General features: G+C 51.8%; 49 protein-coding genes, 1 tRNA gene and 4 pseudogenes (2 of these 54 running past the window's edge). 19 read left to right on the plus strand and 35 right to left on the minus strand.

Going from position 1 to position 57671, the window contains the following annotated elements; genetic code table 11:
- The 3 genes in view from spoT to recG are tightly spaced (at most 5 nt apart) and all read left to right on the plus strand, a layout consistent with a single transcriptional unit that may run on beyond the window.
- Positions 1-1566, plus strand: partial view of a bifunctional GTP diphosphokinase/guanosine-3',5'-bis pyrophosphate 3'-pyrophosphohydrolase gene (spoT, locus tag ACLD4F_RS17385; RefSeq protein WP_000280467.1) — the 3' portion only. The gene continues 546 nt to the left of window position 1, outside the view; only the last 1566 of its 2112 coding nucleotides appear in the window; its start codon lies beyond the left edge, outside the window; it ends in the stop codon at positions 1564-1566.
- Between the two features lie 4 nt (positions 1567-1570).
- On the plus strand, positions 1571-2260 hold the full coding sequence (trmH, locus tag ACLD4F_RS17390) for a tRNA (guanosine(18)-2'-O)-methyltransferase TrmH (RefSeq protein WP_001068436.1): 690 nt from the start codon (positions 1571-1573) through the stop codon (positions 2258-2260).
- Positions 2261-2265: 5 nt separating this feature from the next.
- Entirely contained in the window at positions 2266-4347 is a 2082-nt protein-coding gene (recG, locus tag ACLD4F_RS17395; protein WP_392479545.1) for an ATP-dependent DNA helicase RecG, read from the plus strand.
- 2 nt (positions 4348-4349) lie between these two features.
- Here recG and ACLD4F_RS17400 read toward each other — a convergent pair whose 3' ends face one another.
- Positions 4350-5201 (minus strand): hypothetical protein, encoded by an 852-nt coding sequence (locus ACLD4F_RS17400; protein ID WP_000745468.1) that lies wholly within the window; start codon positions 5199-5201, stop codon positions 4350-4352.
- A 2-nt stretch (positions 5202-5203) separates the two neighbouring features.
- Positions 5204-6409 (minus strand): sodium/glutamate symporter, encoded by a 1206-nt coding sequence (gene gltS, locus ACLD4F_RS17405; protein WP_000462251.1) that lies wholly within the window; start codon positions 6407-6409, stop codon positions 5204-5206.
- A gap of 227 nt (positions 6410-6636) precedes the next feature.
- Here gltS and xanP point away from each other — a divergent pair, with 227 nt between their 5' ends.
- Positions 6637-8028 (plus strand): xanthine/proton symporter XanP, encoded by a 1392-nt coding sequence (gene xanP / locus ACLD4F_RS17410; RefSeq protein ID WP_000115428.1) that lies wholly within the window; start codon positions 6637-6639, stop codon positions 8026-8028.
- 120 nt (positions 8029-8148) lie between these two features.
- Positions 8149-9858 carry an AsmA family protein gene (locus tag ACLD4F_RS17415; RefSeq protein ID WP_045342583.1) on the plus strand — a complete coding sequence of 570 codons (1710 nt, stop codon included), beginning with the start codon at positions 8149-8151 and terminating at the stop codon, positions 9856-9858.
- A 102-nt stretch (positions 9859-9960) separates the two neighbouring features.
- Here the strand turns inward: ACLD4F_RS17415 and yicI are convergent, their stop codons facing one another.
- A complete protein-coding gene (yicI, locus tag ACLD4F_RS17420) occupies positions 9961-12279 on the minus strand; it encodes an alpha-xylosidase (protein WP_411010955.1) in 2319 nt (772 codons plus the stop codon).
- 11 nt (positions 12280-12290) lie between these two features.
- Complete coding sequence (locus ACLD4F_RS17425; RefSeq protein ID WP_080095195.1) at positions 12291-13673, minus strand: glycoside-pentoside-hexuronide family transporter; 1383 nt, start codon at positions 13671-13673, stop codon at positions 12291-12293.
- A 287-nt stretch (positions 13674-13960) separates the two neighbouring features.
- Between ACLD4F_RS17425 and ACLD4F_RS17430 the strand changes: the two genes are divergently transcribed.
- Positions 13961-14055, plus strand: a tRNA-Sec gene (locus ACLD4F_RS17430).
- A 317-nt stretch (positions 14056-14372) separates the two neighbouring features.
- Here ACLD4F_RS17430 and ACLD4F_RS17435 read toward each other — a convergent pair.
- Positions 14373-14717 carry a hypothetical protein gene (locus ACLD4F_RS17435; protein WP_001528175.1) on the minus strand — a complete coding sequence of 115 codons (345 nt, stop codon included), beginning with the start codon at positions 14715-14717 and terminating at the stop codon, positions 14373-14375.
- 561 nt (positions 14718-15278) lie between these two features.
- Here ACLD4F_RS17435 and ACLD4F_RS17440 point away from each other — a divergent pair.
- From ACLD4F_RS17440 to ACLD4F_RS17450, 3 genes are all read left to right on the plus strand, one after another.
- The gene (locus tag ACLD4F_RS17440; protein ID WP_079981645.1) at positions 15279-15884 is read left to right on the plus strand and encodes a retron system putative HNH endonuclease; all 606 of its coding nucleotides are present in this window, start codon (positions 15279-15281) and stop codon (positions 15882-15884) included.
- 148 nt (positions 15885-16032) lie between these two features.
- Positions 16033-16866, plus strand: a complete 834-nt coding sequence (locus ACLD4F_RS17445; protein ID WP_079981644.1) for a DUF4942 domain-containing protein — start codon at positions 16033-16035, stop codon at positions 16864-16866.
- An 87-nt stretch (positions 16867-16953) separates the two neighbouring features.
- Entirely contained in the window at positions 16954-17982 is a 1029-nt protein-coding gene (locus ACLD4F_RS17450; RefSeq protein WP_000389730.1) for a virulence RhuM family protein, read from the plus strand.
- Between the two features lie 127 nt (positions 17983-18109).
- On the opposite strand, the pseudogene ACLD4F_RS17455 reads toward ACLD4F_RS17450, so the two are convergent.
- Positions 18110-18423 (minus strand): annotated as a pseudogene (locus ACLD4F_RS17455) (transposase); the annotation flags it as partial.
- 385 nt (positions 18424-18808) lie between these two features.
- Here ACLD4F_RS17455 and ACLD4F_RS17460 point away from each other — a divergent pair.
- The 3 genes and pseudogenes from ACLD4F_RS17460 to misL form a co-directional block, all read left to right on the plus strand.
- A pseudogene (locus ACLD4F_RS17460) lies at positions 18809-18919 on the plus strand (transposase); the annotation flags it as partial.
- Between the two features lie 756 nt (positions 18920-19675).
- A complete protein-coding gene (locus ACLD4F_RS17465) occupies positions 19676-20293 on the plus strand; it encodes a transcriptional regulator (protein ID WP_000984808.1) in 618 nt (205 codons plus the stop codon).
- 74 nt (positions 20294-20367) lie between these two features.
- On the plus strand, positions 20368-23220 hold the full coding sequence (gene misL, locus ACLD4F_RS17470) for an intestinal colonization autotransporter adhesin MisL (protein WP_411010956.1): 2853 nt from the start codon (positions 20368-20370) through the stop codon (positions 23218-23220).
- A gap of 94 nt (positions 23221-23314) precedes the next feature.
- On the opposite strand, the gene ACLD4F_RS17475 is transcribed toward misL, so the two are convergent.
- Positions 23315-23779, minus strand: a complete 465-nt coding sequence (locus ACLD4F_RS17475) for a hypothetical protein (protein ID WP_079981675.1) — start codon at positions 23777-23779, stop codon at positions 23315-23317.
- Between the two features lie 10 nt (positions 23780-23789).
- Entirely contained in the window at positions 23790-24647 is an 858-nt protein-coding gene (locus tag ACLD4F_RS17480) for a transcriptional regulator (protein WP_001278062.1), read from the minus strand.
- A gap of 784 nt (positions 24648-25431) precedes the next feature.
- Between ACLD4F_RS17480 and ACLD4F_RS17485 the strand changes: the two genes are divergently transcribed.
- Positions 25432-26112 carry an isochorismatase family protein gene (locus ACLD4F_RS17485; protein ID WP_000106461.1) on the plus strand — a complete coding sequence of 227 codons (681 nt, stop codon included), beginning with the start codon at positions 25432-25434 and terminating at the stop codon, positions 26110-26112.
- Between the two features lie 162 nt (positions 26113-26274).
- Here the strand turns inward: ACLD4F_RS17485 and cigR are convergent, their stop codons facing one another.
- The 5 genes from cigR to ACLD4F_RS17510 form a co-directional block, all read right to left on the minus strand.
- A complete protein-coding gene (gene cigR, locus ACLD4F_RS17490; protein ID WP_001065322.1) occupies positions 26275-26754 on the minus strand; it encodes an anti-virulence regulatory inner membrane protein CigR in 480 nt (159 codons plus the stop codon).
- A 101-nt stretch (positions 26755-26855) separates the two neighbouring features.
- A complete protein-coding gene (mgtU, locus tag ACLD4F_RS17495) occupies positions 26856-26942 on the minus strand; it encodes a magnesium transporter protection protein MgtU (protein WP_252515021.1) in 87 nt (28 codons plus the stop codon).
- A gap of 12 nt (positions 26943-26954) precedes the next feature.
- Positions 26955-27047, minus strand: coding sequence for a protein MgtR (gene mgtR, locus ACLD4F_RS17500; protein ID WP_001082118.1), 93 nt, complete (start codon positions 27045-27047; stop codon positions 26955-26957).
- A gap of 21 nt (positions 27048-27068) precedes the next feature.
- Positions 27069-29795, minus strand: coding sequence for a magnesium-translocating P-type ATPase (gene mgtA / locus ACLD4F_RS17505; protein ID WP_411010957.1), 2727 nt, complete (start codon positions 29793-29795; stop codon positions 27069-27071).
- 220 nt (positions 29796-30015) lie between these two features.
- Positions 30016-30711 carry an MgtC family protein gene (locus tag ACLD4F_RS17510; protein ID WP_000392692.1) on the minus strand — a complete coding sequence of 232 codons (696 nt, stop codon included), beginning with the start codon at positions 30709-30711 and terminating at the stop codon, positions 30016-30018.
- A gap of 506 nt (positions 30712-31217) precedes the next feature.
- Between ACLD4F_RS17510 and ACLD4F_RS17515 the strand changes: the two genes are divergently transcribed.
- On the plus strand, positions 31218-32120 hold the full coding sequence (locus ACLD4F_RS17515) for an EamA family transporter (RefSeq protein ID WP_000535970.1): 903 nt from the start codon (positions 31218-31220) through the stop codon (positions 32118-32120).
- A gap of 42 nt (positions 32121-32162) precedes the next feature.
- On the opposite strand, the gene ACLD4F_RS17520 is transcribed toward ACLD4F_RS17515, so the two are convergent.
- The 8 genes from ACLD4F_RS17520 to dagR all read right to left on the minus strand — a co-directional run bounded on the left by ACLD4F_RS17520 (position 32163) and on the right by dagR (position 40861).
- A complete protein-coding gene (locus ACLD4F_RS17520; protein WP_053445625.1) occupies positions 32163-33092 on the minus strand; it encodes an Rpn family recombination-promoting nuclease/putative transposase in 930 nt (309 codons plus the stop codon).
- A gap of 235 nt (positions 33093-33327) precedes the next feature.
- On the minus strand, positions 33328-34071 hold the full coding sequence (dagF, locus tag ACLD4F_RS17525; RefSeq protein ID WP_001186146.1) for a 2-dehydro-3-deoxy-phosphogluconate aldolase: 744 nt from the start codon (positions 34069-34071) through the stop codon (positions 33328-33330).
- The gene (dgaE, locus tag ACLD4F_RS17530; RefSeq protein WP_058107971.1) at positions 34058-35167 is read right to left on the minus strand and encodes a D-glucosaminate-6-phosphate ammonia lyase; all 1110 of its coding nucleotides are present in this window, start codon (positions 35165-35167) and stop codon (positions 34058-34060) included. Before dgaE ends, dagF begins: the two co-directional genes overlap by 14 nt.
- Before the next feature lie 3 nt (positions 35168-35170).
- Positions 35171-36031: a PTS system mannose/fructose/sorbose family transporter subunit IID gene (locus ACLD4F_RS17535; protein WP_001526325.1), complete on the minus strand. Its 861-nt coding sequence runs from the start codon at positions 36029-36031 to the stop codon at positions 35171-35173.
- A complete protein-coding gene (locus ACLD4F_RS17540) occupies positions 36028-36777 on the minus strand; it encodes a PTS mannose/fructose/sorbose/N-acetylgalactosamine transporter subunit IIC (protein ID WP_000380259.1) in 750 nt (249 codons plus the stop codon). Before ACLD4F_RS17540 ends, ACLD4F_RS17535 begins: the two co-directional genes overlap by 4 nt.
- 145 nt (positions 36778-36922) lie before the next feature.
- Positions 36923-37408: a PTS system mannose/fructose/N-acetylgalactosamine-transporter subunit IIB gene (locus tag ACLD4F_RS17545; protein WP_001284295.1), complete on the minus strand. Its 486-nt coding sequence runs from the start codon at positions 37406-37408 to the stop codon at positions 36923-36925.
- A 10-nt stretch (positions 37409-37418) separates the two neighbouring features.
- Complete coding sequence (locus ACLD4F_RS17550) at positions 37419-37844, minus strand: PTS sugar transporter subunit IIA (RefSeq protein ID WP_000214106.1); 426 nt, start codon at positions 37842-37844, stop codon at positions 37419-37421.
- A gap of 218 nt (positions 37845-38062) precedes the next feature.
- Complete coding sequence (gene dagR / locus ACLD4F_RS17555; RefSeq protein ID WP_080095200.1) at positions 38063-40861, minus strand: transcriptional regulator DagR; 2799 nt, start codon at positions 40859-40861, stop codon at positions 38063-38065.
- Positions 40862-41057: 196 nt separating this feature from the next.
- Here dagR and ACLD4F_RS17560 point away from each other — a divergent pair, with 196 nt between their 5' ends.
- Positions 41058-41351 carry a YicS family protein gene (locus tag ACLD4F_RS17560; RefSeq protein ID WP_000824212.1) on the plus strand — a complete coding sequence of 98 codons (294 nt, stop codon included), beginning with the start codon at positions 41058-41060 and terminating at the stop codon, positions 41349-41351.
- 105 nt (positions 41352-41456) lie between these two features.
- Positions 41457-42839 (plus strand): glycoside hydrolase family 1 protein, encoded by a 1383-nt coding sequence (locus ACLD4F_RS17565; protein ID WP_001270471.1) that lies wholly within the window; start codon positions 41457-41459, stop codon positions 42837-42839.
- A 58-nt stretch (positions 42840-42897) separates the two neighbouring features.
- Here ACLD4F_RS17565 and nepI read toward each other — a convergent pair whose 3' ends face one another.
- On the minus strand, positions 42898-44091 hold the full coding sequence (gene nepI, locus ACLD4F_RS17570) for a purine ribonucleoside efflux pump NepI (RefSeq protein ID WP_411010958.1): 1194 nt from the start codon (positions 44089-44091) through the stop codon (positions 42898-42900).
- Positions 44092-44306: 215 nt separating this feature from the next.
- Between nepI and ACLD4F_RS17575 the strand changes: the two are divergent.
- Positions 44307-44666, plus strand: a pseudogene (locus ACLD4F_RS17575) (type II toxin-antitoxin system RelE/ParE family toxin).
- Complete coding sequence (locus ACLD4F_RS17580; RefSeq protein ID WP_021000920.1) at positions 44650-44973, plus strand: helix-turn-helix domain-containing protein; 324 nt, start codon at positions 44650-44652, stop codon at positions 44971-44973. The pseudogene ACLD4F_RS17575 and the gene ACLD4F_RS17580 overlap by 17 nt, the downstream one beginning before the upstream one ends.
- 90 nt (positions 44974-45063) lie before the next feature.
- On the opposite strand, the gene ACLD4F_RS17585 is transcribed toward ACLD4F_RS17580, so the two are convergent.
- The 12 genes from ACLD4F_RS17585 to uhpA form a co-directional block, all read right to left on the minus strand.
- Positions 45064-45333, minus strand: a complete 270-nt coding sequence (locus ACLD4F_RS17585) for an HPr family phosphocarrier protein (RefSeq protein ID WP_000621026.1) — start codon at positions 45331-45333, stop codon at positions 45064-45066.
- 9 nt (positions 45334-45342) lie between these two features.
- Positions 45343-46203 carry a class II aldolase gene (locus ACLD4F_RS17590; RefSeq protein WP_079944082.1) on the minus strand — a complete coding sequence of 287 codons (861 nt, stop codon included), beginning with the start codon at positions 46201-46203 and terminating at the stop codon, positions 45343-45345.
- Between the two features lie 62 nt (positions 46204-46265).
- Complete coding sequence (locus ACLD4F_RS17595) at positions 46266-47750, minus strand: FGGY-family carbohydrate kinase (RefSeq protein WP_001113555.1); 1485 nt, start codon at positions 47748-47750, stop codon at positions 46266-46268.
- Positions 47743-49101, minus strand: a complete 1359-nt coding sequence (locus tag ACLD4F_RS17600; protein ID WP_000997825.1) for a PTS galactitol transporter subunit IIC — start codon at positions 49099-49101, stop codon at positions 47743-47745. Before ACLD4F_RS17600 ends, ACLD4F_RS17595 begins: the two co-directional genes overlap by 8 nt.
- A gap of 75 nt (positions 49102-49176) precedes the next feature.
- Positions 49177-49464 (minus strand): PTS sugar transporter subunit IIB, encoded by a 288-nt coding sequence (locus ACLD4F_RS17605; protein ID WP_000041396.1) that lies wholly within the window; start codon positions 49462-49464, stop codon positions 49177-49179.
- On the minus strand, positions 49461-49934 hold the full coding sequence (locus tag ACLD4F_RS17610; RefSeq protein WP_001152237.1) for a PTS sugar transporter subunit IIA: 474 nt from the start codon (positions 49932-49934) through the stop codon (positions 49461-49463). Before ACLD4F_RS17610 ends, ACLD4F_RS17605 begins: the two co-directional genes overlap by 4 nt.
- A gap of 17 nt (positions 49935-49951) precedes the next feature.
- The gene (locus ACLD4F_RS17615) at positions 49952-50695 is read right to left on the minus strand and encodes a GntR family transcriptional regulator (RefSeq protein WP_000854956.1); all 744 of its coding nucleotides are present in this window, start codon (positions 50693-50695) and stop codon (positions 49952-49954) included.
- A 352-nt stretch (positions 50696-51047) separates the two neighbouring features.
- Positions 51048-51500: a DUF1198 domain-containing protein gene (locus tag ACLD4F_RS17620; RefSeq protein ID WP_001519640.1), complete on the minus strand. Its 453-nt coding sequence runs from the start codon at positions 51498-51500 to the stop codon at positions 51048-51050.
- A 192-nt stretch (positions 51501-51692) separates the two neighbouring features.
- Entirely contained in the window at positions 51693-53084 is a 1392-nt protein-coding gene (uhpT, locus tag ACLD4F_RS17625; RefSeq protein WP_000879181.1) for a hexose-6-phosphate:phosphate antiporter, read from the minus strand.
- Between the two features lie 142 nt (positions 53085-53226).
- The gene (locus tag ACLD4F_RS17630) at positions 53227-54555 is read right to left on the minus strand and encodes an MFS transporter (protein ID WP_000948165.1); all 1329 of its coding nucleotides are present in this window, start codon (positions 54553-54555) and stop codon (positions 53227-53229) included.
- A gap of 9 nt (positions 54556-54564) precedes the next feature.
- Positions 54565-56067, minus strand: coding sequence for a signal transduction histidine-protein kinase/phosphatase UhpB (gene uhpB / locus ACLD4F_RS17635; protein WP_001091257.1), 1503 nt, complete (start codon positions 56065-56067; stop codon positions 54565-54567).
- A complete protein-coding gene (uhpA, locus tag ACLD4F_RS17640) occupies positions 56067-56657 on the minus strand; it encodes a transcriptional regulator UhpA (RefSeq protein ID WP_000633672.1) in 591 nt (196 codons plus the stop codon). Before uhpA ends, uhpB begins: the two co-directional genes overlap by 1 nt.
- A 22-nt stretch (positions 56658-56679) precedes the next feature.
- Between uhpA and ACLD4F_RS17645 the strand changes: the two are divergent.
- Positions 56680-56865, plus strand: a pseudogene (locus ACLD4F_RS17645) (hypothetical protein); the annotation flags it as partial.
- On the opposite strand, the gene ACLD4F_RS17650 reads toward ACLD4F_RS17645, so the two are convergent.
- Positions 56811-57671 carry the 3' portion of an aldose 1-epimerase family protein gene (locus ACLD4F_RS17650; RefSeq protein WP_076727545.1) on the minus strand. The gene runs 153 nt beyond the window's last position, so 861 of the gene's 1014 nt are visible here — the last part of the coding sequence; its start codon lies off the right edge, out of view; it ends in the stop codon at positions 56811-56813. The pseudogene ACLD4F_RS17645 and the gene ACLD4F_RS17650 sit on opposite strands and share 55 nt — an antisense overlap.

The raw sequence follows: 57671 nt of genomic DNA on the forward strand, positions 1-57671 counted from the left end.
GAAGAGCTGGGTTTTGAAGCGCTGTATCCCAACCGTTATCGCGTCATTAAAGAAGTGGTAAAAGCGGCGCGCGGCAACCGTAAAGAGATGATCCAAAAAATCCTCTCTGAAATCGAAGGACGTTTGCAAGAGGCGGGAATTCCGTGTCGCGTTAGCGGTCGCGAAAAACATCTTTACTCGATCTACTGCAAAATGGTGCTCAAAGAGCAGCGTTTTCACTCGATCATGGATATTTACGCTTTCCGCGTGATCGTTCATGACTCCGATACCTGCTATCGCGTACTCGGCCAGATGCACAGTCTCTATAAGCCGCGTCCGGGACGGGTAAAAGACTATATTGCCATTCCCAAAGCGAACGGCTATCAGTCTTTGCACACCTCGATGATCGGCCCGCACGGCGTTCCTGTTGAAGTCCAGATCCGTACCGAAGATATGGATCAGATGGCGGAAATGGGGGTCGCGGCGCACTGGGCGTATAAAGAACACGGCGAGACCAGTACCACAGCGCAGATTCGCGCCCAGCGCTGGATGCAGAGCCTGCTGGAGCTACAACAGAGCGCCGGTAGTTCGTTTGAATTTATCGAAAGCGTAAAATCCGATCTCTTCCCGGATGAGATTTACGTTTTCACCCCGGAAGGGCGCATTGTCGAACTGCCCGCTGGCGCTACGCCGGTGGATTTTGCCTATGCAGTGCATACTGACATCGGCCACGCCTGCGTCGGCGCGCGTGTCGACCGCCAGCCTTATCCGCTGTCGCAGCCGCTTAGCAGCGGTCAGACCGTCGAAATTATTACCGCGCCGGGCGCGCGTCCCAACGCCGCCTGGCTGAACTTTGTCGTCAGCTCTAAAGCGCGCGCTAAAATTCGTCAGTTGCTGAAAAACCTCAAACGTGATGACTCCGTAAGCCTGGGCCGTCGTCTGCTTAACCATGCCTTAGGCGGTAGTCGTAAGCTGGCGGAAATTCCGCAGGAAAATATTCAGCGCGAATTGGATCGTATGAAGCTGGCAACGCTTGACGATCTGCTGGCGGAAATCGGTCTCGGCAACGCGATGAGCGTAGTGGTCGCGAAAAATCTGCAGCAAGGCGAAGCCGTGGTGCCGACCGTTGCGCAATCGAATCACGGCCACCTGCCGATTAAAGGCGCGGATGGCGTGCTTATCACCTTTGCGAAGTGTTGTCGTCCGATCCCAGGCGACCCGATCATCGCTCACGTCAGCCCAGGTAAAGGACTGGTGATCCACCATGAATCCTGCCGTAATATCCGTGGATACCAGAAAGAGCCAGAGAAATTTATGGCGGTCGAATGGGACAAAGAGACGGAGCAGGAATTCATTACCGAAATCAAGGTGGAAATGTTTAACCATCAGGGCGCGCTGGCTAACCTGACGGCGGCGATTAATACGACCACCTCCAATATTCAAAGCCTGAATACTGAAGAGAAAGATGGTCGCGTCTATAGTACCTTTATTCGCCTTACCGCACGCGATCGCGTACATCTTGCGAATATCATGCGCAAAATCCGCGTGATGCCAGACGTTATTAAAGTCACCCGTAACCGAAACTAGCGCTATGAATCCAAAACGTTATGCGCGTATATGCGAAATGCTCGCCAGGCGTCAGCCTGATCTCACGGTCTGCATGGAGCAAGTCCACAAACCTCATAACGTTTCTGCAATCATTCGTACCGCAGATGCCGTTGGCGTCCATGAAGTCCATGCTATCTGGCCAGGTAGCCGGATGCGTACCATGGCTTCCGCGGCGGCGGGCAGCAACAGTTGGGTACAGGTGAAAACTCACCGTACCATTGGCGATGCGGTAGCCCATTTGAAAGGTCGGGGAATGCAGATTCTGGCAACCCATCTTTCTGATAAGGCCGTAGACTTTCGCGAGATTGATTACACGCGCCCGACCTGTATTCTGATGGGTCAGGAGAAAACCGGTATTACTCAGGAAGCATTAGACCTGGCGGATAGGGACATCATCATTCCGATGATCGGCATGGTACAGTCGCTGAACGTTTCCGTCGCCTCCGCGCTCATTCTTTATGAAGCCCAGCGCCAGCGTCAGAACGCGGGCATGTATCTGCGTGAAAATAGCATGTTGCCGGAAGATGAACAGCAGCGCCTGCTGTTTGAGGGTGGTTATCCGGTGCTGGCGAAAGTCGCTAAACGTAAAGGTCTGCCTTATCCTCGCGTCAATCAGCAGGGCGAAATAGACGCCGATGCTGACTGGTGGGCGACGATGCAGGCGGCAGGGTAATCACCATGTCAGGCCGCTTGTTAGACGCTGTTCCGCTCAATTCCCTGACAGGCGTCGGCGCAGCGCAAAGCAGTAAACTGGCGAAAATTGGCCTGCACACCGTGCAGGACCTCCTGCTCCACCTCCCTCTGCGTTACGAAGACCGCACCCATCTCTACCCCATTGGCGAACTGCTGCCTGGCATCTACGCCACCGTTGAAGGTGAAGTGCTGAACTGCAATATCACTTTCGGCGGTCGTCGGATGATGACCTGCCAGATTAGCGACGGTTCCGGCATTCTTACCATGCGCTTTTTCAATTTTAACGCGGCGATGAAAAACAGCCTGGCGACGGGACGACGTGTGCTGGCCTACGGGGAAGCGAAGCGCGGCAAGTATGGCGCAGAGATGATCCATCCGGAATATCGCCTGCAGGGCGATCTCAGCACGCCGGAACTTCAGGAAACGCTCACCCCCGTCTATCCGACCACCGAGGGCGTGAAGCAAGCGACACTGCGCAAGCTTACCGATCAGGCGCTGGAGTTGCTCGACACCTGCGCCATTGCCGAACTACTGCCGCCGGAACTGGCGCAGGGTATGATGAGCCTGCCGGAGGCGCTACGTACCTTGCATCGCCCGCCGCCGACGCTCCAGCTCGCCGATTTAGAAACCGGCAAACACCCGGCGCAGCGGCGGCTTATTCTTGAAGAGCTACTGGCGCATAATCTCAGTATGCTGGCGCTTCGCGCAGGCGCGCAGCGTTATCACGCTCAGCCGCTAAGTACCAACAACATATTGAAAGACAAGCTGCTGGCGTCGTTGCCGTTTAAACCCACCAGCGCGCAGGCGCGGGTGGTGGCAGAGATAGAACGTGATATGGCGCTCGATGTGCCGATGATGCGTCTGGTTCAGGGCGACGTCGGCTCAGGGAAAACGCTGGTTGCGGCGCTTGCCGCCTTGCGCGCTATTGCCCACGGTAAGCAGGTGGCGCTGATGGCGCCGACCGAATTGCTGGCTGAACAGCACGCAAATAATTTCCGCAACTGGTTCGAACCGTTGGGCGTTGAAGTGGGTTGGCTGGCGGGTAAGCAAAAAGGTAAAGCGCGTCAGGCGCAGCAAGAGGCTATTGCCAGCGGTCAGGTGCAGATGATTGTCGGCACCCACGCTATCTTTCAGGAACAGGTGCAGTTCAACGGCCTGGCGCTGGTCATTATCGATGAGCAGCACCGCTTTGGCGTCCACCAGCGGCTGGCATTGTGGGAAAAAGGCCAGCAGCAGGGCTTTCATCCGCATCAATTGATTATGACCGCAACGCCCATTCCTCGAACCCTGGCGATGACTGCCTACGCCGATCTCGATACCTCGGTGATTGACGAGCTACCGCCGGGCCGTACCCCTGTCACTACCGTTGCTATTCCGGATACCCGTCGCCATGAAATCATTGATCGTGTGCGCAACGCCTGCACAACCGAAGGCCGTCAGGCCTACTGGGTCTGTACGCTGATTGAAGAGTCCGACCTGCTGGAAGCGCAGGCGGCGGAAGCCACCTGGGAGGAGCTCAAGCTGGCGTTACCGGAGTTGAATATCGGCCTGGTACACGGCCGCATGAAGCCCGCCGAAAAACAGGCGGTGATGCAGGCCTTTAAGCAGGGTGAACTGCATCTGCTGGTCGCCACTACGGTGATTGAGGTGGGGGTCGATGTTCCTAACGCCAGCCTGATGATTATTGAAAACCCGGAGCGACTGGGCCTGGCGCAGTTACACCAGCTCAGAGGACGCGTTGGCCGTGGCGCGGTCGCGTCGCACTGCGTGCTGCTCTATAAATCGCCGTTGTCGAAAACGGCGCAGAAGCGTTTACAGGTATTGCGCGACAGCAATGACGGCTTTGTGATTGCGCAAAAAGATTTAGAGATTCGCGGCCCGGGGGAATTACTGGGCACGCGCCAGACGGGTAACGCCGAATTTAAAGTAGCTGATTTGCTGCGCGATCAAGGCATGATCCCCGAAGTTCAGCGTATTGCCCGTCATATTCACGAACGTTATCCGCAGCAGGCACAAGCGCTGATTGAGCGCTGGATGCCGGAAACCGAACGTTATTCCAACGCCTAATCCTATTCGCCGCGCGACAGAGCCAACAGAAGATCCTCAATCTGGATAGCGATAACGTCCTGGGCTGCCAGGGCATCGCGCGAGATACGCGTTGCCATCGCACTCTCCGGCTCGTCCCGCAGCATTTCCGCCGCCTTCTGCACCCCGTCGAGGATCATCTCCGACGTTAACTGCCGGGTTAAAAACGCCAGATTATTTTCCAACCACGGTTCTTCCGTCGCACCTAATGGCGGTTGCCACTGCCACGAGCCTTCTGGCCAAAGCGGGTTAACCTCTACCGGATAAATTAAATGTGCGGCGTACTGCAACGCGCATACCGCTTTACCCGGCGTATCCAGTAACCACCACTGATTCCAGAGCGAACGGATAAACGGCGCAATGCCGCCGAGAACATTGAAGGTATCCAGCCAGGTCAGCGGAGAGTTGAAACCGCGCTCGTGATTGATTCGCGCCAGCATGGTCTCCAGCAAAAAATGCCGTACCTGCTGACGCTGAGCGGCATCCATCATTTCCCGCCAGAGATAAGGCCGCCGTAACGCACGCAGGAAAGACTCCTCGAAGTGATCGCCATAGCCATGGGTTAACAGCGTTTCGCGCCAACAGGCAAGGCACAGCGGAAACAGATAACGAAACAATTCCGGCTGCATCGGTTCGTGGTAAACCAGATTCAGCACATAATAAACGCTCAGATGCCAATCGGTAATCTGCCGCCAGTCCGTCGCCGCCAGCGCCTGCAACTCAGCATCGGCATAGTCAAACTCCGCTTCCCACACGTTAAGAACCGGCGGCTCATCGCCAAAAATATGACGGCAGCGTTCACGCAGGGTTTCAGGTTGACGGCAACGTTTTTTCATCTTTATCCGGCAAACATTGGCAGCATCAGGTACAGCTTGATTACCAACGCATTGACGATATCGATAAAGAACGCGCCGACCATCGGCACCACCAGGAACGCCATATGCGAGGGGCCAAAACGGTCGGTAATCGCCTGCATATTAGCAATGGCGGTCGGCGTTGCGCCCAGGCCAAAACCGCAGTGACCCGCCGCCAACACCGCTGCATCGTAGTTTTTCCCCATCATGCGCCAGGTGACGAAGATCGCGTACAGCGCCATGAAGATGGTCTGTACCACCAGAATCGCCAGCATCGGCAGCGCCAGCGACGCCAGTTCCCACAGCTTCAGGCTCATCAGCGCCATTGCCAGGAACAGTGACAAACTCACGTTCCCCAGCACCGAAACAGCACGCTCAAATACGCGATAAAAACCCACCAGCGCCAGGCCATTGCTGAGGATCACCCCAACAAATAGCACACAAACGAAGACCGGCAGTTCAAGCACCGTTCCCGCCAGTAGCTGCGCTACGATTTTGCCCACGGTCAGACAGATAGCAATCAGGGCGATAGTTTCGATTAGCACCAGAGAGGTGATCATACGGCCCACATCCGGCTTTTCAAAGGCTGTCGGCACGGCCTGATCGTCAGGCATTCCATCCGGCGTGGTGGAGTGTTTCACCAGATAACGCGCTACCGGGCCGCCAATCAACCCGCCCAGCACCAGGCCAAAGGTTGCACATGCCATCGCAACTTCGGTGGCATTGGCAAAACCATAACGTTCGACGAACAGTTTACTCCACGCCGCGCCGGTACCGTGTCCGCCGGACAGCGTAATTGACCCGGCAATCAGCCCCATTAACGGGTCCAGCCCCAACAGACTCGCCATGCCGATACCGATGGCATTCTGCATCAGCAGTAATCCGACCACGACGACCAGGAAGACGCCAACAACGCGTCCCCCCTTGCGCAGGCTGGCAAGGTTCGCGTTAAGGCCGATCGTCGCGAAAAACGCCAGCATCAACGGATCGCGCAGGGTCATATCAAAGTTGACCTCCCAACCGACGCTTTTTTTCAGTACCAGCAGAGCAACCGCAACCAGTAACCCCCCCGCCACCGGTTCCGGAATCGTATATTTCTTCAGTAAGGAGACAGACTGGACCAGCTTGCGACCCAGTAGCAGCACCAGCGTGGCGGCGACAAGGGTCGATAAGGTATCGAGTTCAAACATTTAAAGCTCCTGTAGTGCGCTGTGACACGTGCGCACAAATCATTTCCTGAGTCAGTTTTTTAGCTCTTTGCGAGTCTTCGGCATGGATTTTAAGCAGAAAAAGGCAAAAAGTTATATAAAAAGGTGCATTTATCTTTTTTAAATATTAAGAATATTCGCTCGCAATCGTTTGCTTTTACCACCTGGTCAGATAAAATCACCGCTTTTCCACCACGAGAATGTCCCTGATGTCCGTTAACGCCATCGAGCCGGCAGATGCGCAACCGGTTGCGCAGACGCAAAACAGCGAATTAATTTACCGTCTTGAAGATCGCCCGCCGCTCCCTCAAACCCTTTTTGCCGCTTGTCAGCATCTGCTGGCCATGTTTGTCGCGGTAATCACGCCAGCGCTGTTAATCTGCCAGGCGTTGGGTTTACCGGCGCAGGATACGCAGCACATTATCAGCATGTCGCTGTTCGCCTCCGGCGTAGCCTCTATTATTCAAATCAAAGCGTGGGGGCCGGTAGGATCGGGGCTGTTATCCATCCAGGGAACCAGTTTTAACTTTGTCGCCCCGCTGATTATGGGCGGTACCGCGCTGAAAACCGGCGGCGCGGACGTCCCGACGATGATGGCGGCGCTGTTCGGCACGCTGATGCTGGCAAGCTGCACCGAGATGGTGCTTTCTCGCATTCTACATCTGGCGCGCCGGATTATCACGCCGTTAGTCTCCGGCGTCGTGGTGATGATTATTGGCCTGTCGCTGATTCAGGTGGGGCTAACTTCCATCGGCGGCGGCTATGCCGCCATGAGCGACAACACCTTTGGCGCACCGAAAAACCTGCTGCTGGCCGGCGTCGTCCTGGCCATTATTATCCTGCTGAATCGGCAGCGTAATCCCTACCTGCGCGTGGCTTCTTTGGTTATTGCCATGGCGGCTGGCTATCTTTTGGCCTGGTTTATGGGCATGTTGCCTGAGAATAACGCGCCGGTCTCACAGGACATCCTGATGGTGCCGACCCCGCTGTATTATGGTCTGGGCATTGACTGGAACCTGTTACTGCCGTTGATGCTGGTCTTTATGATTACGTCGCTGGAGACCATCGGCGACATCACCGCCACCTCTGATGTCTCCGAGCAGCCGGTATCCGGCCCCTTGTACATGAAACGGCTAAAGGGCGGAGTACTGGCTAACGGCCTGAACTCATTTGTTTCAGCGGTATTTAATACGTTCCCGAATTCCTGTTTCGGTCAGAACAACGGCGTAATTCAGTTGACCGGCGTCGCCAGTCGCTATGTGGGATTTGTCGTCGCGCTGATGCTGATTGTGCTCGGCCTGTTCCCGGCGGTAAGCGGTTTTGTGCAGCATATCCCGGAACCGGTGCTCGGCGGTGCCACGTTGGTGATGTTCGGCACCATTGCCGCCTCCGGGGTGCGTATTGTCTCGCGTGAGCCGCTGAACCGCCGCGCGATTCTGATTATCGCCCTGTCGCTGGCCGTGGGTCTTGGCGTCTCGCAACAGCCGCAGATCCTGCAGTTCGCGCCGGAATGGGTGAAAAATCTGCTCTCATCCGGAATTGCCGCTGGCGGCATCACGGCTATCGTGCTGAACCTGATTCTCCCGCCGGAAAAACCGTAAAAACCCTGCGGCGGCGACGCGATTCGCCGCTGCTGTAACGCTCTTTCACCATTCCTGTCTTGAGGATTGCACGCAAATCGTGCATAAATCCCCTATGTGCATTTCACGGGATGGAAGACCATGAAATTGATTGGGAGGTTGCTTCTCTACGTGCTGATCGCCTGTTTAGTGGTGATTTTCGGCTTTTATTTTCTGCTGCAAACGCGCTGGGGCGCAGATCATGTCAGCAACTGGGTATCAGAGAACAGCGGTTATCACCTCACATTCGACGTGATGGATCATCGTTTTTCCGCCCCATCCCATCTTTTACTGGAGAATGTGACCTTTGGTCGTGATGGTCAGCCTGCTACCCTGGTCGCGAAAACCGTAGATATCGGTCTGAGCATTCGCCAGTTAACCGCGCCGCTGCATGTCGACACGATTCTGTTACAGGACGGCACGCTGAATATTTCAGTGCAAACCGCCCCTTTCCCGTTTGAGGCCGACCGCCTGCAACTTCGCAATATGGCGCTCAATAGTCCCGGTAGCGAATGGCGGTTGAGCGCCCAGCGCGTTAACGGCGGCGTTATGCCCTGGCGCCCCGAAGCCGGTCGGGTATTGGGCAATAAAGCCCAGATCCAACTGAGCGCCGGTTCGCTGACGTTAAACGACGTTCCCGCCACGAATGTGCTTATTGAAGGCAGTATCGACCATGATCAGGTGATGTTAAACACCGTTGGCGCCGATATGGCGCGCGGAGCGTTAACCGGCGTCGCCCGGCGTAACGCTGATGGTAGTTGGGTCGTTGAAAATCTGCGGCTGAATGATATTCGGTTACAAAGCGATAAATCCCTGAGCGAGTTTTTCGCGCCGCTTACTACGGTTCCATCTTTGCAGATTGGTCGTCTTGAAGTGACGGACTCCAGCCTGCAAGGACCAGACTGGGCAGTCACCGATCTTGACCTGAGTTTGCGCAATCTGACTCTGCACAAAGAAGACTGGCAAAGTCAGGAAGGTAAATTATCGATGAACGCCAGCGAGTTTATTTACGGCTCGCTGCACTTGCTCGATCCAATCCTGAACGCCGAATTTTCACCACAGGGCGTTGCGCTACGCCAGTTCACCACCCGCTGGGAAGGCGGTATGGTCAGAACCTCCGGCGCCTGGTTACGCGAAGGCAAAGCGCTTATTCTGGACGATACCGCTATCGCCGGGCTGGAGTATACGCTGCCGGAAAACTGGAAGCAGTTATGGATGAAGCCGCTGCCCGACTGGTTGAACAGCCTGACGCTGAAAAAATTCAGCGCCAGCCGCAATCTGGTGATTGATATCGACCCGGCCTTCCCGTGGCAAATCACCGCTCTGGACGGCTACGGCGCAAACCTGGAGCTGGTACAACATCATCAATGGGGCGTCTGGAGCGGCAATGCGACCCTCAACGCCGCAGCGGCAACCTTTAACCGTGTGGACGTGCGCCGCCCGTCGCTGTCGTTGACGGCTAATGCCAGCACGGTCAACATCAGCGATCTGAGCGCGTTTACTGGAAAAGGGATACTGGAAGCCACTGCCAGCGTATCGCAACTGCCGCAGCGTCAGACGCAAATCAGCCTGAACGGACGCGGCGTACCAATGGATGTGCTACAGCAGTGGGGCTGGCCGGCATTACCGATTGCTGGCGATGGCAATATTCAGCTCACGGCCAGCGGCAATATTCAGGCCGATGCGCCGTTGAAACCGACGGTAAACGGGCAATTACACGCGGTCAACGCACAAAAGCAGCAGATAACGCAAACGATGCAAGCGGGAGTGGTGTCCGGCGGGGAAGTTACGTCAACGGAGCCAGCGCTGTAATTGAGGGCTTGCCCGGTGGCGATAGCGCTTACCGGGCTTACGGTTCTTGCTCATTTATAGGCCGGATAAGCGCAGCTCACGGCGCCATCCGGCGATTCAGATTTAAAGCGTAATCACCACTTCATTTCCCTGCGGGGTGATCACTACGCCCAGTTCACTTCCCGCATATGAGCCGCATTTGGTACCGCTAATCTGCGTAATATTACGCAGACACAGCGTCCAGTTGCGCGCCTCGCCTTCGCCGCTCACCGTAATGGTATTGCCTGTGCGTTTCGCCTGCAGCGTAAAGATTGTCGAACCATCCGTAGCAGGGACTTCGCAGACCGCTTCGCAGCCGTCATCCAGATGGAATAACTGGAAGGCCGTACCTTCATGCCAGGCGTAATCGGGCTTCTGGCTATTGTTGCCCAGCGCCAGTAGTGTATTGTCACGCACGTACACTGGCAGACTCAGGAAGTCATGCTGCTGTTTATGCCAGCGGCTGCCCTGCACTTCATCGTTGCGCCACAGGTGCGTCCAGCGGCCTTCTGGTAGGTAGAACTCCACGTCGCCCGCTTCACTAAATACCGGCGCTACCATGACCGCATCTCCCAGCATGTACTGGCGATCAAGATAATCACACGCCGGATCGTCCGGGAACTCCAGCATCATCGCCCGCATCATTGGCGTACCGGCTTCGTTGGCGCGCGCCGCTTCCCGATACAGATACGGCATCATCCGGCACTTCTGTTCGGTGAAGAAGCGCACCACGTCACAGGACTCGTCGTCATAGGCCCACGGAACCCGGTAGGATTTGCTACCGTGCAGGCGGCTGTGGCTGGAGAGCAAGCCGAATGCGCACCAACGCTTGTAGACATGCGCCGGCGCGGTATTCTCGAATCCGCCAATATCATGGCTCCAGAAGCCAAACCCTGACAGGCCGATGGACAGCCCGCCGCGCAGGCTTTCCGCCATCGATTCGTAGTTGGCGTAACAGTCGCCGCCCCAGTGCACCGGGAACTGTTGCGCGCCCACCGAGGCGGAACGGGCGAACAGCACCGCCTCTTCAACGCCGACGGTCTCTTTCAGCACGTTCCACACCAGTTCGTTGTAGATGTAAGCATAATGGTTGTGCATTTTCTGTGGATCTGAACCATCAAACCACTGCACATCCGTTGGAATGCGTTCGCCGAAGTCAGTTTTGAAGCAGTCCACTCCCATCTCCACCAGGCCCTTCAGCTTGTCGGCATACCATTCGCAGGCTTGCGGGTTGGTGAAGTCGTAAATCGCCAGTCCCGGCTGCCATTTATCCCACTGCCACAAGGAGCCGCCCGGGCGTTTAAGCAAATACCCTTTCTCTTTTAGCTCCTGGAAGACCGGGGATTTCTGGCCGATGTAGGGGTTAATCCACACGCAGACTTTCAGCCCTTTCGCTTTCAGGCGGCGAATCATCCCTTTCGGATCGGGGAAAGTCACCGGGTCCCATTCAAAATCGCACCACTGAAAAGCTTTCATCCAGAAACAGTCGAAGTGGAAGACGTGCAGCGGCAGATTGCGCTCGGCCATACCGTCGATAAAGCTGTTAACGGTCGCTTCGTCGTAGTTGGTGGTAAATGAGGTGGTCAGCCACAGGCCAAACGACCAGGCGGGCGGCAGCGCCGGACGCCCCGTAAATTGGGTATAGCGGTTCAGCACGTCTTTCGGGGTCGGGCCGTCGATGACGAAGTATTCCAGATACTCGCTCTCAACGCTGAACTGGACTTTGGAGACTTTCTCGGAGCCAATTTCAAACGACACGCACTGCGGATGGTTTACCAGCACACCGTAGCCACGGTTGGTGATATAGAACGGGATGTTCTTGTAAGACTGCTCGGTGCTGGTGCCGCCGTCGCGGTTCCAGGTCTCCACCGTCTGACCGTTACGCACCAGCGCGGTAAAGCGCTCGCCCAGCCCGTAGACGGTTTCGCCCACGCCGAGATCCAGACGCTCGAACATGTAGTTGCGCCCGCTGTTGGTGTCCTGTACATAGCCGTTATTTTTCAACTGGCTACCGGTGATACGTACACCGTTGCGCAGAAAATCCAGTGACCAGAGCTCGCCTTTGGTGACGCGCACGCTCAGGCTGCCGCTCTTGAGTTCGGCAAATTCGGCGTTGTTCTGCATCTCTACGTTGATATCTTGCAAGACATTGAGTGGATAATGTGGGCCGTTATCCAAAGCGCCCTGGAAGTGTTCCATCCGTACACCTATCACTCCTTCCTGCGGCGAGAAAAAGCGCAAGGTAAACAACGGGGTATCCAGTTGCCAGGTTCGTTCGCGGACATCGCGCGGCGCGGCATAGACCACCATCTCATTCCCCTGCTGTTCAACGTCGAACACCTGAACCGGGTGAATCAAATTAAGGCCAGGCTGGATCAGCCAGTTTCCGTCGCTAATTTTCATAGTCTGTTCCTTTAGTTCTGCAATTCTTTATGGGGAAATTCTTGTTCGTTACGGTGTGCGCCCTGCGCCAGTTGTTCCAGAATGGTTTTCAGGAACGGGCTTTTCAGGGTGTAGTAGCGTTTAGCGATCGCGGCGCTCAGCAGATAACAGATGGCCGGGACGATAGTGAACAGAGCGATGATGATGCTGATCGTGGCGCTGTTTTGCATTTTCGCCGCCGCGTCGTAACCGCCGCCTGCCAACATCCAGCCAATCAGCGCCCCGCCGAGGGCAAGACCCAGTTTCAGCACGAACAACGTGCCGGCAAAACTGATCCCCGTCAGGCGTTTGCCGTTACACCATTCGCCATAGTCGACGGTGTCAGACATCATCACCCACTGGATAGGCGTAACTAACTGGTGCAATACGCCAATCACAAAGATAAAGACGAACATAGCGATCGTGGCGTGCATCGGTACGAAGAACATCGCCACGCTGATTACTGCGAGTAAAGCATTGGTCCACCAGAAAACGCTCACTTTGCATTTCCAGTCGGTCAACGGTTTTGCCAGCGCCGAGCCAATCAGGTTGCCGACGCAATAGGTGGTGAGGAAGGCGACAAACACGCCCGGTTTGCCCAATATCCAGGTGACGTAATACATCATCGCCCCGCCGCGCACGCATACCGCCAGAATATTCAGGATGGTGAGCAGGCCGACTATGCGCCACTGGTCGTTGTGCCAGATATCACGCAGGTCTTCACGCATGGAGGTATGGGTGGCAGGCGCTTCAACGCGCTCTTTGGTGGTAAAGAAGCAGAACGCCAGCATCAGGAACGCCACCACCGAGAGCGCCGCGATACCCCCCTGGAAGCCCAGCGCCTTATTCTCGCCGCCAATCAGTTTCACCAGAGGCATCATCAGTACGGTAGAGAGCATTCCGCCCGCCGTTGCCAGCACAAAGCGCCAGGATTGCAGGGAGATACGCTGCGTTGGGTCATTGGTTATTACACCCCCCAACGCGCAGTAAGGGATGTTGACCACAGTGTACAGAAGGGTGAGCAACGTGTAGGTGATGGCGGCATAAATCATTTTGCCGTTCAGACTGAGATCCGGCGTGCTATAAGCCAGCACACAAACGATACCAAACGGCAACGCGCCAAACAGCACCCAGGGTCGGAATTTGCCCCAGCGCGAGCGGGTACGGTCGGCCAACAGGCCCATGCAAGGGTCGGAGATGGCATCAAGCGCACGCGCCAGTAAAAACATGGTGCCGACAAAACCAGCGGGAATGCTGAAAATATCGGTATAGAAGAACATCATATATAACATGACGTTATCAAAGATGATGTGGCTCGCGGCATCGCCCATACCATAGCCAATCTTCTCCTTAACGGAGAGAATTTCACTTTTCATTACGCATCCTTAACGCTTACAACGCTCACTGATACCGGTTACAGTTTTTGTAAACCTTCCCTGCGAGCGTGAATATTCCGTTATTTGGTTATCAAATTACGATTCTTGTTTTCTGTGATCAGGGTAGCGTCAAAAAGTGTGATGAAATGTAACTAATGGATTTTATGGGGATTTATATGAAACCGATCATGGCAGAAGGAAAGGGAAGTTAAAAAAGCACGGGAGGGGATGTGGAAACGCCAGGAAGTAGCTATAATGCGCGCGCCTCCATGTAGCAATCGAGGCACGGAAGATCGTCGTCTCCGGTGAGGCGGCTGGACTTCAAATCCAGTTGGGGCCGCCAGCGGTCCCGGGCAGGTTCGACTCCTGTGATCTTCCGCCAAAATCCTTCTCTCATGCCCACCATTCGTCCTCTATTTCGGGACAAAGTATGTGCTTATTATTAAGACCAGTTCTTGCATATAATACGAAAGGAAAGGTGGAGAGAGAAAGTGGAATATTATTTTATTAATCACCATTTACCGATTGCTAAAACCGAACGTCCATTTATTGTGGGATATCGTCCGCAAAGAAGGGATAAAAGTACGCCAGGACTAACGCGGGCGGGACTTAACTAATCACCAAACGAACTTGTGGGTCATACTTACAGACTCATCCTTTCTCAAAAGAGATAACGCTTACCAAACCAAAATTATGAGATCAACGTATAGAGCCATCCGGATAAAGATACATGCCTCCCTCCAGATACACGGGTTCTCCTTCTTCTACCGCTAAATTATGATATAGCGATTGCATTTCATCATCTGCAATTTCTTCCTGTTGGTTTTCAATTCGATAATAGGTATCTACATCATAGTTCTGTTTACGGAGATCGTCGTCGCTGTATACGCCAAGCCGTTTTTTTAAGCCTGTTATATTAAATATCCATTTTAACCCATCTTTAATATAATAGGCATCACCATAAGCATTTTCATCGGGGCATTCTTTATAGCCCATCCGCAATGCAACATCACAGCCATGCTTACCAACATATTTATAACTCATATCCCCCCCACAATATGTTGCTTCAATATCCCAGATAAAATTCCTAACGAAAACCTATCCTGATAACCTATGCCACATGAAGGATAGAATTTAAACTAAAGTACGCGTTATATTATCCCCTAAGTCCGTATCAAGTATGCGTATTCTGTAGTAGGTAGTAATATGTTCTAATTTATTAATGTGAGTTATATATGAAGAGATTATTTACAGCGATGATTATCGCTTTTATTACCGTCACGGCATCATCCGGTGCGCTTGCCTGCCCAAAGGGTCAACATCCACATGGGGGTACGGGCTCACATCATAAGGGTGGATGGTGTTCATACGAGCAGTAACGTCGCAGCTTACTCATCTACTTGAAGGCACTATAGCCTTACGTTTATCAACGCAGGCGCTACGTTTGTCGATGCCGTAACTTTCTGAAAGGGAAGGCACAATGAGGCATGTGATCAAAACTCGCCGGGGACAGATGCCTTACTCACTGCAAATGAAAATCCACCACAAGATTCGGATCAATCGACCCATCGCTGGCGAAACTTTAGACGAGACAAAGCAGATTTAGTGACGCTTCTGCTCAATGAGCAATATCATCTTTGCTGTTACAGCGAAATCCGTGCTGATTTGCGTGGCCTCGGCTATCACATTGAACACGTCGAAAATAAAAGCCAGCAGCCAGGGCGAACCTTCGATTATCAAAATCTCGCCGCCAGCGCATTAGATTCAGGGGAGAACGGCGGTTTATCTTCCCTGAAAGGAAAAAATGCTTTTGGCGGTCATGCCCAAGGAAAACAAGATGCTGTGGATATGGCAAAATTTATCCATTGCCATATTCGCGATTGTTCCCGTTATTTTGCTTACCTTTCTGATGGTCGGATCGTTCCTGCTGATGAGCTAAATGCACAAGAGACGGAGAACGCGCAATACACCATTGATCTACTGAACCTGAACAGCGGATTCCTTCAAACGGAACGCCGTAATCATTGGGAAGAGCTGGAACAGCTTTTTGAGGAACATATTGAGAAAGGCTGGGATCTGCAACAATTACTCCAGCTTGATCTGGTCCCTTCGCCAGATCATAAACTGCATGAATTCTTCAGCATTACACGCCAGTTTTTCCAGCAAGAAGCTGAACAGGTATTACAGAGCCACGCCCCTGCATTAATTTAACACCACTATTCCTGATTCAGGGCGACAGCATGATTTATTGCGAGTCGCCTTCCTGATTTACACCCTCAATATTTATTCACCTTTATTTCACCGCATAATGTGCCTGCCACTCCCGGCAGGCGCGTTTGCTTTTATATGGACCAAAAATATGCAAACAGAAGCTGAAGTCTTAACTGACCATAATGAGCTAATTTGCTCGACCAGTATTGAATGCATCGTCACAGGGCGCGACGCTGCGCTGAGCCTGATAGAAATCCTGATTCATAAGCTTGATGACATCTCGCGGCTTACCTCCAGCATCGGTGGTGATGTAGCGGAGCATTGGGCGATGCGACAGGGCCATTCCTTTGACTGCTGGTTGATGCAACCGGTTGATAAAGCGATGCCGGTGATCACCCGTAATATTGACCGCAGCATTTGGCGCGATCTGATGCTGAAGTCCGGGATGTTGACCTTAATGGACGCTGAAGCCCGCAGCCAGTGGGCTAAAAATCTCGAAGGAGGAGATCTTCCGGCCATCAGCGAAGCCAACATCCTGAGCACCTTTGAACAACTCCACCACAATAAACAGGATGTTTTCGAACGTGGGATTATCAATGTATTTAAAGGGCTAAGCTGGGACTATAAAACCAATAATCCCTGCTGCTTCGGTAAGCGGATCATCGTTAACGGCCTGGTAAAGCACGACCGATGGGGCTACATCCTGAATTGGGGCTGGCGGCGTGACCAGATTGCGGATCTGGAGCGCATGTTGTTCCTGCTGGATGGTAAAACCATTCCCGATAACCGACACGATGTGACTATCCGACTGATGAACTTCATTCGTGATAACCCGCATCAGCAGGTTTTTGAGGATGATTTATTCTCTATGCACTACTTTCAGAAAGGCAGTGGGCATATCACGTTTAAGCGTCTGGATCTGGTGGAGAAGATGAATGATATCGTGGTGAAACACTATCCGGGGGCGCTACCCGCAAAATAAACGCTATCTGCGTAATGAGCTTCACCAGGAATTTCTGGCATACTAAGCGGATTACAGCATCGCGAGTCAGATGTAAGTGGAGGCGACATGGAAGATAAATACTTAACCCAATCCCCGGCAGGTGAATTCATTATGTTTGCCAGCGGTGACGGGAAAGTGCGTGTTGAATGCCGCTTTGAAAGCAATACACTGTGGCTCTCTCAGGGAATGATCTGCGAACTATACGGTAAAGCTAAAGCCACCATCAGTGAGCATATAAAGAACATCTTTGCAGATGGCGAGCTTGAAGAAAATTCAGTTGTTCGGTTTTACCGAACAACTGCCAGTGATGGGAAAAATTATCAGATTCAATACTTTAGTTTGCCGTTGATACTCGCTGTCGGCTACCGCGTTCGCTCCCCGCGCGGCACGCAGTTCCGCCAGTGGGCAACCCAGACGCTCCAGGAATACCTGATCAAAGGTTTTGTGATGGACGATGAGCGCCTGAAAAATCCGCCCGTGGGTTCATCGGCTGTACCCGACTATTTCGATGAGATGCTGGAGCGTATCCGCGATATCCGCGCCAGCGAACGTCGGGTTTATTTGCGGGTACGCGAGATCTTTGCTCTGGCCGCCGATTATCAACCGTCCCTCAAAGAAACCACGCAGTTTTTTCAAACCATCCAGAACAAGTTACATTTTGCCTGTACCGGGTATACCGCCGCTGAACTCATTCATCAGCGTGCTGACGCCTGCCAGCCGCATATGGGGCTGACCAGCTATAAAGGTGAAGAGGTGCGCAAATGTGACGTGACGGTGGCAAAAAATTATCTCACTCAGGATGAAGTCAGCGAGCTTAACCGCGTAGTTAACATGTGGCTGGATTTCGCCGAAGATCAGGCCCGTCGTCGTCAACAGGTCTTTTTACGCGACTGGCAGGATAAGCTGGATCAGTTCCTGCAATTTAACGACCGTGAGGTTTTGCAAGGGGCAGGTAAAGTCAGTAAGAAAATGGCCGATGAAAAAGCGCAGGCGGAATATAGCCAGTTTGCCGAGCAACAACGGCGTTTAAAAGAAGCCGAAGGTGAGAAAGATATCGCCGCTTTGTTACAGTGGAAAACAGAGCCTAAAAAGTAGCTCAGGATGTCCCCAAACCCCACAAGCAAAATCATTTGGGGTGCTTATGGGGGTTACTCATTTATCCAATACAAAATATAAACATAAAATCAATAAGTTAACATTCAAATACGATTCCTGTGATCGCCCGAGCCTTTATCCCCACACGTTGCATCAACCACCAGACTTTGCTTACACCACATTGTTCCCGATATCCCGCAGATCGAGACAGATCTTGCGATAGCCATAAACACAGCCCGATTCCAGCCAGAACTGCCTGATATACCCCGTCAGATTCAGGTCAACATGATGCCGTCGTGAATGTGGCGGCTTTATCCAGGCGTAAAGACTATGGGTAGTAATATCAAGACGTGTTGCGACGCTGGAAACAGAATGGCCGCGCTCAATAACCTGTTTTACCGCTTTAATTTTAAACACTTTGGGATAACGTTTACCGCTCATGGGCTCCTCTCTTTAAGTCATCTTAAATGACTCTGCGGTGTCTGTTAAACCTGTGGCGATTCACTCCTCCGTTTTATCCAGACGAAATTATCCTGATAATGTGCTGTAGCGGCTGAATGACTTAATGTCACACCATCCTAAACATTGAATAGTTGCTCAGTTACCTGATTTTTCATTGTTATCTATTAGATACTGCAAACATTTCATCTTTATACCCTTGTTCTCCATACGTCCTGTTTATTCGTAACCCCTCCCATTATTATATTTCAGCAGTAAAATACCCGTATACATTCTTATACCAGGTACTCATATTACTCCACATAATCGTGCTATTCACATTTAGAGATCACGTAATCGATCTACTGACGAAGACGAAGAAATCTCTATGTGTAAAGCCCGTCTCACTGAGCATCAGAACATCGCCGTAATTAAGTTGGTCGAAGCTGGACGAGCGGTTAAAAATATCTGCCAGGAGGCGGATATTTCTGAGGTGACTGACGACATCTATGGACATTAGGTTTGACCACATTATGTTTCTCACTAATGTGCTCCGGGAAAGAGTTTTCATCAGATGAGCAATTGAAAAGAGAAGCCAGAAGCTGAAGTTGCTTCGACCGATAAGTTTGTCGGTTGCTCAGACTATCACGATCAGAATTAAGTCAGATCGACTTATTGGCAAGGTATGACTCCCAGCGTTAAGTTACAAGATTTTCTCATGGCATTAGCATTACACCTCCTTAAAGTTTACATGCGTCTCTATAAAAGAGTCTTAAATTTGTATATAAGAAGTTGATGAGAGCACAAATGTCACCATTAAGTCATTGAATAACAATGCAATGAAAGAAAAAATCTTAAATTAGGTTTTAATAATAAGAATTCATTACAGGTTTACAGGAATTACTTTTATATTTCATCACATCACCCCGATAGTGACGAAGGCAGCAGACAGATGGTATTGAGAACCATTATTTATCACTCTCATGATTTAGCAAATAGTGCTGTTTTAAGATTTTTTCTGATATTGGAGATTATGTATAAAAATCCCAATGGGTGAAATACAAATCCGAAATGATGTATTACGACTGTCGGATCTGTCATGGTTCCTTAAAGCTGTATTTTAGGTCTTTCCAGGAGTTTATGACACTGACAATAATCCGCGACTTTTGACAGTCGTAGCACTGTATATTATCTGGATTGACACATTTATTTACCAATGAAATATTAATAGAAACATCGACGGGAGTCGTTCAGGATGATGAGAAAGCCTTCACAAATTGTCCATTGCATTAGTTGCGATTTATCCTGTCAATTATTCCCTGACAGCGCAGTACGGGTGCAATACTGTCATAATGCGGCATTTTCCATCTGGCCAGATGGTAATGCTTTCCTGAAAAAAGGGTTTATTGAAAAGTTATTGCTTGATAGACACAACCATTTATCCAGCGGTTTTATCTTTGTTGATTTTTCTTTCCCGAATCTTCGACGATTTACCGATTTGCAATGGGCTGACAGTCTGGCAGACAGTGGCATGCATATTGTCCTGATTTCTGACAGAAGTTTAACTCCGCTGGCCAATTACTGGATTTTGAAAAGCAATAAAATACAAGGAATTATTTATTCCGATGACGATGATATTGTGCAACAGCAAAAGATGCACCGCTTGTTTACCGGTCGGCTCGCCAACAGTAAACGTGGACGAACGCTTAACTATACGGAATTTATATTACTGAAGCGCTTTGTATCAGGAATAAGTATTCAGCAGATTGTAAATACTGACAATATTGATATTAAGAAACTTTATGTGCATAAGCTGCGGCTTGAAAATAAGCTAGGGCATAGCATTCATAAAATAATATCAAATATTTTATAGATCCGTTTCCATTTTTATTATTTCCATATTATTGCGATGTGGAAGACGCTTTACGCCATAATGCAGGAGGCAGAATGCCAACTCCCCAAAATTACTCATTCATCGCCATAGCGGTATCAGCAGCGTTAGCCTCTATGGTATTTCCCTCCCAGGCGGCCTGGGTTGACGTTGATAGTCTGCCATCCAGTGGGCTGGTCAGCCAGTTGCCGCCGGAATTACAGGCTATTATTCCCGCTCAGGCCAGTACCGGTTTCACCAAAGTCGGTACCATGCCCAACTACGTTTATCAGTGGAACACCGGCACCATCCCGGTTTATGGCAATGGCCTCACGCTTAATGGGCCGGGCGCGGAGGCGTTTGAACACACTGTCACGGTTATTCAAAACAGCGGGACGGGAAGTCCGGGCGTGATTTTTGGCAACGACCTGACCATTCGGACGCAGTCGGCGAATGCCGCGAATAATGGTAGAGACGTCGATGGCATCCGTACTCACGGCGCAAATACTCCGGATAACCCGGTATTTATTATTACCGGTGACCGTACCAACATCTACGTGGATGGTCAGGATGGTGACGGTATTAACGCCGGATATAACTCACTGGGCCAGGGTTGGACCGGATCGGCCAATATTTATGTCGGCGACGATCTGTATATCAAAACAACCGGTAGCCAGGGACGTGGAATTACAGCCAACGCCATGAGGGATGCGTCACGTGCCAAAAATACGATTGTCGTCGGCAATCGTGCACATATTGTTACTACCGGCGACAGTTCGGAGGGGCTGCGTACCGGACAAAGTGGTTCGTTGATTCGTCTGGGTGACGATGCAACCATCGAAACCTCCGGCGCATCCTCTACGGGGATTTACGCAGCATCCTCCTCCACAACCGAGCTTGGTAACAACGCTACTATTACGGTGAACGGTGCCAGCGCACACGCGGTATATGCAACTAACGCTACCGTTAATTTGGGAGAGAATGCCGCTATTAGCGTTAACAGCGCCAGTAAGGCTGCATCCTATAGTAAAGCCCCTGCCGGTTTATACGCCCTCTCCCGAGGCGCCATTAATCTGTCAGGCGGTGCGGCTATTACTATGGCGGGCGATAACAGTAGCGAAAGTTACGCCATCAGCACGGAGACTGGCGGCATTGTTGACGGTTCTTCAGGAGGACGTTTCGTCATCGACGGTGATATTCGTGCTGCTGGCGCCACCGCTGCCAGCGGTACGCTACCGCAGCAGAACAGTACGATTAAGCTCAATATGACGGACAACTCGCGGTGGGACGGGGCATCATACATCACCAGCGCTACGGCGGGCACAGGCGTTATCTCTGTACAAATGAGCGATGCGACCTGGAATATGACCAGCAGCTCAACGCTCACTGACCTGACGCTGAATAGTGGCGCAACCATTAACTTCAGCCATGAAGATGGCGAGCCATGGCAAACGCTCACCATCAATGAAGATTATGTAGGCAACGGCGGTAAGCTGGTCTTTAATACTGTGCTCAACGATGATGATTCCGAAACGGACAGGCTGCAGGTTCTCGGCAATACTTCAGGTAACACATTTGTTGCAGTAAATAATATTGGAGGAGCCGGGGCGCAAACCATTGAAGGTATTGAAATTGTTAACGTTGCTGGCAATTCCAACGGTACTTTCGAAAAAGCAAGCCGTATTGTTGCCGGAGCCTATGACTACAACGTGGTGCAGAAAGGTAAAAACTGGTATCTGACCAGCTACATTGAGCCGGACGAACCGATTATTCCCGATCCAGTGGACCCTGTTATCCCTGACCCTGTCGTTCCCGATCCGGTGGACCCTGATCCAGTAGACCCGGTCATCCCTGACCCTGTTATTCCCGATCCGGTGGACCCTGATCCAGTAGACCCGGTCATCCCTGATCCGACAATTCCTGACATAGGGCAATCTGACACACCGCCGATAACAGAACATCAGTTCCGTCCGGAAGTGGGCAGCTACCTTGCCAACAACTATGCGGCAAATACGCTGTTCATGACGCGTCTCCATGACCGTCTGGGTGAAACCCAGTACACCGACATGCTGACGGGTGAGAAGAAGGTCACCAGCCTGTGGATGCGTAACGTCGGCGCCCATACTCGCTTCAACGATGGCAGCGGGCAGCTAAAAACCCGCATCAACAGCTATGTGTTACAAGTGGGAGGCGATCTGGCACAGTGGAGCACTGACGGTCTTGACCGTTGGCATATTGGTGCAATGGCAGGTTATGCCAACAGCCAGAACCGCACGCAGTCGTCCGTGAGTGACTATCATTCCCGTGGTCAAGTCACCGGTTACAGCGTCGGCCTTTACGGCACCTGGTATGCTAACAATATCGATCGGTCTGGGGCTTATGTGGATACCTGGATGCTGTACAACTGGTTTGATAACAAGGTCATGGGTCAGGATCAGGCCGCTGAGAAATATAAATCCAAAGGAATTACCGCCTCGGTTGAAGCCGGTTACAGCTTCAGGTTAGGTGAAAGCGCGCATCAAAGCTACTGGTTGCAGCCCAAAGCGCAGGTGGTATGGATGGGCGTGCAGGCTGACGACCATCGCGAAGCCAACGGTACTCTCGTGAAGGATGATACCGCCGGTAATCTGCTAACCCGCATGGGCGTAAAAGCCTATATTAACGGCCACAACGCTATTGATGACGATAAATCTCGAGAGTTCCAGCCGTTCGTGGAGGCGAACTGGATCCATAATACGCAGCCTGCCAGCGTGAAAATGGACGATGTCAGCAGCGATATGCGTGGTACAAAAAATATTGGTGAACTGAAAGTGGGTATTGAAGGACAAATTACCCCGCGCCTGAACGTATGGGGCAACGTGGCGCAGCAGGTAGGTGACCAGGGCTATAGTAATACCCAAGGCCTACTGGGGGTTAAATACAGTTTCTGATTCAGGTAACAACAGAGCCGCTGATCTTCAGCGGCTTTTACCCGGAAGCGCTTTCATTTGGCTGATATGTTTCATGAACGGCTCCCAAAACCGCTTAATGTGTACAGAAAAATATCGGGCGTTTCCCGATGGTGAACATAAAGCCACGATGGCCCTGAGTCAGGATGGTGTAACTGATACTTTTCCCTGGATAGACATAAAAATCGGGTAAAACCGTCTCGATAACCGCATCGGACAGTGTTTCGTCACGCGTGACTTTGTTGATATCCGTCGATATAAAATGGGTACTGTCTTTATTTTCACTCCATACATAGGAAACATCACGGCGGATCACGCCGCTCATTTTATTATCGACGTAATACGTTCCGCTGATGGAAACCACCCCGGTACGTTTTTTCAGCGAATACATAAAGTCCAGCGTCAGGTTAGCCTGAGTGTTGTTATAAAACACAATCACAGGCGCCGTACATTTCTCTGGATCCCGCTTCTTTTCCGTATACAAATGAAAAAGATGCCCAAGCCCTACTCCCAGAAACAGTAGCGTCAGGCAGGCTAACATCAGTGCCTTTTTACCCATGTGTCACCCCGCGGAAAAAAAGCGTCACGCAGCCTGTATCACCGCGCGTTTTATAAGGTTGCTGACAAATCAATGCCGTAACCGCTGGGGTGCGACTGCTGGAAGGGAAATAGACCCATGGGTATTTCTGACAATCCATACCGGTTTTTAGAATCATTGACTTATAGCTAGCAAAGCGGCTACCGCTTTCGATATCTTCATTCCGCGAGAAAAAATGACAGCCCTGAGTTGTTTCAACCAGCGTGTAGCGATCGTAAAAATCCTTATCGGGAACGGTTTGCCAGCTGATAGTGCCAAGCAAAATACCAACAGCAAATGTCCCGGTCATCCAAAGTACAGGTACATAATGTTTAAACCAACGCCCTGACATACGCGGTGGCGTCTCACCCTTTTTTTCTATTGCCTGAGCGAAGTCTTTGCGGATGGTCATGAGGCTCACACCAGGCTCAATCTGAAAGCCTCTACGCGGAACCGTGATTATCAGCGTATCTTCATTTTCGCCAACGGTACGTAATCCGCGGCGAATAATGGAGATATTCTGATAAAGCGTATTTGCCGACACCACCATGCCGTCTTCTTCCCACACTTTTTGAAAGAATGTTTGTTGTGAGACGACGGAGGGGGCGTTTTCCAGCAGAAGGCGCAAGCAGCGGCTGGCGGGCGTTGTCAGAATAATGTTGAGATCTGGCCTCGATAATGACGCCAGGCGATTCATTTCTGGATTAAATTCAATATTATCGTTAATTATCCATAACATCGCATTGTTACCATGCCAAAACATAACGTAGTTGGAGAGGGTTAATAGACACCACTGAGTATAGTCTGATGCTGTGGCTGCGTAGCAGGACATGGATTGTCCCCTGCACATACCGATCATATAGAAGAGCGAGAGGCATAAGACATTAACAGGTAAGCGTAGACACTGCTTTTCTCATTATAGCAGACTCAGGAGTGAAAGTACGTTTGGTTTTCTTGTTCGTTAAGTCTCCTGTTTTGTATTGAGGTGAGAATATCACCTTTAATCAGGTGGCCAAATTTACTGTGCCGCTACGCTTTAATATCTCATAGATAAATCATGAGAAAATATATCCTGAAAATCTATATCATATGAAAGACAGGGTTTTATTGAACGTGTTCTCTATAATGGCTTGTAATATCCAAAAAAGCAGCACTCGTTATGTAGGGATAGTTTCCAATTTATTAAGAGTTACAGTAGCCATACTTAATAACAACACGCTTCCCACTTAATATTTAAGCTGTGCTTTATGTTATTTAAATATAAATAAGCTAACTCTTAATTGAACTATTTCAAACTTATACTAAATAAGTTTAAAACTATCTATCAGAAACAATTTGTAGGGATATAGCCTGTTTTTTCAATCAATAATCCTCTCTGACATGTAAAATAGAAACATTTATTCATAATATGAATATTGTTGTGATAACAAATTCGCGTGAAAGTAAATCGACTGAAGGTGATGCCGATGAATATTCCTTCAGAAAGAACTCAATAAGGTAATCCAGGATCGGCAACGGATTACTGTCATCAGCTTAAAAACGGAAATCGCCCCGGCGATTAATGACTTTAACACTGATAGTGATTATCAGTGAAAGGCAACAACAAGGAATGAATTATGTCTACACCCGCGAATTTTAACGGTCAACGCCCTGCCATTGATGCTAACGACGCAGTAATGCTGCTGATTGACCACCAAAGTGGCCTGTTTCAGACCGTCGGCGACATGCCGATGCCGGAATTACGCGCGCGCGCCGCGGCGCTGGCTAAGATCGCTACCTTATGCAATATGCCGGTCATTACTACCGCATCCGTACCACAGGGACCAAATGGTCCGCTGATTCCGGAAATCCATGCGAATGCACCCCACGCGCAATATGTCGCGCGTAAAGGGGAAATTAATGCCTGGGATAATGCCGATTTTGTACAAGCGGTAAAAGCGACAGGCCGTAAAACGCTGATCATCGCCGGTACTATTACCAGTGTCTGCATGGCTTTTCCAGCCATCAGCGCCGTCGCGGAAGGGTACAAGGTATTTGCGGTAATTGATGCCTCCGGCACGTACAGTAAAATGGCGCAGGAAATTACGATGGCCCGCGTGGTGCAGGCGGGCGTAGTACCAATGGATACCGCGGCGGTAGCCTCTGAGCTGCAACGTACCTGGAATAGGGAAGATGCCGCAGAATGGGCGGATGTATATACCAAAATATTCCCGGCCTATCAGCTACTGATTGAAAGTTATACCAAAGCGCAGGAAGTAGTAAAAAATAATGAACTGCTGGATTCTCAACGCGCATAAATAACGCCCTGAAGAGACTAAATAGCCCCATTTAATGGGGCTATTTTACTTGCCATTTTGGACCTGGGCAGAAAATCCTCACGTACTACGTGTACGCTCCGGTTTTTGCGCGCTGTCCGTGTCCAAACTGGCTGCGCCAATAACGCCTGGTGGGATAGGCTCTTAATCAAATACGCCATTAATAATCGCCGTGACCACCGCGGTACTGAGCGCGATCAGCACCAGATTATCCCCAATGATTTTCCACTCATAGCCCGGATAATAAGGTAATTGTCCCAGCATAGACGCCGGCACCGTTTTTTTAGCGATTCCCGGCGGCAGCGGTTTTCCTCTCGCCAGATTTTTCGCAATCCCCGGAGGTAAAGACTGATAACCCGTCAGCCCTAAATTCACTGCCAGTTGCCTGGCGACAGCATAGCTAATGTCCGACTCGACGTGATCCGGTTTACCGCCATTTTTACGGTGTTCCGTTTTTTGCCCGGCATTTCCTTTATGTCCGTTACCGTTATTACCCTGATTAGCCGCGTTATTACCATGTCCGCCGCCATTGCCATTTCCCGGATTCGCCAGCACAGGCGTAGCGCTCAGGGAAAACGTAATCAACGTCGCCAGGACGGCGGTTAAACCACGACGATTATTCATGATATTGCCCTTCTGATGTGGGATACCATGAAAATAGCGCCCCGCCATAAAAAGAACAACTACATCGATTCTTATTTTAAGCGGGGCTCGCCAACAGCAGCTTATCGTATCCAGATAGTCAGTAAAATCAGGATGATTGCTATCAGGACAACCTGATAAAAAATTTTGTCCAACCCTCTTTTTTGCATGGCGTCACCTCGTTATAAAACGATTTGCCAGAGGGCTAAACACAACACCAACAGGCTAATCAGTAAAAATATCAGCGCGATGATTTTATCGGGTGAGCGATTCATCTGGGCGATCCTCAAACATCATTAAAACCACTGGCCAAAGCGTTTGATATAAAAGCGCTTCATGCCTTGCGCCACCAGACAGTAGCTCAATAATGTCGCCACCAACCACGGGAAGTAGCTCAGCGGCAGCGGCTCCAGTCCAACCATCGCACCCAAAGGTGAGAATGGAATATAAATGCCTATCGCCATAATCAAGCCGGTCGTCAATAATACCGGCAACGTCGCCCGACTTTGGATAAACGGTATTTTCTGCGTCCTTAGCATATGCACGACCAGTGTCTGCGAGAGCAGACCCTCAATAAACCAGCCGGACTGAAAGAGCGCCTGCGCCTCTACGTTATTAGCCGCAAAGACGTACCACATCAACGCAAAGGTTGTGATATCGAAAATAGAAGACGTTGGGCCAATCCATAGCATAAAACGACCAATATTTTTCGCGTCCCATTTCCGCGGCTTACGCAGGAACTCTTTATCCATTTTGTCCCACGGCAACGACAACTGCGAAATATCGTACATCAAATTCTGGATCAACAGATGAATCGCCAGCATCGGCAGAAACGGAATAAACGCGCTGGCTACCAGTACCGAAAAAACATTGCCGAAATTAGAGCTGGCGGTCATATTCAGGTATTTAATGATATTGCCAAAGGTTTCCCGCCCTTTGATGACGCCTTCCTCAAGCACCATGAGATCTTTTTCCAGCAGAATAATATCTGATGACTCTTTAGCAATATCGGCGGCGCTATCGACGGAAATCCCCACATCCGCATCACGAAGCGCGGGCGCGTCGTTGATCCCATCCCCAAGAAAACCAACGGTATGACCATTTTTCTGTAGCGCTTGCAAAATACGCGTTTTTTGTAACGGCGTCAGCCGGGCGAATACTGCGCGTTTCTCCACTTCAGACGCCAGTTCGGCATCTGACATCGCCTCAACCTGGGTTCCGGTCAGGATATCGTGCGTATCAATACCCACTTCCAGACAGATACGCGCCGTCACGACCGGATTATCGCCGGTGAGGACTTTGACCGCCACGCCGTTATCCCGCAACGCGGCAATCGCTTTTCCGGCGCTCTCTTTCGGCGGATCGAGAAAAGTGAGCATCCCTTCGATGGTAAGTTCGGTCTCATCCTCCACACTTAATGTCGGATTGTTCCCGGAACCATCCAGCTTACGTGTCGCTATCAGCAATACACGGAATCCCTGCGCATTGTAATCTTCGGTTTTCGCCAGCAGCAGCTCGCGGCGTGTTTCCGTCAGCGCCACCACACGATCGCCTTCGCGAAGATGGGTGGCTACCATCATCATCTCTTCAACAGCGCCTTTGCAGATCAGGCATCTGTCTCCATGCTGCGTATCCTCCACCAGGACCGATACCCGGCGACGTACAAAGTCGAATGGCAGTTCATCGCGTTTAACGAAGCGCGCTTTTGTCGATGGCGCGATGCGACCCTCGCCAAAACGCAGTATGGCGCGATCCATCAAATTCCGGGCGCCGCTCTGGCTGCTACTATTCAGCCAAGCCAGCATCAATACCCGGCTGCTTTTTACACCGCTCACATCCAGATGATGCTCCAGAAAAATATTGTCCTGGGTTAAGGTGCCGGTTTTATCTGTACACAACACATCCATCGCTCCGAAGTTTTGAATAGCGTTCAGGCGCTTGACGATCACTTTGCGCCGCGACATCGCAATCGCGCCTTTTGCCAGGTTGGAACTGACAATCATGGGCAACATTTCCGGCGTCAACCCCACCGCAACCGCCAGCGCGAACAGCGAAGCCTCTACCCAGTCTCCCTTACTGAACCCATTGATCAGCAGGACAACCGGCACCATGATCAGCATAAAGCGTATCAACAGCCAGCTCACGCTGTTGACTCCACGATCGAAAGCCGTCTGGGTACGCGTACCCACAATGGATTTCGCCAGCGAGCCGAACCAGGTACGGCTTCCCGTCGCAACCACGACCGCTTGCGCTCTGCCGCTGGTTACATTGGTTCCCATCAGACAGATATTGCCCAAATCTAACAGGCTTTTATCTTTGTCAGGCAATTGCTCGCTGTCTTTACCTGCCACATCAGCCATAACATCGTATTTTTCTACGGGTAATGATTCACCACTAAGAATTGACTGACTGATAAAGAGATCGCGCGACGCCAGCAGTCGGACGTCGGCGGGCACCAGATCGCCTGCGGCCAGAAAAACCACATCGCCCGGCACCAGTTCTTCAATGGGAATCTCTTCCTGCACCGCGCCTATATTGCCCAGCCCACGACGCAACACCGTGGCGGTGGTGCGAACCATCTTTTTCAGCGCCTGTGCTGCTCTGTTAGTGCGAAACTCCTGCCAGAAACGCAATAACCCGCTCAAACTGACCATCGTCAGAATAATCAGCACGCCGGTGAGATCGGTCTCTTCGCCACGGCGTAACGGGAGCCAGTAATCCGTGATGAAACTGACCCCTGCCAGTGCCATCAGAACGTAAATAAACGGGTTATTGAATGCCTGCAGAAGCTGAACCAGCACCGGAGGAACTTGCTCATGCGCCACTTCATTGCGCCCATACACTTTCAACCGTTCGCCAGCCTCTTCTATCGTGAGGCCCTGACGATGGCTGTTCAGCCGCGCCAGTGTCTCCTCCGGGCTATGAAAAGCTTCCGCTTCGATCGGAAATACTTTTTTATGCTGCTTATCATTTTCTGACGCCGGGCGATTGATTTTCCGGTTTTCAATGTTCATGTCAGTCATGATGAATCCCCAAAATTAAGGTGTAGTGTTTCCTGCATATCACGCCCAGGGAATAGCGAACTCACGATTTGAAGGTGAATGCCCCGGGAGAATTATCTATGCATAAAAAAGAGTTATTGCTTACTCACTATTTTGAGTGGGTTTTATTTTATCGACTCGGGAATATCCATCATTCCCTCCTTATACGCCTGGCGTAATGTTGCAATTGAATAAAAAACTATTATTGACTATCAATGCTCCAGTGAATTGCGGTGATATTATCGTTATCACCTATTCTGGATATAATCAGCTCTCGCGTTTTACGATAATCAGCATGACCCACGAGCTCGGCACGAATTTCTTTATAGCCCTGTTCCTGAGCGGGGACCGAACCTAACCCTTGTAAACAGATCGCGGCCTCTTTTACGATATTCAGTAACCACTGACGAACCGCGCTCTCATCTTCTTTATTACAGGTTACTTTCAGGATATAACGTTTTTCTTCCTCAGCGGATATCGGGAGTTGATTTATACGCTGCGCCGCTTCACGCAATAAAATATTGGCGCAAAGAATAATGATCGTCGCCGCCAGCGCATTTTTGAACTGCCCTAAACCGCATAACACGCCGATGCCCGCCGAACACCATAGCGTTGCCGCAGTGTTCAGTCCGCGCACATTCATCCCTTCGCGCATGATGACACCCGCCCCCAGAAAGCCAATACCAGAGACAATCTGCGCCGCAATTCTCCCGGGGCTGTCTGGCGATGTCGTCATGGAGCTCAGAATAAAAACGGCGGCGCCTGTCGCCACCAGCGCATTAGTGCGTAATCCCGCCATACGTTGACGCCATTGTCTTTCCGCGCCAATCAGCGCGCCCAACAGCATAGCGGCCAGTAAATTCAAAATATAAGGAAACATTAACATACGTTCCTCCATTTTTTCTGGAAGAATAAGTACGTGCTATATTTAGCACACGACAAATTTCTGCCCTGAGGCAATTAGCGTCGTGTTAACGGCGGAGGAAATAAAGCGTGTTTAAACATGAACATGACGATTACCTCGCGACAATGCGCGTGTTGTAACATTATTGGGATGACAATCGTCACAAGGGGAGATTGCTGCCCACCGGTTCGGCAAGCAGCGCAGGAATAGCGTGCGTTAACTTGCCAGATGATTTACGTAAAAGTGACTGTCCAACATATTACTCCTGCATGAATTTGCGCTTATTATAGTCAGTCAATATGTTCTGTAAAGTGCAAAGGCGGGGATAGTGACGATTTGTTTAAGTTTGTTTGATATTTTCCTATGACAAAAAAATGACAATATTATGTCAATAACAGGCTCGTCTGAAATCATTAAACAATAAATTCCTGCTTAATGCTGGCGATAGCTCTGTTATGATGCCTGCACGTAAAAAAATAAAACAACATGACGAGGAAAAAATGGGTTCCACCAGAAAAGGGATGCTAAACGTCCTGATTGCCGCCGTATTGTGGGGGAGTTCAGGTGTTTGCGCGCAGTACATCATGGAGCAAAGCCGTATGTCGTCACAGTTCCTGACGATGATACGTTTATTATTCGCCGGGCTGATACTGGTGACCTTCTCCTTTATGCACGGCGATAAGATATTTTCGATTCTTAAAAACCGCAAAGATGCCCTGAGTCTGCTGATTTTCTCCGTGGTGGGCGCGCTCACCGTTCAGCTAACCTTCCTGCTTACGATTGAAAAATCCAATGCCGCCACCGCGACAGTGCTGCAATTTTTATCGCCGACCATTATTGTGGCGTGGTTTGCATTAGCGCGAAGAACACGACCAGGCATTCTGGTCTTAACCGCCATTCTTACATCGCTTATCGGCACCTTTTTACTGGTGACTCACGGCAATCCAACATCGCTGTCGATCTCTTCAGGCGCGCTGTTCTGGGGTATCGCCTCCGCATTTGCCGCCGCCTTTTATACGACCTGGCCTTCCAGGCTAATCGCCCAATACGGCACGCTGCCAGTAGTCGGCTGGAGTATGTCCTTTGGCGGCCTTATTCTGCTGCCCTTCTACGCTAAAGAAGGAACGCACTTTGCGGTGAGCGGCAGCCTGATTCTGGCCTTTTTCTACCTTGTGGTGATCGGTACGTCGCTGACGTTCAGCCTGTATTTGAAAGGCGCGCAACTGATTGGTGGCCCCAAAGCCAGCATTTTAAGCTGCGCGGAACCGTTAAGCAGCGCCCTGCTGTCGCTACTGCTGTTGGGGATTAGTTTTACCTTGCCGGACTGGCTGGGCACGCTGCTCATTCTCTCGTCAGTGATTCTGATCTCCCTCGATTCCCGTCGACGCGCGCGGGCCGCTTAACGCCGTTGATAATCACGATGACCGGGCGGAAGAGGGAAAAGTTTAATGGCGCTTTGCCTTAATCTCTTCGTCAGAAAGCCCGGTAATCATCAGCACCATCTGCCGATCTATCCCCTGTTCCAGCATCGTATGCGCAATACGCAAGGCTTCCTCCTGCTTACCTTGATGTATACCTTGTTGCACGCCTTCACGCTTACCTTTTCTGCGCCCCGATTCACGTATTCTGTCTACGATCGTCATTAATCTCTCCTTGTGTTGGGGAACACGACGCGCCACCTCGCGGATAAACTTGCCAAAACGAGGCGTGCTGCCATGCTGTATTAGCAAATAATTAAACAGCGCTTTTAGCTGACTGTCATTAGCGTTTCCCGTAATCAGAAGTACCGCTAAGCGCTCGACCAATCCCATCAGGTCGCGCTGACGTATATGCTTTTGTACCAGCTCCAGCATCGCGATACGTCGATGCTGCATGATCTCGTTATCCGGCACCACCGTAATGTCTACCAGTGGAAATGCCGTCGCATAAAGCTGACGCGCCAGTGCAGGATCGTCAAACTCATCCAGCCAGCACAGCGAAAAGGGATACGGGCTTTTCGCGCCATGGTAAAACAGCATGGGAATCACCAGCGGTAACGTTTTATGGCCAGCATCCAGATGGCGCTGCATCGCGGCAGTCGCGTAACGCATTAACCGGAACGCCATATGCGCGTCCGGCGTACTCTGATGCTCTATAACGACATAGATATAACCGTCGCCTTCACACGTTTTTAGCGACCAAAGGACATCGGAATAAAACGCGCGTAAATTTTTCTCGATAAAACTGTCTGGCGCCAGTTTCAACGTCGTCAGATCGCAACGTATTCTTAGCGAATGGGGAAGATGAATATTGAGAAAATCCCGCGCGGTATCCGGATGGCGTAAAAACGTTTTGAATACCGCATCATGAGGCGTGGACGTGGGACTTTTTTTCATGGCGATCCGTCACCTGAGGCATAAGATGACGCCACTGTACTCGCCAAAAATACAGACAGCATTCAGGAAAATTTAACCCTGCGAGGAGGCTCGAAAGGGAATCACTGACGGCTGCAATACGTACATTTTTGCCCAGCCTGCTACGCATTATCGCCCGGTAGCGCAACGCTAACCGGGCCTACAAATACACGTCATCTGTAGGCCAGGTAAACGCAGCGCTCTTCGGCGATAAATCTCACACCAGCGCTTTGACTATCTCCATCAACCGAATGATGTCTTCGGGGCGCGTATTGCCGGTTTGCGGATCGATAATCGAGCTGTAAACATGCGGCATGACGCGCGGCACGCCTGCTTCCAGGCAGGTTTGCAGGATAATACCGAAATTATCCAGTGAGATACCGCCGGTCGGCTCGATGAGCGTCATGCCGTGGCGGGCGGCGGTTGTCGCCAGCGCATAGAGTTCCGGTAACGACTTTTCGCCGCCCATCGGGAAAAACTTCGCCGCATGTGCGCCCATATCCTGCATCATGCGTACCGCCGCTTCACAGGAAACGCGGGCTGGCGTTCCCTGGCTGCTGCTGACGCCGGTAGAAATCACCACCTCGCCAGGCGTTCCCGTCGGGCTGACCAGGGCGTTAATATGTGTTTGCTCGCCGCCTGTCGCCGCCAGTGCGCCCGCTGCGAAGCCGCTGCCGGTAAAGGTCTGGTTGACATGGGCCGGGTGAGTATGGGCGGCAATCATCGCCGCTTTGTAGTACTGCGCCGGGTCGCCTGCGCCCAGACCCACTGAGATAGACGGCACCTCCGCCATCCAGCGTTTCACCTCCGGCACGCCCTCTTCTACCGTAGCGAACTGCGCGGAAAGTACGCCAATGACCGCATGGCCTTCGGCGGCTTCATAGATAGCCTTCGCGTTGGCGATATCCTTTGCCAGCACGTTAATCGCTACCCGCTGACGATAAAAATTAATCTGCTGCATGTTCTGCAATCTCCCTGAGTCGCGCCACAATCAATGCCATTTCCCCTTCGGCTACCGTGCGTGGATCGAGGCTAAAAACCCCCTGATGAAGCTGATATTTGCGGGCGTAAATCGCTATCTCGCCGCCGCGCAACTGCGCTTCGACGTCCTGCGCATTCAGCCCCAATTCAGATGCGTTCACCCGCACACGAATACGCCAGATTGCACGCCCGGCCTCATCCTGTTCGATATCGGCATAAAGTCCATGGATGGCGGAAATCGCTTCCGCGACCGGCTGTAACTGTGCTGCGGTCACGGTCGTCTGGCCCTGGTGGTAATTCTCCAGCGCATACACCAGCCCAACCATGTTTTCCTTGCCGATTTTCATCGCCCTGGCAATCCCCTGGTGCTGCGCTTTACACGCGGCAATCCACTGTTTCTTCCCGGTGATAAAGCCGGAGGTTGGCGCATTAAAGGCTTTCGCGCCGCTGTAGATAACCATATCCGCGCCGCTCGCCACCCAGCCGCGCAAATCCTCTTCGGCGGCGGCATCGACAATCAACGGCAGGTGGTTGGCCTGCGCCACCTGTACAAAATCGTCAATGCTCAACATGCCTTTCTGTACGCAATGGTGTGATTTCACATAGAGTAGCGCGGCGGTCTTTTCATTAATGGCGCTTTCCAGTTGCCAGCGGGCCGCCAGATTGCTCGACCCCACTTCCACTATGCGCCCGCCGCCAAGACGAATGGCGCTGGTGACTGGCGCGCCGTAGTCCACATTATGCCCGCGCAGCATCACTACCTCATTGGCCATACCGGTACTGTCCGGCATCAGGGCGACGCGCGCCCGATCGCCGTGGGTGATAGCGGCAGCGACGGCAATGGCAATACCCGCCGAGGCGCACGAGGTGATATAGCTATCTTCAGCACCCGTATAGCGCGATACCAGTTCGCCGGTTTTTTCCACCAGCGCATCAATCTCGACGAAAGCGGAAGCCGCGCGCGCGGTGGCCTGCATGACCTCCGGCGCGACGCTTGAGACGCCCAGAATGGTCATTTTGCCGCAGGCGTTAATGACCTTTTTCAACCCCAGTTGTTGATAGATATTCGGCGTCATGATTTACAGCACTCCCAACAACGAACAGACTATGCTCAGTGCGACAATCGACAGCAAAATGGTGGTGTAGCGCGGCCCTTTTTTTACCAGATAGAAGTAGATGGCGAATACCGCCGCCAGTGGCAGTAAGCCCGGCGCGATAGAGTCGAGGATCTGCTGAACCACCACTTCAGATCCTTTCAAAGCGCTAATTTTTAACGGCGTGGTGATTTTGACGTAGCTGGCGGAAAGCGCGCCCATCATGATCAAACCCAGCACGTTGGCCCCGTAGATCAGTTCTTTGATTCGCCCCCCTTGCAGCAGGCCGATAATCGAATCACGCCCCAGCGTATATCCCTTGTGGACCATGCCGTAGCTGATCGCCAGGGTGATCGCCGGGTAGAGAATCAGCGGAATAATACCGCCCATCGCGCTGCCATTTGCCGCGAACGGAATAAAGATCGCTATCAACAGCGGCATCACCGCCGCCCAGATAATCGAGTCACCCATCCCGGCAAGCGGCCCCATCAGGCCCGTTTTAATGCCGGTAATAGACGAGTCGTTAATCGGCTCGCCGCGCGTTTTTTGTTCTTCCATGGCAATAGAGATGCCCTGAATCACCGCGCCGAAGGTCTGTTCGGAGTTAAAGAAGTTAAGGTGGCGTTTTAGCGCTTCTACCTGCTCCTCTTTTTGTGGGTAAAGTTTTTTGATGATCGGCGTCATCGAGGCGCAGAAAATCAGGCTTTGTAAGCGCTCATAGGAGCTGGAAACCTCGGCGCCCAGCCAGTAGATAAACCAGGCTTTGGTGATATCTGCTTTGGTCAGCGCCCCGCTTTCCCGCGCGCGCTCAACCAGTTCATGTTGCATTACGTCACTGCTCATCATGCTGCTCCTTCATTTTTCGCCAGGCCTTTAATCAGGAAGGCGACACAGGTGCCGAAGATGGCCATCGCCATGATGTCGACCTTGAGATACAACACCGCGAAGAACCCGCCGATAAACCACGGCAACAGGCTCTTTTTACCGATCACCATAATGGTGATGGCAAAGCCCAGCGCCGGCAGAATGCCGCCCATGATTTCAAAGGAGTGGGTTAACCAGTGCGGCATCAGTTTAAGGAAACTTTCCACCACATCCTGGCCAAAGTAGTTAGCGGCAAAGACCACCGGGAAGCGCAGCACCAGCCCCAGCAATGCCGGGTAAAGAAAGGCGCAACGCATGATGCCCGCCATGTTTGCCGTTTCCGCGTGTTTATCCGCCATATGCACCCAGGCGGCGTTCAGCGTGCGCCTAAGCTGATCGAGAAACACGCCAATCACGCCAAACGGGATTGCCAGCGCGATCGCCAGGTTTGGGTCCATACCGGCCTTCACCGCGATAGGAATGGAGATACAGGCCGCCAGCGCCGGATCCGACGGCACGTTGCCGCCCGGCGTTGAGGTCACGCCCAAATAAACGAGCTGCATCCCTGCGCCGATGATCATCGCGGTCTGCATATTGCCAAGCAAAAGCCCGACAAATACCGCGATCACCACCGGTTGTAACAGCATCGCGGAGAAGGTGTAGCCGAGGCGTAAACGGGCAAACCAGTAATACAACCCCATCAGGCTTGCAAAGAGTAAGGTATCCATAGTGTTATCCTATACACTTCATCCTTCAGGCTGCCTCTTTGTTGGCTGCCTTCGCTCACCCCAGTCACTTACTTTAGTAAGCTCCAGGGGATTCACTCAGTTGCCGCCTCGATGCATCCAGAATGATTTTGTGTCTATTAAAGGGTTAGAATTTTTTCAGGATATCGTCGAGCGGCTGCGGCTTATCTTCCGGAATGGTCTGGAAAAATACCTGAACGCCACGGTTTTTCAGGTCGTTAAGAATGCCGACGTCTTTTTCATCCAGCGTAATATTCTGAAAAACCGCTTTGCGGTTTGGCCCGCCGCCGAGACCGCCAACCTGAATGCGGGTGACGTCAAAGCCCAGTTGTATGGCGTCCTGCACCGCCGCCAGTGAGGGAAAAAGCACCAGCACGTTACCGTCGCCAAGCTGATTTTCTTTCCATGCGGCGGCAAAACTCTGGTTGCCGAAGCAATCCACTTTGATATTTGGCGGCGCGGCCATCAGGTAGATATTTTTCATAAACGGATCGGCATCCAGTTCATCACTCACAACGGCTATCCGGTTCGCCTGAGATTGTCCGACCCACTTCGTGACAACCTGCCCATGAATGAGACGGCTGTCGATGCGGCATAAAACGATATTGGCCATGATGTTTTCCTTAGAGTGATTGTTGTAGCTGACGTACATGGGCGACCACATCCAGGCAGCTACTGCGCCCGGCCTCAACTAACTCATCCACGCAGGCGGTTAGCATCCCTTGTTCGCGCCTGTCCAGCGCCTCCAGCAGTAGCGACGCATTCAGTCCGGCAATCACCGCCACCGGATAATCGGCGCTTAGTCGCGCCGCGACGTTGGATGTCGTGCCGCCGACAAAATCCGTCAGGATCAGCGAGCCTTCCGGCAGCGTTTTCACCACGGCCTCGACGCGTTGATAAAACTCGCCCAGCGTATCGACAGGCATTAGCGCGATTTCCGTCACGCCTTTAATTTCGCCCGTGACCATACGCAGGCTGTTGCAAAGCGGTTGTCCCCAGCCGCCATGCGTCAGCAGCAGGATGTGGGGCAACGGTTGTGTGGTAGTCAAAATGGCCTCCTGGCGCAATTACATGAGAACACCGGCATATATTGCCCGGTGGCACTGCGCTTACCGGGCCTACAGAACACTCCTGGTAGGCCGGATAAGGCGTTTACGCCGCTATCCGGCATAACGCATCATCAGAAGAGCAAAGGTTGTGCCAGAATTTGTGTCACGCGAGGAAGAAGAAAGGTCTGGCGAGGCGCGAAGCCCCGCCAGTAAAAGGATTAGCTATAGAGCAGTTCGTAGATATAAAAATATTCCGCATCCGATAAACGGATGGCGTAGGCGTCTTCGATGGGCAGAAAAGCGGATTTGATGACACTAAACGCGCGCGCGTCCAGATTCGGCTGACTTTCCAGCGCCATCTGTAACGGTTTACGGTTAATCACAATACGCTCTACCATACAGCAGCAGTGGATCAGGAAGCGCAGTGTCACCTGGCGGCTTGGTTTCAGGGAAAGCGAAGACGTCAGATGGTTAAAAACGCCCTCCATCTCTTTCAGAATACGCTGCGGGTTAAGCACAGAAATATGGTTGATGATGCTCTCCATCGTTAGCGCGCTGATAAAGCGCATGGCGCTGCGCTCCATCTCCAGACGGCGTTCAGCGTTGGACAGATCGGGCGTTAACAGGCTCAACACCAGTTCCGGCCCTTGTTCGGAGAAAAGCTCTTCCAGCGAAATAAACGGAATATCCGGCAGCCCCGGCTGGAAAGTGCCGACAATCCCCGCCAGCCGCTCGCTGGCATTCAATGCCTGCTGAACGCGCTCCAGACTTCGTACCTCGTTATAATCAAGGATCACCATCCTGGTGTCCTGCGACATCAGTTCGCCAAAGCTCTCCTCCAGCACCTTTTTGATTTTTTCCGCCGTTCCCATGCCGGTAATACAGGAGATGACCAGCACTTTGCCGCCGTTCTCCTGCTGCGGCGTACAAAGCTGGCAGGGGATATTTTTACTCTGCAGGAGCGCCGTCAACTGTGGTAAGTCACTGGTTTCATAGCTTAAATCCAGCCCGACTTCCAGCAGACTGGTCAGCGTGATGTTCGGCATGAGCAAAACATCTATCTGGAATAACTTACTGATCGTACTGCCGAAATGGATCAATGAACCGATGTCCACCAACAGGATAAGCCGCCGATATTGGCGGGTTTGAATCATTTGGGTCAGCGTTTCCAGCGTGTCATGCACCGACTGTTCAAACGGCATGTCGATGGCGCTGAACAGCTCGCGCTCCAGCACGCGGTTGACATATTGCGCCTGGCTGGTGGCGGTGGTCGCGCCGTGGGCGATCAAAATGACCCCGCAGTCGGGGCTGGCATCGATACGCTGACGATAATGGCGGCACTCTTTCAGGAACAGGCATAGCCAGACCACTTCCGTCGCCGGACACTGAATATGCAGCAGTTCGTTGATTTTCCGACACAGCAGCGTGGCGTTGTCATATTCGTCTTTGCAGCGATCCAGGATCAAACTGGAAGAGTAAAGCTGCGGGATCAGGCCGCGCTGCACGTAGCCTATCAGCGCCAGGAAGTGTTTACGCAGTGGGTTAACCAGATTTTCCGGCAGCGAAAAACCCAACACCTGCTCTACGCAGCCAATCAGCAGCGTCACGCGCTCTTCAATCTGGTCGCCATAGCGCGGCGGATGCGCCACGCTGTCGCGGCTGTAGAGACCGTATTCAAAAATCGAGCTGAGTTTATTTTTCAGGATCGCCAGCGTCTCCGCCGGGGGGACGTTACTGTTGCGCAAATTAACATATTCGCGCGTCAGGAAGCTGTAAAAGAGGTCGCTCTCTTCAATTTCTGCCCCGGTCGCCAGCGACGTCTTCAATGCGGGCAGCGTGCGCGCGTCTATATTTAGCCGCGCTTTACCGTCAAACAGAGTATCCACCAATAGACGCTGTTCCGGCGTCGGGTTAACCGACATCTCCGCCAGCCGTTTATCCAGCTGTAGCGTGTCGTTATGCTCGGTCATTCCCGATGCCCACGCCTGAGCGCAAAGAAACTGAATATCGCTTTTTAGCTGGCCGATATTGCCTTCCAGGGGTTTATTCAGCAACCAGAGCAACAACGGTTTATCAATGCTGACCGTACGTTCTATTTTGCGGCTTTCCCGCTGTAAGAACCCCACGATCAGTTCGATCTGTTCTTCAACGGAGCGCTGGCGAATGCCCGGCAAATCAATGCATACCTGAATACGCCGCTGGAAAGTACGTAACAGCGCCGACCCGACCGGCTCGGTAGTGGCGCAAATCAGGCGTACCGCAATTGATCGCGGCTGGCTGCTCACGCCGAGCGGACGGTACTCGCCTTTATCCAGAATAGAGAACAGCTTTTCCTGCCCTTCATAAGACAGACGGTGCACCTCGTCCAGCAGCAGATAACCACCGTCCGCCTGCTCCACAAGGCCTGTTTTATGTTCATTCGCACCGGTAAACGCCCCCTGCCGATGACCAAACAGATGCGAGGAGAGCAGTTCCGGGTTATGGGCGTATTCCGCGCAGTTAAAGTAGACCAGCGGCGGGATAGCGCCGCTCGCCTGTTCACAGGCGAAACGGTGCATCAGTTCCGCAAAAAAGGTTTTACCGACGCCGGACGGTCCGGTAAGCAGAACGTGTAAACCGTGCGGATAGAGCACCGCCGCACGGCCTTTTTCTACCGCATCGCGCAGGCTGCGATCGTAACCAATCAGGCTGGTAAACGGATCGTCGGGCGCATAATGCTCTTCATGCGGCAGCACATCCGCCACCGACCGCACCTCGCGTTCAGACTCTTCCAGCTGTCGTCCCAGCAACGTTTCCAGCGCCTGGCGATGCAAAAAATAGACCGGGCGGCCACGGCTTTTGATTGCCAGGCCGTCATTCCATAACTGATTGAGATCTTTGCTGACGGAGTTACGCGCCAGCCCAAGATTGAAACCTATCGCCTCCGCCGTAAACGCCGTCTCCTGCGCCAAATCGGCAAGGCATAGCCCGCGCGTCAGCCGTTCCAGCTCTCCCAGTACGATCTCAATACGTCTCATTACACTACCGCTTACGAAATAAAAGAGTGTTCAGAACATACACTATTCTGCCACGCAAGAAAGTGAAGGCGCAGCGAGAAACCGCCTTCCCACTTTTGCCTGACTTCAACGCCAACGGATAGCACGCCCCGATGAGTGAACGTCGCACGGTCTACACTTACTCTTGAAAAAGTGCAAACCGATAAGGATACCGTTTATGAAACGAAAAACGCTTCTGCTTATTGCCGCGCTTGTCGCGCTACCTGGCGTCACGTATGCCGACTCTCCGTTTAGCTCGCTCCAGTCGGCGCATGAAAAAAATACGATTTTAAAGGATTTGCGCAAAATGTGTACGCCCAAAGGCGCGCTAACCGATGAAGCCTGGGAGAAAAAAATCATGGCGAGCGAGGGGAACCAGCAGCATATCCGGGAGGCGATGATCGCGATAGAGCGCAACAATCAGCATAACTACTGGCAGGCTCTCGGCAAGGTGGAATGCCCGGAGATGTAGCACACCTTTTCCGTTTTTTGGTCGCGAAAATGCGGACTGTAACCGGTTTCTGTTCGCCAAAACCGCGTATTCTGGAGCGAATTTACGCGATCAAGGAGTACGACAATGCGATACCGTTTTCCCGATAACTTCTGGTGGGGCAGCGCCTGCTCAGCGTTGCAAACCGAAGGGGATAGTCTGAATGGCGGTAAAAGCCAGACCACGTGGGATGTGTGGTTCGAGCGCCAGCCTGATCGTTTTCACCAGGGCGTCGGTCCAGCGGAAACCTCAACGTTCTATCGCCACTGGAAGCAAGACATCGCGCTACTGAAACAGTTAAAACATAACAGTTTTCGCACCTCGCTAAGCTGGGCGCGGCTCATTCCAGACGGCGTAGGCGAGGTGAATCCACAAGCGGTGAGCTTCTACAATCACGTCATCGACGAGCTACTGGCGCAGGGCATCACGCCGTTTATTACGCTGTTCCATTTTGATATGCCGATGGTCATGCAGGAGAAAGGCGGCTGGGAAAATCGCGACGTCGTAGAGGCGTTTGGTCGGTACGCGCAAACGTGTTTTACCTTGTTTGGCGACCGCGTGAAGCACTGGTTTACCTTTAATGAGCCGATTGTGCCGGTGGAAGGCGGCTATTTGTACGACTTCCACTATCCCAATGTGGTGGATTTTAAACGTGCGGCCACCGTGGCGTACCATACCGTGCTGGCGCACTCGACCGCCGTGCGCGCCTGGCGCGCCGGGCGCTACGACGGTGAAATCGGCGTGGTGCTGAATCTGACGCCGTCCTACCCACGCTCGCAGCATCCCGCCGATGTGCAAGCCGCGCATCATGCGGATCTGTTATTCAACCGCAGTTTTCTTGACCCGGTATTAAAGGGAGAATACCCGGCGGACTTGGTGGCGCTGCTGAAAACCTATGACCAGCTGCCTGCCTGTCAGCCAGGCGACCGTCAGCTTATTGCCGACGGCAAAATCGATTTACTGGGGATTAACTATTATCAGCCGCGCCGCGTGAAATGCCGTGATACGGCGGTGAATCCGCAAGCGCCGTTTATGCCGGAATGGTTATTTGACTATTACGACATGCCGGGGCGCAAGATGAACCCTTACCGCGGCTGGGAAATTTACGCGCCAGGAATTTACGACATCATCACCAACCTACGGGATAATTACGGCAATCCGCGCTGTTTTATCTCCGAAAACGGGATGGGCGTTGAGAACGAGCAGCGTTTTGTGCAAGCGGGACAGATTCACGATGATTACCGAATTGACTTTATCTCTGAGCATCTTAAATGGCTGCATAAAGGCATTAGCGAGGGCTGTCACTGTCTTGGCTACCACATGTGGACCTTTATCGATAACTGGTCATGGCTGAACGGCTATAAAAATCGCTATGGTTTTGTACAACTGGATTTAGCCACCCAAACGCGCACGGTGAAAAAAAGCGGAGAATGGTTTGCCGCCACCGCAGAGCATAACGGTTTTGATTAAGCGTTTATTATTGCCGGATAACGACTAACGTCGTATCCGGCCTACAAATGGCGCAATATCAACTCATTGGCGTAATACGGACTTTCGCCGCCACGACTAACGCCGTCAACAGCATCAGTCCGCCGGAAAGCGCCAGCGGCGAAAGCAGCCCGAAATTGTCGAGCGCATAACCGCCCACCGCCGCGCCACAGGTATTTGCCAGTTGAATCACCGCGACCTGGATGGAACCGGCTTTTTCCGCCTGATCGGCAAGGGAACGAGTGATCCACGTTGACCATCCCACCGGCACCAGCGCAAACGCCAGTCCCCAGATAATCGCTATTGCCGCCGCCACGGTTTTGTCGCTCCCCCACACAATGAGCGTCAGCGCGCTCAGCGCCAGTAGCAGCGGCGCACCGGCCAGCGCCAGTTTTACCGAACGTTTCAGGACATAAGATGAGAAAGAAGTGCCAACGAAGCTGGCAATACCAAAACTGAGCAACACCAGCGTCAGACCATCAACGTCAAAGCCCGCCAGATTCATATAGACCGGGCGAATATAGGTAAAGAAAGCGAACTGCCCGGCAAAAGACATAAAGATGGCGATCATCCCGGCCATCACGCCAGGGCGTTGCAACAGGCTAAACATATTCTGTTTCTGGTGAGAAGGTTCGCCCGGCAGCGACGGCAGTGATTTCACCACCCAGATGACGCACAGTACGCCCATCACCGCAGCGGCGTTAAAGACATTACGCCAGCCAATAATACCGCCCAAAAAACTGCCCAGCGGCGCGGCGATCACTAACGCGATGGAGACCGCGCCAAAAATCACCGACAGCGCTTTCGGCACGGTACGCGCGGGAACCAGTCGCATGGTCAGCGACGCCGACATTGCCCAGAATCCGCCCAGCGCCAACCCAAGACAGGCGCGGCCCAGCAATAGCAGCGTAAAGCTGTTGGCAAAGGAGACCATCAGACAAGAAGCCGCCAGCAAAACGGCGAACAGAATAACGATATAACGCCTGTCGGTCGCCTGAATAATCTGGGTAATGAACAGGCTGGAAAACATCGCGACAAACGCCGTAACGGTGACCGACTGACCGGCGACGCCCTCGGAGATCCCCAGATCCTGCGCCATCGGCGTCAACAGACTAACGGGCAAAAACTCAACGGTAATCAGGCAGGCGACACAAAACGCCACGGCAAAAACGGCTGACCAGTTAGGCCTGGCAACCCCATCAGCGCGGAATTTTTCTGCGATATTTTCATTCATTGTGGTTACCTGCGTCGTTTTAGTGCGGAAAATCCACGCAGTGTAACATTACAAAATGTGATCTGATTAACGTTTTAGCAACTGACATTGTTGCGCTGCATTTTGCGAGGCTGGTCGAGCGTTGAGAATTATCTTCTCTCGCTGCGTGCAAAACCAAAAGGTAAGACATAGTGTATCACCTGGTGCTATACTTTAGATTACAGGATGTCAACCTGATGCGAATCTTCAAAACCAGGTGGTTTAACAGAGAAGCGAAGTCCCACACGATAAAAGATGACGAGTTAAGCGAGGCCATCAACGCCGTACTGCAAGGAAAAGCAGATAATCTTGGCGGCGGAGTTTATAAAAAACGTCTCAATCAAAATCGCGATCGCGCAATCGTGTAGGCAAAGGGAGGCGAGCATTGGTTTTACACCTTCCTGTATGCCAAACAGGATATGGCCAACATTAGCTATCGCGAACTCGCGGGTTTCCGTGAGTTAGCAAAACACTATGCTTGCCTGACCGAAGATCAGATAACGGCACTCATTAATAACAAAGAACTGGTAGAGGTGCGCCATGTCAGCAAAAACTAAATTCAAAAGCCCTGCCTTTGAAGCGATTCATAGCGCGGCATCTGGATTATTTAGCGTGGATGCCATTCCCCAGGAGACAATGCGTAGTTTTGACACGGCCTGCTTAAGCAGCATCAAAGACCTGCAGCCACTTGAAATAAAAGCGTTACGAGAAGAACTCAACGTTAGCCAGCCGGTTTTCGCTCGGTACCTGAATACCAGCGTATCAACGGTTCAAAAGTGGGAAAGCGGCGCCAAGCGCCCCAGCGGGATCTCACTGAAACTACTTAATGTTGTCCAAAAACACGGGCTAAAGGTGCTGGTATGAGGGTTTTACCGATGGTCTGTTAAGGCTATTCATACGATCATGAGTGCAGGAAGCCTCTACAACTTCCTGCGCCGTTTGATGGGAATTGCACTATACTGACTCACCAAAGCCATCAGCAAATGCAGATTTTAATTCATCCATAAAAGCCAGTTCATCCTGTCCATCACAGATTAAATCAATCATTGTGTTTCCCTTTACGCCAGCCCCCAAAATACTCATCATTCCTTTAATGGGAATTTCTTTGTCATTATTAACTAGCGTTAATGAAGACTGGTATTTTTTGACAATTTTCGCAAGTGTAGCGGCTGGCCGCGCATGAAGCCCCGTACTGTTCATAACGCGTACTTTTTGTCTAATCATATATTTTCCTTAAGAGACTTTGCGGAATGCTGAGTGATTTTTATTCATCATCTTAATTTTAGAATAAACATCATCCTCAACTGCCTGTTTTGCGTTCGCCATGACACGCGCCAGATTAGCTTCGTTGTTATTATTTACCCAAGCCTTACCAACAGTAGTAATAAAGGCTTTGCGCAAATCACTCGCAATATTCACTTTGGCTACTTTGTAATTAACAAAGCTGCGAAGAATATCCACGTCAATACCAGAACCTCCATGAATAACCAAAGGTACCGGACTGACAGACGCGATGCGTTGTAATAGCGGGATATCAATGCGTGGGATATCTTCAAGACCATGTACATTACCAATTGACACTGCCAGCATGTCGCACCCTGTCTCCTCAACAAAGCGCTGAACCTTCTCAGGTTCAGTTTTGCAGTCAGCCTCGCTGACATGATCATCTTCCTTACCCAGAATAGCGCCTAATTCCGCTTCGACGGGAACACCAAATGATTTACAGAAATCGACAGCTTCTCGGGTAAATGCAATATTTTCTTCGAACGGTAGCGCCGCGCCATCAATCATTACTGAGGTAAATCCGGCCCGGACAGCCTGCTTAACATCTTCCAGAGTTTTCCCATGATCCAGATGCAGGCTGACAGGAATATCCATTTTGTCGGCATGTCGCTTAACTATTTCATAAATGTAATCGTAACCTGAAAGCTGTGCATTAGTAGGAGCAATTTGAATAAAATTGGGCAATCCGGAACGTTCTATTGCATTAAGAATGGAAATTGTTGTCTCCAGGTTCGTTGTATTAAATGCCCCCGCAAGGACATGTTTTTCCTGAATACAATTGAGCAGGATCCTACCATTGACTAAAGGCATATTAACTCCAGATATTTATGTGAGCAGTGTAAGTAAATTATCGAACTATTGAGTTATCACAGTTATTCACCAATAAGCGCCCCTTCTTGCCGCAGTTTAAATTGGTAAAATGACAGCCATTGCTGCTGATATATTTTCAACTTTGCAGAACGAACCGCGTCAGGAAAATATCGCTCAGCCACAGGAACAGTCGGGGGGACAACATTCGGACAGGCTATCAACAATGCTCCAAGGGAGACGGTTTCATCAAAAGCAATGGCCTCAATTGGACACTGGAGGATGTCAGCCTTCAACTGGAGCCAGTATGGGTTTTTCACCGCAGGGCCAATGACTTTTACTGTCCTGCCCGCCGGGATATTAAAACACCCGTGACAGTGTGCAAACTCCATCGCCAGGCCAATAAAGACACTCTCAAGCAGAGACTCCGGAGGAAGTGAATCCGTCAGACCAAAAAGCAGGCCACGAGTGTGCCGATTTTTATTTGGCGAACCCGAGCCCCGCAAATGAGGAATAAATACCGGCACATGCTCGACAGACCAGGAAGGTTTGAGGTATTGCTCCATGACTTTTTCCAGGCCTGTGCTTATTTCCTTATCAGTTAAACGAAAGGTTTTTTTCACCCATTCAAGCGCATAACCGCCGACAGGCAGAGAAGCGAAAAGCGTGAAAAATTCACCATCGGAGTAACAACCATTTGCCAGCTTATTCCTGCGAGCCTGCACATCAAGCGTTGGCTGTGTATTCAGCAGTAAAATACCCTCTGTCGTGCCGGTAGAATTCAGCACATCGCCCGGTTGCATCTGTAATGCGCGGGCACCGACCATATGATCGTGTCCAGCGAGTGTGACTTTTACCTCATGAGAGAAGCCCAATTCCTCTCTAAGCGTTGCCGTCATCCATCCGGCCACTTCACCTGGCTTTATCAACGGAGCCAGTACACCGAACGGTATGCCGAGAATCCCGGCAGCATTACGAGACCAGGTACGGCGAGCAATGTCCAGACACAACGTTCTACTGGCCAGGGATATTTCCGTCTTTTTCGCACCTGTCATTCGCCACAACAACACTTCTGGTGCATGTAACCAGCAGATATCTTTTCTTTCATGCAAGGAGTAATTATCAAGCAACCATCTCATTTTAAATGCTGAGTAATTACTGTGAGGTGGCAATCCCGTTATAGAATACAGTTCTTCAGCCTCTGCCTTGCTTAATGACGAGAGATAAGATTCACCACGTCGATCATACCAGGCCAGCATCGGGGTAAGAATGACGCCCTCCTTATCCACAAAGACGCCAGACTCACCGAAACTCGCAATACTGATATTTTTTACCGGAAACGGTACTGAAGCCACCAGTTCAGCCATTACCAGTCGCAGTGCCTGCCACAGCGCTTCGATATCGAAATCTACCTCGCATTTGTCCGACAATATTGTTGGCGTCGGAAACTTGCGGACTTCCAGAACTGACACGTCATGACAGGAATAACAGCTGACTTTGCAGTTAGTTGTGCCAATGTCAATGACAAGCGCTGCGTGGTAATCAGGCATAAACCGTTCCTTTTGTCAGGCGAAAAACACCATAAATAACCAGCGCAAGCACAGGAATCAGCCCGATAGCAATAATATTTCCGTTGAATATTTCAAGCAGCCAGAAACGGAAGGGGTTACCGCCATCAAGGAAGCTTGATACCTGACCACTTGACCCCTCAGCCATTTTGAAATTGACATCCTTAGCCATACCGGTAATAAATGGCGCAATTTTGGTCGCAATCCACAAGTCGGCGACAATAACAGGAATTGCGGTTATCACAGCCCGGAAAATATTGCCACGACATGCCAGTACAATCATGGAAGCCATGACTGCCAGGTTCGCAAGGTCTCCGAGTGGCAGGACTTTATTGCCAGGAAGAAGGAATGCAATAAAGACAGAGATGGGTGTCAGAATCAGTGCTGTAGATATAATGGCTGGGTTACCTACTGCTACCGCGATATCCAGTCCGATAAAGAGATCATCACGGCCAGGATATTTGGCATTCAAATATTTCTTAATGGCTTCAGACAGAGGTAATAAACCTTCCATCAAAATTCGTACCATACGCGGAAGAATGAACATGACACCGCCAATGCTGATCCCCAGCAACAGGATATGTTTAAAGTCATACCCGGCAATGATGCCCAACAAGACCCCCAGAATAGTACCCACCATCATAGGCTCGCCGAAGATTCCCATTTTTTTCTGAACGTTTTCCGGATCAATATGAATACGGTTAACACCAGGGATCTTGTCGATAATTTTGTCGAACAGCAATCCAATTGGAAAGAAGACGACAGATGACAGGGTCGGAAGTGAAATACCTTCCAGACCGAAGTACTTTGCCACTAATGGCGCTGACCAGTCCGCCAGTTTGAGAACCACGATCGCGGCAATAGCGGCTGCGGACAGACCCAAAACAAAACTCCCTGTGCTGTAGTAAACCAGCGTTCCAGCCAGGGCAAAGTGCCAGTAGTTCCACATGTCGACATCAACAGTACGTGTCTTATTCAGGGCCAGCATGGCGACATTAATCAGCATCGTCAGTGGAATGACAAAGGGTGCGATTGGTGAGCCCCAGGTAATTGCGGCCAATGGTGGCCAGCCTAAATCGACAACAGGAAGGCTAATACCAGTTCGCTCAACCATTGCCTGTGCAGCCGGGCCTACGTTGCTGGTAAGTATGTCAAAGATGGCATAAATTCCGACAAACCCTATTCCGACAATTAACGATGAGCGAAGTGCTTTAGCGGGTTTTACTTTGAAGAACAATGCCAGGAAAAAAAGGACCAGCGGCAATAAAACCGTTGGGCCAAACCCCAGGACATATTGCACAACGGTATAGAGAGTATGTGCTATATCATTCATATCCGACCTCTTATTCAGATGTGACCAGACCTCGCGTTAGCGCCTGGGTAATTTATCTGTTTTTTATTTATGAAATCAGGCTTGGCCTTTAAGGATTGAAACTATTTTTTCAAGAACTTTATCTTCACCTACTCCGGTAATGATTGGCAGGCCACTAACAACCGGAATATCCAGTTCATAAGGAACTTTCGTTGTTGATACAACCAAAGCTGCACCATCGGTATTGTTTGGCAATGAGGCTACATTAGTTTGTGAATAATTAACATCAAGCCCATTGTCTTTACAATATTCCATTACTTTTTCTGCCACAGCCGTGGAAGTAGCAACACCCGTTGCGCAAACAAATAGTATCATTTTACTCATACTTCACCTCTTTCAGATATGCGTGTGTAAATTGACTGATAAATTTCATCATCATTCATGACCAGTAACTGCTGCATAAAATCCTCATCCTGGATCACATCCATAATCCAACCCAGTACGTTGAGCTGCTTATTGCTTTCACCTAAAGCAAGCATAAACACCACCCTGACAGGTACGGGATCTGGTTCCCCGCCCATATCTTCGAAATTGACGGGTTCTGCCAGTATTCCAACGCTAATGGCGTTTTGGCGAACATACCTGTGATCAGTATGTGGAATAGCGACACCTACAGGCTCAACCGGTAGACCCGTTGGAAAATTCTGTTCTCGCGTAATGACGTGATCGGCAAAATCAGATACAACCATACCATCGTTAATTAACGGACTGGCAAGAGCCTTGATTATGTCATTCTGACTCACCTCTTTAGGGAGGTGGCGAACATAATGACGGCGAAAATGAATATCCTGCATAGATTCCTCTTTGCTAGTTAGGCATCCAGGCGCTGTAAAATAGTGCCAAGATAATATTTATTACCTTTTAACCAGACGTTACCAAAATCAATGGCCAATCCTCTAGAGAAAAATACCAACTGTTCCAAATGCAAAACAGGTGCGTCTTCACCAATATCAAGATAATGGCCTCGCTCATTACCAATTAATTTAGCTGCGTAACGGCTTTCAGAAAAACTTATTTTCTTATCAGATAATCTTTCTATTGCTGAAAATAAATTCTCCCTGGTAAAATCTACATCAATAATACCGGGGCAGAGATCAATGTTGATACGATTTTCAATCAACATGACTTTTTCATCGCCAATACAACGAAGGCGTTTAAGAAATAAAACATCTTGTCCCGGTTTGATACTCAGTTTCTCTGCTACAAAGCGGTTAGCGGGCTCCAGTCGGGAGGTTATAACACTGGTTGTGAAGTTTATCTTCTGGCTGGCTAAGGCTTCAGCAAAGGAGAGCAAACCTTCACCCAGTGGGTAAGCAACATTTTCCTTCTTTACGAAAGTTCCTTTACCCTGCACTTGCACAAGAACACCTTCCCGGACAAGTTGGTCAACCGCTTTTTTAACGGTACCGCGACTCACCTCCAGCATATCCATGATTTGAAACTCTGAAGGTATCCGGTCATCCTCAACCAATTCTCCGCTATAAATACTTTCCCTTATCCACTCCACAACCTGTTGATACAGTGGGATGTGTGAACTTTTACTCAATGTTTTCATGGTGCGCGCCTAAACATTTAGAGTTGTCTATAGACAATCATGTACAACTTCGAGTTTATGATAAGAAATTTTGAGACAGGAGGTATGGCAAGGAGTCACAGTTTTAGTGTTCAAAACAAGATCACATTTCCGTGATATATGTCACGGAAATGATGAGCTACAAGTCTCTGACGTTTTGGCGTCGTTAGCGGTTATTCGGTGCGTTACTTCTGTGGTTCACCCTTAGCAAATACGATGGCGGCTACGCTTTATTTGGCTAACGATGAATCGCGCCATCTGGCCGTTAATCGTGGCTCTCCGCCCTTGCCAGCCTCATTCATCTCGTCTTTTGTTAACGAGATAGTGAAGAGTATCAATGCAGCCAGTGGACACCCTCTTCCGGCTGAAAAAAGGCGTTATAGCGCAGTTGAAACGCGTTGATCTCCTGCATATCGGGTTCCATTTCGCGCAAAAAGCCCAGCGCCAGCCGTACCTGTGTATCGGTGATCGGCGCGGCTAAACGCGCTTTTTGCAGCAAGCGATGCCACCGCTGCAAATTCTGATCGCCGCCATCGACGATCACCATTTGCCAGATCAGTAACACCTGAGCGGCATTTTGCAAATGCGACTCATCAGGGCGATGCAGATACTGTAAAAATTCACCGCCTGCCGTTTTACCCATTTGATCAATCATCGATTCTATCGGCACTACATCAATATTCAGCCGTTCGCTCAGGCGGCGAATCGCCCGGCGGGTATCCGATGTCAGCACCCGAAAACCCACAATAAACACCACCACAAACGTGGCCAGAATCAACCAAATCATGCGCACATCCGTCACCAAACAGGATGCCCATCATAACGGTAAATTTATAACTGTCGACGTTCTGGCCTGTCAGGATGTGATTTATTAACGCCTGTCTTCATTTACGCCAGACGCCGGATATCCTGTCTGACGAACGCAAGGCATAAAAAAGCCCGGCGTTAAGCCGGGCAAAACGTTACCAAATGCACACATTTAAGCGATATTGACTTGCTGAATTTTTTTCTCACGGCGGATCTTGCGCTCTTCCATCACGGCGACCATCGCCATCAGGCAGATACAGCCGATCGCGGCGGCGTCCAGCGCGGCGAAGGTGCCCGCCCAGCCGGTCAGACCAAAAACGGGGGTGCCGTCGGCAATCATGCCCAGACCCAGCTTGGCAAAGCTATCGCCGATAAGATAAGCGAAGGTTCCCTTGATACCGTCCGCAGCGCCGATGGCTTTTTTCGGTACGAAACCGACAGCCGCCACGCCAATTAACAGCTGCGGCCCAAACACCAGGAAACCGAGCGCGAACAGCGAGGCCAGATAGACATACTGGTTGCTGGCGTGCTGGTAGACGCCGAGGGTGGCGATGATTAACGCCAGCGCCACACAGGCTACCAGCGCACGACGACCGTTCGCCAGGTCAGAGAGCCAGCCCCACAGCAACGTGCCGACCAGCGCGCCCACTTCAAACAAGGTAAAGCCCTGAATCGCCACCTCTTTAGAAAGTTTCAGTTCCTGGAAGGCGTAGACGGTTGACCACTGGTCGATACCAATACGTACCACATACAGGAAGATATTGGAGAAGCACAGCAGCCAGATCACTTTGTTTTTCAACACATATTCAACAAAGATCTGCCACTTGGTCATTTCGTTTTCTTCAGTCTCTTTGTCCTCTTCGCTGATCTCTTCGCCGAACAGTTCTTCAGCTTTGCCCAGACCGTAAGACTCTGGGGAGTCGCTGCCAAAACGCAGACCGATAAAGCCAACAATCAGCGCGATAATCGACGGGAAGATAAACATGCCGATGACGTGACCGTCGAACAGGTAGTTGGCGCCGAACAGCGCCACGCCTGCCGCGCCCGCGCCGCCGAGGTTGTGGGAGATATTCCAGAAGCCGAGAAAGGTGCCGCGTTTACGACGCGGAGTCCATTTGGTGATGGTCGAGTAGCTGCACGATCCGCCGGTACTCTGGAAGAAACCGCTCAGGGCATAGAAAGCGATCATCAGAAACAGACTGGTTGACCCCGCGCCCATGCTGGCGCTGAAGCCGAGCATACAGATAGCGGAGAGGATCAACATAAACGGTAGAAACTGCTTGGTATTTTTACCGTCAGCGTAGTAGGAAACCAGCGTTTTCCCCACGCCATAGGTGATCGAGAAGCCCAGGCCAATCATCCCCAGCTCGGTCATGCTCAACCCGTAGGTAGAGATCATGTCGTTCTGCGCGATGTTAAAGTTTTTGCGGATCAGGTACATGGTCAGGTAGCCGATAAAAACCACCAGATAGGACTGCATGAACGGCTTGAACCACATTTTACGCCGCACATCGAGCGGCAGATCCAGGGTCGGCTTGCGCACCTGGTTTAAGAAGGCCAGCATGGATTACTCCTGAGCTAATTTTTATACCTGCGAATGGCAGGCATTGTAAAAATCCACAGGAAAAGTGGCCTGCGACAGCGTCCAGGCAAAACCGGGAAAATTTCTTAGTTTTGCCCCATTCAGCGCAAAAAGGTGAGGTGCATCACGCTTCGCTGGTCTCGCGCGGAGCCTGAGCGTTCAGAAATGGCAACAGCAATAGCGCGGAGATCCCCGCCGCGATGGCGATGACCGCAAAAAAACCGGTCCAGTGCCAGATCTCCAGCACTTTCGCTAACGGCCAGCCGGAAAGCGACGCGCCGAGATAGGCGAACAGGCCGACAAAGCCGGTGGCCGCGCCCGCCGCCTCTTTATGCGAGCACTCCGCCGCCGCCATGCCAATGAGCATCTGCGGGCCGAAGACAAAGAAACCGGTGGTGAAGAAACAGGCCGCCTGCATCACGTAGCTGGCGAACGGCATCAGCCACAGCGAACCCACAGAGAGCAAAATCCCGGCAGCGAAGATTAAATTCATCGGTCCGCGGTTACCGTTGAAGAGTTTGTCCGAGCCCCAGCCCGCCACCAGCGCGCCGATAAATCCACCCAGCTCAAACATTGATACTGCCGTGTTGGCCGTGACCAAATCTACGCCCAGCGTCTCGGACATATACAGGTTGCCCCAGTCGTTGATCGCCGCGCGCACCACGTACACTAAGACATAACACAACGAAAGCAGCCAGATATAGGGATTCAACAGCACATATTTAGCGAGGATTTCTTTGCGACTTAGCCCCGCGCCCTCTTGCTGTTGGGCGACCTCCAGCGCATCGTGCCGCCAGTCGCCTACCGGCGGTAAACCAATCGCCTGCGGACGGTCGCGCAGCCGCCAGCAGAGGACCATGCCCACTCCGATGGCAAGCAATCCGGCCACCATCATCCCGACGCGCCAGCCATAATGCAGGGCGACAGCGGCCATAACGAGAGGGATCAGCGCCCCGCCGACATTGTGCGCGGTATTCCATAACGCCCACCAGCCGCCGCGCTCGGTACGCGAGTACCAGGCGGTCAGCAAACGGGCGCAAACCGGCGATCCAAACCCCTGGAAAAAGGCGTTCAACGCCCATAGCAGAGCAAAGGCCCACAGCGAGGTCGAGAAGCCGAACAGAATATTCACTATGCCGGTCGCAATCAGCCCGATACCCATAAAATAGCGAGCGTTAGAGCGATCGCTAACGATGCCGGAGACAAATTTCGACACCCCGTAGGTGATGTAAAACAGCGTCGCCAGCAGGCCGATATCGCTGCGGGTCAGAATGCCGCTGGCAAGGATTTCCGGCGCGGCGGCGTTAAAGCTTTTACGGGTGAAATAGAACAGCGCGTAACCCAACCAAATGGTGATCAGGATATGCCGCCGCCAGTAGCGATAGCGGGCGTCAACCTCGTGCTTATCGGTGATGAGTGGCGCGTTGGCCGGGGCTTTTAAAAACGAAAGCATTATCTTTCCTTAAACGTAACGCTGGGGCAACGAGACGCTCACCCGCGTACCGTGGGTACAAGAGATGGTTAGCGTCCCGCCGAGCGCCGACACGCGTTCGCGCATTCCGGTCAGGCCGAAGCCCTGCTGGTGAGAGCCCGGCGGCAGGCCGCTGCCGTCATCCTCAATCACCAGCATCAGCCGCTCATCCTGCTGCCAGCCCTGGAGCGTCACCGCGCTGGCATTGGCATGTTTTACGATGTTATTCAGCCCTTCCTGACAGACGCGAAACAGCGTCACGCGCTGACTTTCACTCAGCGCCGTTTCGTCAATTCGCCAGTCGAGGTGACTGACAATACCGCGGCTTTCCAGCTCCATTTCGCGCAGCAGCGAACGGATGGCCTGCGCCAGCGTTAAGTCGTCTAGCTGGCGCGGGCGCAAGCGCCCCAGCAGGCGACGCACGGCGTCATACACGCCCAGCGAAAGCTGCTCGATAAGTTGCCCGCTCTGCTTCACGCCGCCGTTATCCGCCGCCAGTCGTTGCACAATGCCCGCCTGGGTTCGAATCGCGGTGATGGTCTGCCCGATGTCATCGTGCAGCTCACGCGCAACATCGCGCCGCACGCTCTCTTCGGTCTCCAGAAGACGCTCCGCCAGCCGATGGTTGCGCGCCAGCTCCTTTTGCAACGACTGGTTCAGCTCGCGCAGACGCTGAATGCCCGCGCCAAGCAGTAGCCCGGTCAGGCTTTGCGCCAACAGCGAAAGTAATAAATCGACGGGATGATCGTGCCAGGTCTGGCTGGCGATCAGCGCGATAGCATTCATCAGTGTGGCAATGAGCGCGCCCTGCCAGCCATAATGCCAGGCGAGCGCGATAATCGGCAACGCCAGGCAGAACGGCGTAAAGCGCGAAAGTTCAGCAGGTAAACCCAGTTGCAGCCACAGACTGACGATAAACAGCAGCAGATACCAGATCAGATGCCGCCCGCGCCAGTTTACCGGCTGCGATACCAGCGATGGTCCCAGCGGCAGCCAGGTAGTGCTGGTGAGATAGTGCCAGAAAACCAGGCAGATGGGGGCCAGCGTCAGCCCCCCCGTGAGGGTCAGCAGTAGCGCGTTCCATGCCGCTTCCCCCTGCCCCAACCAGGGCAGGGATTGCAGTAGCGCCGCGGCGGTGAGGGCCGCGCCCTGAAGCAATAACGTGCGCCAGTCGCGCTGATGGCGGTAACGCGAAGTCAGCGCCACGGGCAGTAGCGTCAACACACCACCGATCATCAAAAGCGGCAGATGGGCCAGCGCAACTTCCTGCGCTAACCAGTACACCAGCAGCCACTCCGCGCCCAGCAATACTGGCCAGTATCCGCGCGGACATTGCAGCATAAGTCCCAGGCGCAGGCCGAAGGGAAAGAGTAGCGCCGCCAGCTCCGGGCGCTCTACCAGATGCAGGCTGATGCTCCACAGGCAGAACCACGCGGCGGAGAAGATAAAAAAGCAGGCAACAACGGTGATTAAACGGGAAAAAAAGGTGTTCATTACCAACCGTCAAACATGCGATGCGCCAGTTCAACGTCATTGCTGACGCCTAATTTTTCCAGCAGATTCGCGCGATGGACATGCACCGTTTTTGGCGACAGCCCCAGCTCGGCGGCAATCTCTTTTACCGCCATACCCTGGGCGAGTTTTTCCGCCACCTGACGCTCGCGTTTGGTTAGCGGATCTTGCCGACCCGCCGCCAGTTTCACGGCAATATCGGGGGTCAAATAGCAGCCGCCCGTCGCCACCGTATGCACCGCGGCGATCAGTTCATCCGGACTACAGCGTTTAGAGAGGAAACCGCGCGCGCCGGCATTCAACGCCTGTTCCACCAGCGCCGGGCTATCGTGAACCGAGAGCATGATCGTCGCCATCCCTTTTGGCAGTTGGCTTAGCAGCTCCAGTCCGGAAATATCCGGCATTGAGATATCGCAGATACACACCTGTACGCCGCGCCCCGGCAAGCCTGCCAACGCTTCGCGCCCGGAACCAAATTCGGCGACCACCTGCAAATCAGGTTCCAGCCCCAGTAGCTGTGCAAAGCCGGAGCGGACGATAAGGTGGTCGTCGATAAGGGCAACGGTAATCATGGGTTCATCCTGACGCTAAGGCATGCCTGATGGCGCTGCGCTTATCAGGCCTACGGGCAGGTGCCGTTGTAGGCCGGATAAGGCATTAATGCCGCCATCCGGCAAAAGCACTTACCTTAACGATAAGTGCCTGGGTGTTCAAGCCTTGAGCGGTCAGACAATGCCTGTCGTGACGGTGAACGTCCGGGTTTGCTGCGGTTCCAGTTGAAGCAAGGTTCCATTTCGCTGCGCCGCGAGAAAACCTTCAGGCCGACAGGTCGCGGGCAGGGCAAAGGCGGCAACCTGCTGATCGCCGTTATAAAGAATCCAGCGGGTCACGTAATTTAGCTCCGCGCTGGCGAAACGTGTCACGAACGTGGTGCCATCCGGGGCGATCATACTGAATTCCGGGGTATCCGTGTACCTGTCCAGTTCATCGGCGAAGAACACGATTTCCGGGTCGTAAAAGCCAGGCTCGTTGAGCGTTACCAGTGAGGCTTCACCCTGCAAAAGTCGTTGATTAAACGCCAGCCACTGCGCCGTGGGTTTGACATGCGCCGGCACCGACTCGCGTAGCTTCAGCGCGGTATCCGGGATATTCTGACGGAACGTGGCGTTCGGCACATAGGCATAGTTCATGTGGCACATGTACTGTAGCGGCATGGCGACTGAAGCCAGGTTAGTCACTGTCATCTGAATATCAAACAGCGCGCTTGCTTTACGCATTACCACCGCAGGTTGCGCCTGATAATGATGACCGAACCCCATCACATACTCGTAGCGCCCGGTCACGCGCAGACTGTCGCCCTCTAACTCCAGCCAGGCGTCGTCCATGGCAGCGCAGGGCATCTCGCCGTGCAGCGGATGTGTATCTTCCGGCGACGGGCAGCCATTCGCCAATAGTCCGGAATGGAAAGCAAAGCAACCATACGTTGCCACCACTTCCGCAGCCGGCTTCGGCTGGCGGAACATGTTGCGCATAGTCAGATCATGACCGTCAAACTGCGCGTCCCAAATCATCTGCCCCATCCAGGG

The organism is Salmonella sp. 741265050_HSA, from assembly GCF_046569445.1.
Classification (GTDB): Bacteria; Pseudomonadota; Gammaproteobacteria; order Enterobacterales; family Enterobacteriaceae; genus Salmonella; species Salmonella enterica.

What these genes read in the sequence shown, in the direction of transcription:
- ACLD4F_RS17445 (WP_079981644.1), top strand. Translation starts at nt 16,033, where the DNA reads ATGCAAACAGAAGCTGAAGTCTTAACTGACCATAATGAGCTAATTTGC.
- cigR (WP_001065322.1), bottom strand. Translation starts at nt 26,754, where the DNA reads ATGAATAATCGTCGTGGTTTAACCGCCGTCCTGGCGACGTTGATTACG.
- nepI (WP_411010958.1), bottom strand. Translation starts at nt 44,091, where the DNA reads ATGAATGAAAATATCGCAGAAAAATTCCGCGCTGATGGGGTTGCCAGG.
- ACLD4F_RS17450 (WP_000389730.1), top strand. Translation starts at nt 16,954, where the DNA reads ATGGAAGATAAATACTTAACCCAATCCCCGGCAGGTGAATTCATTATG.
- ACLD4F_RS17515 (WP_000535970.1), top strand. Translation starts at nt 31,218, where the DNA reads ATGGGTTCCACCAGAAAAGGGATGCTAAACGTCCTGATTGCCGCCGTA.
- dgaE (WP_058107971.1), bottom strand. Translation starts at nt 35,167, where the DNA reads ATGACGCCGAATATCTATCAACAACTGGGGTTGAAAAAGGTCATTAAC.
- uhpA (WP_000633672.1), bottom strand. Translation starts at nt 56,657, where the DNA reads ATGATTACCGTTGCCCTTATCGACGACCACCTTATCGTCCGCTCCGGC.
- uhpB (WP_001091257.1), bottom strand. Translation starts at nt 56,067, where the DNA reads ATGAACACCTTTTTTTCCCGTTTAATCACCGTTGTTGCCTGCTTTTTT.
- dagR (WP_080095200.1), bottom strand. Translation starts at nt 40,861, where the DNA reads ATGAGACGTATTGAGATCGTACTGGGAGAGCTGGAACGGCTGACGCGC.
- ACLD4F_RS17425 (WP_080095195.1), bottom strand. Translation starts at nt 13,673, where the DNA reads ATGAAAAGTGAAATTCTCTCCGTTAAGGAGAAGATTGGCTATGGTATG.
- trmH (WP_001068436.1), top strand. Translation starts at nt 1,571, where the DNA reads ATGAATCCAAAACGTTATGCGCGTATATGCGAAATGCTCGCCAGGCGT.
- ACLD4F_RS17475 (WP_079981675.1), bottom strand. Translation starts at nt 23,779, where the DNA reads ATGTTAGCCTGCCTGACGCTACTGTTTCTGGGAGTAGGGCTTGGGCAT.
- yicI (WP_411010955.1), bottom strand. Translation starts at nt 12,279, where the DNA reads ATGAAAATTAGCGACGGAAACTGGCTGATCCAGCCTGGCCTTAATTTG.
- dagF (WP_001186146.1), bottom strand. Translation starts at nt 34,071, where the DNA reads ATGCAGCAGATTAATTTTTATCGTCAGCGGGTAGCGATTAACGTGCTG.
- ACLD4F_RS17535 (WP_001526325.1), bottom strand. Translation starts at nt 36,031, where the DNA reads ATGATGAGCAGTGACGTAATGCAACATGAACTGGTTGAGCGCGCGCGG.
- ACLD4F_RS17565 (WP_001270471.1), top strand. Translation starts at nt 41,457, where the DNA reads ATGCGATACCGTTTTCCCGATAACTTCTGGTGGGGCAGCGCCTGCTCA.
- ACLD4F_RS17400 (WP_000745468.1), bottom strand. Translation starts at nt 5,201, where the DNA reads ATGAAAAAACGTTGCCGTCAACCTGAAACCCTGCGTGAACGCTGCCGT.
- mgtR (WP_001082118.1), bottom strand. Translation starts at nt 27,047, where the DNA reads ATGAATCGCTCACCCGATAAAATCATCGCGCTGATATTTTTACTGATT.
- ACLD4F_RS17630 (WP_000948165.1), bottom strand. Translation starts at nt 54,555, where the DNA reads ATGCTTTCGTTTTTAAAAGCCCCGGCCAACGCGCCACTCATCACCGAT.
- gltS (WP_000462251.1), bottom strand. Translation starts at nt 6,409, where the DNA reads ATGTTTGAACTCGATACCTTATCGACCCTTGTCGCCGCCACGCTGGTG.
- xanP (WP_000115428.1), top strand. Translation starts at nt 6,637, where the DNA reads ATGTCCGTTAACGCCATCGAGCCGGCAGATGCGCAACCGGTTGCGCAG.
- mgtU (WP_252515021.1), bottom strand. Translation starts at nt 26,942, where the DNA reads ATGCAAAAAAGAGGGTTGGACAAAATTTTTTATCAGGTTGTCCTGATA.
- ACLD4F_RS17590 (WP_079944082.1), bottom strand. Translation starts at nt 46,203, where the DNA reads ATGCCTTTAGTCAATGGTAGGATCCTGCTCAATTGTATTCAGGAAAAA.
- ACLD4F_RS17610 (WP_001152237.1), bottom strand. Translation starts at nt 49,934, where the DNA reads ATGCAGGATATTCATTTTCGCCGTCATTATGTTCGCCACCTCCCTAAA.
- ACLD4F_RS17595 (WP_001113555.1), bottom strand. Translation starts at nt 47,750, where the DNA reads ATGCCTGATTACCACGCAGCGCTTGTCATTGACATTGGCACAACTAAC.
- mgtA (WP_411010957.1), bottom strand. Translation starts at nt 29,795, where the DNA reads ATGACTGACATGAACATTGAAAACCGGAAAATCAATCGCCCGGCGTCA.
- misL (WP_411010956.1), top strand. Translation starts at nt 20,368, where the DNA reads ATGCCAACTCCCCAAAATTACTCATTCATCGCCATAGCGGTATCAGCA.
- ACLD4F_RS17585 (WP_000621026.1), bottom strand. Translation starts at nt 45,333, where the DNA reads ATGATTAGACAAAAAGTACGCGTTATGAACAGTACGGGGCTTCATGCG.
- ACLD4F_RS17580 (WP_021000920.1), top strand. Translation starts at nt 44,650, where the DNA reads ATGTCAGCAAAAACTAAATTCAAAAGCCCTGCCTTTGAAGCGATTCAT.
- ACLD4F_RS17510 (WP_000392692.1), bottom strand. Translation starts at nt 30,711, where the DNA reads ATGGAGGAACGTATGTTAATGTTTCCTTATATTTTGAATTTACTGGCC.
- ACLD4F_RS17545 (WP_001284295.1), bottom strand. Translation starts at nt 37,408, where the DNA reads ATGGCCAATATCGTTTTATGCCGCATCGACAGCCGTCTCATTCATGGG.
- ACLD4F_RS17485 (WP_000106461.1), top strand. Translation starts at nt 25,432, where the DNA reads ATGTCTACACCCGCGAATTTTAACGGTCAACGCCCTGCCATTGATGCT.
- ACLD4F_RS17520 (WP_053445625.1), bottom strand. Translation starts at nt 33,092, where the DNA reads ATGAAAAAAAGTCCCACGTCCACGCCTCATGATGCGGTATTCAAAACG.
- ACLD4F_RS17435 (WP_001528175.1), bottom strand. Translation starts at nt 14,717, where the DNA reads ATGAGTTATAAATATGTTGGTAAGCATGGCTGTGATGTTGCATTGCGG.
- ACLD4F_RS17605 (WP_000041396.1), bottom strand. Translation starts at nt 49,464, where the DNA reads ATGAGTAAAATGATACTATTTGTTTGCGCAACGGGTGTTGCTACTTCC.
- ACLD4F_RS17620 (WP_001519640.1), bottom strand. Translation starts at nt 51,500, where the DNA reads ATGATTTGGTTGATTCTGGCCACGTTTGTGGTGGTGTTTATTGTGGGT.
- recG (WP_392479545.1), top strand. Translation starts at nt 2,266, where the DNA reads ATGTCAGGCCGCTTGTTAGACGCTGTTCCGCTCAATTCCCTGACAGGC.
- ACLD4F_RS17465 (WP_000984808.1), top strand. Translation starts at nt 19,676, where the DNA reads ATGATGAGAAAGCCTTCACAAATTGTCCATTGCATTAGTTGCGATTTA.
- uhpT (WP_000879181.1), bottom strand. Translation starts at nt 53,084, where the DNA reads ATGCTGGCCTTCTTAAACCAGGTGCGCAAGCCGACCCTGGATCTGCCG.
- ACLD4F_RS17415 (WP_045342583.1), top strand. Translation starts at nt 8,149, where the DNA reads ATGAAATTGATTGGGAGGTTGCTTCTCTACGTGCTGATCGCCTGTTTA.
- ACLD4F_RS17615 (WP_000854956.1), bottom strand. Translation starts at nt 50,695, where the DNA reads ATGAAAACATTGAGTAAAAGTTCACACATCCCACTGTATCAACAGGTT.
- ACLD4F_RS17560 (WP_000824212.1), top strand. Translation starts at nt 41,058, where the DNA reads ATGAAACGAAAAACGCTTCTGCTTATTGCCGCGCTTGTCGCGCTACCT.
- ACLD4F_RS17480 (WP_001278062.1), bottom strand. Translation starts at nt 24,647, where the DNA reads ATGTCCTGCTACGCAGCCACAGCATCAGACTATACTCAGTGGTGTCTA.
- ACLD4F_RS17540 (WP_000380259.1), bottom strand. Translation starts at nt 36,777, where the DNA reads ATGGATACCTTACTCTTTGCAAGCCTGATGGGGTTGTATTACTGGTTT.
- ACLD4F_RS17600 (WP_000997825.1), bottom strand. Translation starts at nt 49,101, where the DNA reads ATGAATGATATAGCACATACTCTCTATACCGTTGTGCAATATGTCCTG.